Genomic DNA, 56,592 nt, shown 5'->3' with positions numbered 1-56,592 from the left:
ACGACCCCCACCACGCCGGGGGCCCCGCTCCTCGCGGGCGCCTCGGGCCGGTGGGTGCGGCTGCTGCCGTACACCGTCGCCCTCGCGTTCAGCGCCGCGCTCCTCCCCTCCACCGTCCTGCTCCTCGTCAACGACTACGGCGTCAACGGCGCCCTCGCGGGCGCCCTCGGCACCGCCCAGGCCGCGCCGCTCCTCCTCGCCGTCACCCGCCCCCTCCAGGCCTGGTGGGTCGTCTTCACCGCCGATGTCGTCGGCGCCCTCGTGATCCTCGGCTCGGACGGCCCCCGGGCGGAGCTGTGGCCGTGGACCCCGCCGGTCGTCATCGGCTACTGCGCCCTGATGGTCGCCCTCGGACTGCGCGAGTCCCGCCGGGCGCTGTTCGGGGTGTGGCTGGCCACCGGCGTGGCGGGATTCGTCCTGGAGGCCTTCAAGCCCGCCGGGCTGACCAGCCTGCACGCGCTGCTGCTCGTCCTCAGCGGCGTCCTGCTGCTGCTCACCTCGGCCGCCCGCGCCCGCGGCGACGCGCAGCGGCGGCTCGCCGAGCAGGAGACCATCAACGAGGCCGAGCGGGCCCGCCGCACCCTCCTGGAGGAGCGGGCCAGGATCGCACGGGAGCTGCACGACGTCGTGGCGCACCACATGTCCGTGATCACGGTGCAGGCGGACTCGGCGCCGTACCGCATCCCCGAACTCCCGGACGCGGCCCGGGAGGAGTTCACGTCCATCGCGGCGAGCGCCCGGGAGTCGCTGACCGAGATGCGCCGGCTGCTCTCCGTGCTCCGCAGTGACGGCAGCGAGGGCGAGCGGGCCCCGCAGCCGGGACTCGACCGGGTCCAGCAGCTCGTCGAGGCGACCGTACGCGCGGGCGTGCCGGCCGAACTGCGGCTCGCCGCCGACCTCGGGGAGGTTCCGCAGGCCGTGGACCTGTCCGCGTACCGGATCGTGCAGGAGGCCCTGGCGAACGTGGTGCGGCACGCGCCCGGGGCCGTGACCCGTGTCTCCGTACGGGCCGAGGACGGCTGGCTGACCGTCCTGGTCGTCAACGGTCCGTCCCTGGAGGAGCGTTCCGCCGTCGAGCGGGGCGCCCCCGGCACCGGGCACGGGCTGGTCGGCATGCGGGAGCGCGTACGGTTGACCGGCGGCTCCCTGGACACCGGGCCGCTGCCGGACGGCGGCTTCCGGGTCGCGGCCCGGCTCCCCCTGCGTACGAAGGACACCGAGTGACCATCCGCGTGATCATCGTCGACGACCAGGCCATGGTGCGGGCCGGTTTCGCCGCGCTGCTCGCCGCGCAGCCCGACATCGACGTGGTCGGCGAGGCGCCGGACGGGCGGCAGGGCGTCGACGTGGCGCGCTCGACGCATCCGGACGTGGTCCTGATGGACGTGCGGATGCCGGAGCTGGACGGGCTCGCCGCCGCCCGGGAGATCCTGCACCCGCCGGTCGGGGTCACGCACCGGCCGAAGGTGCTGATGCTGACCACCTTCGACGTCGACGACTACGTGTACGAGGCGCTGCGCGCGGGCGCGTCCGGCTTCCTCCTCAAGGACGCGCCGCCGGCCGATCTCATCGCGGCGGTACGGGTGGTGGCGGCGGGCGAGGCGCTGCTCGCCCCGTCCGTGACGCGCCGCCTCATCGCCGACTTCGCGGCCTCCCGCCCGGCGCCCCGGCGGGACACCACGGCTCTGCGCCTGAACGGGCTCACCCCGCGCGAGACGGAGGTCCTGGAACTGATCGCCCGGGGCCTGTCCAACCAGGAGATCGCCGACAGCCTGGTCCTCGCCGAGCAGACCGTGAAGACCCACATCGGCCGTGTCCTCGCCAAGCTGGACCTGCGCGACCGGGCGCAGGCCGTGGTCTTCGCGTACGAGTCGGGCCTGGTCACGCCCGGGGACACGCGCTAGCCGCACGCACCCCCGGGAACTCGCACCCCCCGCAAATCCCCTGGTCACCCCCGGGGACTCGTGCCTGCCCCCGGGGGAAAACCCCACCCCCGGACGGGTGCCGGCCGGTCCTCCGCCCCCTACCGGGGTATCAGACGGGAGTTGGCTCCCCGGTGTGACGTGGCGTCACCCTTCGTCTTCCTACCTTCCTCTCGCCAACGACGAGAACGAGGGAGGGCGGGCCGATGCGCCGCTTCACGAGGACCCTGATCACCGCCGCGGTGGTGACCGGTGTGATCGCCGGCACGGCGGGCTGGGCGTCCGGGAGCAGTCAGGAGGCCGTGACCGGGGCCCCCGTCGGGACCGGGGCGTGGCGGGCGGCGGGGCTGCCGGACCCGGAGCGGATGGGGCCGGCCGAGGTCGCGCGCTTCTTCGCCGGGCTGAGCCCCGTACGGCAGCGGGAGCTGGCGACGGCCCACCCGACGGTCGTCGGGAACCTCGACGGGGCGCCCCTGGAGCTGCGGTACGAGGCCAACGCCCGCGCCACGCGGGGGGAGTTCGGCGGGGCGCGGGTCCTCGCCCACGACCCGCGCGGCCGTGGGCAGGTGGCCCTGGTCTACGGGGATCTGGCGCGGGCCGAGCACGTGGCCGTGATCGTGCCCGGCTCGGATGTCGACGCGGGGCACGTCAAGCCGCTCGCGGACATGGCGGCGGAGCTGCGCGGGGCGACCGGCGGTCGTACGGCGGTCGTCGCCTGGGCCGGGTACACGACCCCCGTGGGCGTCGGTCTGGACGCGGCCACGGGCCGTCTGGCCGAGGCCGGTGCGGAGCGGCTCACCCGGTTCACGGACGGGCTCGCCGCGGTCGGCGCGGCCGAGCCGTCGCTGTTCTGCCACAGTTACGGCTCCGTGGTCTGCGGTCTCGCCGCCCACGGGCTGAAGGCCAAGGACCTGGTGGTCTTCGGCTCCCCCGGGATGCGCGCGGAGAACGTCTCCGAGCTCGGGACGTCCGCCCGGGTCTGGGCGGCGAAGGATCCCACCGACTGGATCGACCGGGTCCCGAACGTCGCCTTCGCGGGGCTCGGGCACGGCGCCGACCCCTCCGAACCGGCCTTCGGGGCCCGCCGGATCCCCGCCGAGGACGCCGCGGGGCACGGCGGCTACTTCGCGCCCGGCACCTCGTCCCTGCGCGCGTTCGCCGCGATCGCCGAGGGGGACGTCCGATGAAGACGCTCGTCGCGAAGATCGAGTCCTCCACCCCCGCGCACCGCGACCGGGCGATCGACGGACTCCGCGCCCTCGCGCTGCTCGCCGTGCCGACCGGGCACTGGCTGCTCGGCGGGTTCACGCTCTCCTCCGACGGCGCGATCCACAACGCCAGTCCGCTCGGCAGCTTCGCGGGGCTCGCGCCCGTCAGCTGGGTCCTTCAGATGCTGGGGATCTTCTTCCTGGTCGGCGGCTACGCGTCGGTCCTGTCGTACCGGCGCCGCAAGGGCTCCACGCGCGCGTGGCTCGGGGGACGGCTCGCCCGGCTCGGGCGTCCGGTGCTCGGGGTCACCGCGGTGTGGGCGGCGCTGCTTCCGGTGCTGCACTTCGGGCTCGGGGTGCCCGTGGACACGCTGCGGACGGCGTCCACGCTGGTGATCCAGCCGCTGTGGTTCGTCGGGGTGTACACGGTGGTCACCGCGCTGACCCCGGTGTGCGTGCGGGCGGCCCGTCGCCTCGGGGTGTGGGCCGCGGCGCCGCTGCTCGGGTCGGTCGCCGTCGTCGACTTCCTGCGGTACGGGCCGTACGCCGACGCCGTGCCGTCCTGGCTGAGCCTGCTGAACATCCTGCCCGGCTGGCTGTTCGCGTACCAGCTCGGCGTCTCGTGGGGCGAGGGCCGGGTGACCCGGCGCCACGCGTGGGGGCTGCTGCTCGGCGGCGCCGCGCTCTTCGCGGCGCTGCTCCTCGCCTTCGGCTACCCGGCGTCGATGGTCGGCGTCCCCGGCGAGGCCCGCACCAACTCGCACCCGCCGTCGCTGCTCGTCCTCGCCCTCGCGGCCGCGCAGAGCGGTGCGGCGATCCTGCTGCGGGACCGGCTCGGCCGGTTCCTGAAGCGGCCTGCGCTGTGGGCGCCGGTCGTCGTGATCAACCTGTCCGCGATGACGATCCTGTGCTGGCACCAGACGGCGATGCTGACCGCCGCGATCCCCGCCTCGTACGCAGGCGAGGTCGTGGGCCTGGTCGGCGCCCCCGACTCGGTCGGCTGGATCCTGGCCCGCCTGGCCTGGATGCCGGTCTTCGCCGGACTCCTGGTGCTGATCGGCCGGTACGCGCGCGTCTTCGAGTCCCCGTGGGAGAGGACCGGCCCCGCCCGCCGCACCCTGGCGGGTCTCCTGGCGGCGGGCTTCGCGGTCTTCGCCCTGGGACTGGCGTGAGCGCCGGCCGGGTCCTACGCCTCGCGGGCCGCCGACGTGGAGCTCATGTCCGGGTAGCGGTCGCCCGCGACCAGGCCGGCGATCGGCTCCAGTTCGGCGAGTTCGGCGCCGGTGAGGGTGATGCGGGTGGCGGCCGCGTTCTCCAGGAGGCGGGAGCGCTTGCGGGTGCCGGGGATGGGGACGACCGTCAGGCCGTGGACGGCGGCGCGCTGCTGCACCCAGGCCAGGGCGATCTGCGCCGGAGTCGCGCCGTGGGCGGCGGCGATCTTCCGGACCGGGTCGAGGAGGGCGGCGTTCCGCTCGGCGTTCTCGCCGGTGAACCGGGGCTGGTACTGGCGGAAGTCGCCGCCCGACAGGTCCTTGGCCGCGTCCGCGAACGCACCGGTCAGGAAGCCCCGGCCGAGCGGCGAGTACGGCACGAAGGTCACGCCCAGCTCGGCGGCGGCGCCGACGGCGCTGCGCTCCACGTCCCGGGAGAAGAGGGACCACTCCGACTGGAGCGCGGTGATCGGGTGCACGGCGTGGGCCTCGCGCAGTTCGGGCCCGGTGACCTCGCTCAGGCCCAGGTGGCGGACCTTGCCCTCCTGGACGAGCTCGGCCATGGCGCCGACGGACTCGGCGAAGGGGATCCCCGGGTCGCGGCGGTGCATGTAGTAGAGGTCGATGGTCTCGATGCCGAGGCGGCGCAGGCTGTCCTCCGCGGCCTTCTTGATGTACGCCGGGTCGTTGCGGACGGCCCGGTAGGCCGGGTCGTCGGCGCGGCGCTCGATGGCGAACTTCGTGGCGAGGGTGACCTCGTCGCGGTGGGCGGCGAGGAAGGGCGCGAGGAACTCCTCGTTGGCGCCGCTGCCGTAGACGTCGGCGGTGTCGACGAGGGTGACGCCCGCCTCCAGGGCGGCGTCGAGGGTGTCGCGGGCGGCGGCCTCGTCGGTGTCCCCGTAGAACTCGCTGATGCCCATGGCGCCGAAGCCCTGGACGCCGACCTCCGGTCCGTCCTGGCCGAGGCGTACGGTGTCGATCCTGGTCTGGCTGGTCATGAAGACGCTCCTCCGCATGCGGTCCCGTAATGGCCGATCTTGATGTCGAGCACGGCGAGCGTGTCCTGGAGCTCGGTGATCCTGGTGAGGACGTCACGCCGGGTGGCCTCCAGGAGTTCCCGCCGGGCGTCCCGCGTGTGGTCGCCCTCGCGCACCATCTCCGCGTACCTGACCATGTCGGCGACCGGCATCCCGGTCAGCCGCAGCTTGCCGACGAAGGCCAGCCAGCCCAGGTCCCGCTCGGTGAAGCGGCGCTGCCCGGTGTGCGACCGGTCGACGTGCGGCATCAGGCCGATCCGCTCGTACCAGCGCAGGGTGTGGGCGGTGAGTCCGGTCAGCGCGGCGACCTCGCTGATGGTGTAGCGGTCCTTCCCGGCGGGCCTGGCCGTGCTCTCGACGCTCTCGATCACGCTCATGGGTCCCACGCTAAAACGTTGGAGTGCACTCGAAGCAAGTAGGCTCGGCCCCATGCAGAGCACCCTGCCGAGCCTGGCGTCGATCGAGAACTGGCCCGTCCCCACCGCGGCCGCCGCCGTCGTCCGCGCGGACGGCACCGTGGCCGGGTCCCACGGCCCCACCGGACGGCGTTTCGCGCTCGCCTCCGTCACCAAGCCGCTCGCGGCGTACGCGGTCCTCGTGGCGTACGAGGAGGGGGCGATCGACCTCGACGAGCCGGCCGGGCCCGAGGGTGCGACCGTCCGCCATCTGCTCGCCCACACCTCGGGGCTCGCCTTCGACGAGAACCGGGTCATGGCCGCGCCGGGCACCCGCAGGATCTACTCGAACACCGGCTTCGAGGCGCTCGGCGACCACGTCGCGAAGGCCACCGACATCCCGTTCGCCGAGTATCTGCACCAGGCCGTCCTGGAGCCCCTCGGCATGACGTCGACGACCCTGGAGGGGTCGCCCGCGAAGGACGGCGTGTCGACCGTGGACGATCTCGTGCGGTTCGCCGCCGAGGTGCAGGCGCCGCGGCTGCTCGACGCGCGGACCGTCCTGGACGCGATGACCGTCGCGTACCCGGGTCTGACCGGCATCCTGCCCGGCTACGGGCACCAGCGGCCGAACGACTGGGGGCTCGGCTTCGAGATCCGTGACGGCAAGTCCCCGCACTGGACCGGTGCGGGCTCCTCGCCGCGCACCTTCGGACACTTCGGTCAGGCCGGAACGTTCCTGTGGATCGACCCGGACGCACGGTGGGCGGGCGGGAACGCCACGGGGGCCGCGTGCGTGGCGCTCACCGACCGGCCCTTCGGGCCGTGGGCGGTCGAGGCCTGGCCGCCGTTCACGGACGCGGTGCTCGCGGACCTGCGGACACGCTGACCGGAGGGCCGCTCAGCCGTCGCAGCGGGTCGCCGGGAGCGTGCCGTCGGAGCCCATGAGGCTCACGTCGACCATGCCGCCGCCGTCCTCCGCGTAGGCGGTCGTGCACACCAGCTGCTGGACGGCGGCCTCCGGCAGGTTGGTGACGGAGAACGGGGCGCGGACCCGCAGGACGCGGCGGCCCTCGGCGGTCCGGCCGGTCTCCTCGGTGTGCGGCGTGATGCCTCCGACCGCCGGCAGGGCCGTGGTCAGGCCGGCCGCGGTGTCGGCGCGGGCCGGGCCCGCGAGGAGGGCGGCGAGCACCTTGTCCGTGACGATCCGGGTGCCGTTCCCGACGGCCTCCTGCCCGGAGCCCGAGCCCCGGGCCTTCCGGTCGGCGGACGACTCCAGGGTGCCCGAGGGGAAACCCGTGTCGGAGAACGGCTGGCCGACCTCTCGGACCACCGGGGCCGGTCGGCCGTCGGGCCCCAGGAAGTAGAGCACCATGCGGAACTCGGGGGCCGGGTAGACGGCGACGGTCGCGGCGCCTCCGGCTTCGACGACGTCGCTCTCCTGTATGCCGCAGGCGGCGAGCGACACCATGCCGAGGAGGGCCGCGGCGACGGCACGACGTCTCGGAGCGGCGGCCGCACGGCCCCTCGGAGCGGCGGCCGCACGGCGCGTCACGGCGGCCTCCGCACGGCGCGTCACGGCGGTGGCCGTACGGCGTGTCACGGCGGTGGCCGTACGGCGTGTCCCGGCCGCCTCCGTGCGGCCTTTCACAGCGGCATCCGTACGGTGAAGACGGCGCCGCCCGCGGGATGGTTGGCGGCCCGGACGGTGCCGCCGTGCAGGCGGACGTTCTCCAGGGTGATCGCCAGGCCGAGGCCGCTGCCGGCCGAGCGGGTCCTGGCCTGGTCGGCCTTGTAGAAGCGGTCGAAGACGTGCGGCAGGACGTCCGGGTGGATGCCCGGACCCCGGTCGGCGACCTCCGTCACCAGCTCGTCCCCCTCCGCGTACAGCCTGACCGTCACCGGCGCCGCCCCGTGCCGCAGCGCGTTGCCGACGAGGTTGGCGACGACCACGTCGAAACGGCGCGGATCGAGCCGGGCCCTGATCCCCTCCCCAAGGTACGGGACGACCTGGGCGGGATCGGTCCAGTGCCGGTGCTGGAGGGTCTTGCGGACGCAGTCGGCGGCGTCGACCTCGTCGGTGTGGAGCTCGGCGGCGCGGGCGTCGAAGCGGGAGATCTCCATCAGGTCCTCGACGAGCACGGCGAGCTTCCCGGTCTCGGCGCTGATGAGCCGGACGGCGCGCGCGGTGTCGCTGTCGAGGCTCCCGGCGTCCTCGTCGAGGACCTCGGTGACCGCGAGCATCCCGGCGAGCGGGGTGCGCAGCTCGTGCGAGACGTCGGAGGCGAAGCGGCGGGCCCGGGCCTCGGCGCTGCGGAGCTCCGCGACGGAGCGTTCCAGCTCGGCGGCGGACTCGTTGAACGTGCGCGCGAGGTCGGCGAGTTCGTCGCTGCCCTTGGCGTGGATGCGGGTGTCGAGCCGTCCCCGGCCCATGCTGTGGGCGGCGCGCCGCAGTTCCCGTACGGGCCGGAGCACACCGCGCGAGGCGATGAGCGCGGGGATCAGGGCCACGGCCAGGGCCGGGAGCGCGCCGTCGCGGGCGGCGCTGACCATGGCCTCGATGTTCGCCTCCTCCTCGTCGAGCTCCATGACCGCGTAGAAGACGAGGCCGGTGGGCTGTGCCGTCCCCCTGCTGGCGTGCGTCCGGAAGACGGCGGGGACGGCGATCGTCAGGTACGGGGTGCCGTTCTTCACGACCCGCTGGAAGCTGCCGTGCGGGGTGGCCGGCCGGGCCTGGGCGCGGGCCCGCAGCTCGGGGGTGATGACGGACGAGGTGGGGCGGTCCGTGGAGGAGACACGGATCGTGCCGTACTCGGCGTAGACCCGCCAGGGGCGGGGTTTGCCCTGGCGGGCGATGTTCAGGAGCGAGTCGCGCAGGATGCGCGTGTCGACGGGCAGGTTGATGACGAGCGGGTCGATCTGGTCCCGGAAGGCGGACACGGCGGTGTCCTGGGTCTGCTCCAGGATGGCGTTGCGGGCGGCGCGGTAGGTGAGCGCGGCGGTGGTGCCGCAGCCGACGGCCGCGACGAGGAGGAACGCGAGGACGAGACGGGTGCGCAGACCGAAGGGGTGCAGGCGGGGGCGGCGGGGGCGTCCTGCGGGCGCGGTCTCGGTCGCCCCGCGCTTCCCCGGGCGCGGCGCGGTCCCGGCCTCGGGCTCCCGGGGGTGGGGCTCCGGGCTCACGCAGGCCTTCACAGCGGGCCGAAGCGGTAGCCGAAGCCCCGCAGGGTCTGGATGTACCGGGGTTCGCCCGGCGTGTCCTCGATCTTGTTCCGCAGCCTGCGGACACAGGCGTCCACCAGCCGGGCGTCCCCGTGGTAGCTGTGCTCCCAGACGTGTTCGAGCAGCTGCTGGCGGCTGAAGACCTGCTCGGGGGCGGCCGTCAGGTGCAGCAGCAGCTTCAGTTCGGAGGGGGCGAGGGCGACGCGCTCGCCCGACTTGGCGACGGTCAGGCCGGCCCGGTCGATGGCGAGCTCCCCGTGGAACTCGACGGCGGACCGGCCGTTGCCGGGCTCCTCGATGCGCCGCAGCACGGCCCGGATCCGGGCCTCGATGACCTCGGTGCGGGCGGGCTTGACGATGTAGTCGTCGGCGCCGGCCTCCAGGCCGACGACGACGTCGAAGTCGTCACCGCGCGCGGTGAGCATGATGATCGGCAGCTGGCTGCTCTCCCGGACCCGGCGGCAGACCTGGACGCCGTTCATGCCGGGCAGCATCAGGTCGAGGAGCAGCAGGTCGGGCCGGAACTCGCCGAGCGCGGCGAGCCCCGCCTCGCCGGTGGGCGCGGTGCGCACGTCGTGCCCGCGACGGCGGAGGCCGAGCTCGACGCCCTCGCGGACGGAGGGGTCGTCTTCTATCAGGAGCACGCGGGGCATGTCGTGGAGTATCCCAAGGTCGAGAAGGGGCCCCGGAGGGGGGCCGTCGTGGGCAGGCGTCCCTCCCCCGGTGTCAGGTGCGGCGGAAGCGGGCCGTGGTGGAGGTCAGGACGGCCTGGAGTTCCGTCAGGCGGAGGGGGCGGGAGAGGAGCGCGAAGGTCGCCACGACCGTCGCCGCCCCCGCCAGGCCCGCCACCACCGGTCCGGCCGGCGCCGTGCCGTCCGCCACGAACAGCCCGTACCCCGTCGCCGGGAGCGCCGCGAGGAGGAGGCGGGTGAGCGCGCTGCGGGAGCCGCCGGACACGCCCCCGAGCCGTCGGCGCAGGGCGTGCGCGGTGACCGCCCAGCCCGCCCACAGCGCCAGCGAGTACGCCGCCGCCATGCCGGTGACCGCCCAGCGGGTCGGGAGGTACTGGTAGGCGGCGAACGACAGGCCGGCGTTCAGGGCCGCGATGACCAGGTTCAGGAGGAACGGGGTGCGGGTGTCCCGCAGGGCGTAGAAGGCGCGGGTGCACACGTACTGGCCGGAGAGCGCGACCAGGCCGGGCGCGAAGGCCATCAGGGTCCAGGACATCGCCCGGATGTCGTCGCCGGTGGTCGCCCCGTACCGGAAGACCACCGTCATGAGGGGGACGGCGAGCGCCAGGAGCGCGCAGGCCGCCGGGACGACGGCGGCCGCGCTGGTCCGCACGGCGTACGAGACGTCCCGGCGGACCCCCGCGAGGTCGCCGTCCGCCGCCGCTCCGCTCATCCGGGGGAGCAGCGCGGTCACGAGGGAGACGGTGATGATGCCGTGCGGGACCGTCCACAGCAGGTACGCGTTGTTGTACGCGGCGAGGCCGGTGCCGCCGCCCTCGGCCAGGCCGCCCGCGGAGGTGGCGATCCACGTCGTCACCCAGTACGCGCCCTGGTTCGTGAGGACGAGCAGCACCAGCCAGCCCGCCGAGCGCAGGGGGGCCGCGAGGCCGCTGCCGCGCCAGTCGAAGCGGGGGCGCCAGCGGAAGCCGGCGGCGCGCAGCGAGGGCAGCAGGGCGAGGGCCTGGACGGCGATGCCGGCGGTGGTGCCCCAGCCGAGGAGGGCGGTCTCGCCGGGGGTGAGCTCCCCGCCGTCGCCGACGACGAGGAAGAGGCCGAAGACGGAGACGGCGACGACGTTGTTGAGGACCGGGGTCCACATCATGGCGCCGAACCGTCCCCGGGCGTTGAGGACCTGTCCGAGGAGGGTGAAGAGTCCGAGGAAGAAGATCTGCGGCAGACACGCGCGCGTGAAGGCGATGGTCATGTCGCGCTGGGCGCCCGTGTAGTCGGTGTAGGCGTCGACGATCAGCGGGGCGGCGAGGACGGCGACCGCCGTGAGCGCGGCCAGGGCGAGTGCGCAGAGGGTGAGGAGGCGGTCGGTGTAGGCGACGCCGCCGTCCTCGTGCTCCTTGGCGGCCTTGACGAGTTCGGGGACGAAGACGGCGTTGAGGGCGCCGCCGAGGAGGAGCATGTAGACGATGGTGGGCAGGGAGTTGCCGACCGCGTACCCGTCGGCGACGAGGCCCGCGCCGAGCGCGGCGGCGACGACGGAGGCCCGGACGAATCCGGTGGCGCGGGAGACGAGCGAGCCGGCGGCCATGACGGCGCCGCTGCGGAGGGCGGAGGCCTTCTTCCGCTCCGGTGGTGCGGTGAGCGTGGCGGTCATCGACGGGCCATGTAGGCCTGGAAGGCGCGGTACAGCGCCCCGTTGGTCGTGCCCTGCATCGGTGTCTCCCACTCCCCCAGCGTCTCGACGACCTGTCCGCCCGTGCCGAGCTTCCAGCGGAGCAGTCCGTGGGCGCGGTCGTCCGGATCAAGGGTGGAGGGTACCCCGCGCAGGTCGTAGACGGCGGCGCCGAGGGCGTGGGCGTCGAGGAGCATGCGCCACTGGAGGGCGTTGGAGGGCCGGACCTCGCGGCGGTGGTCCGCGGAGGCGCCGGTCTGGTACCAGACGCGGCCGCCCACGGTGAGCATGGTGTGCGCGGCGAGGATCTCTCCCTCGTGGCGGGCGAGGTAGAGCCGCATGCGGCCCGGCTGTTCGGCGTTGAGGACGGCGTACTGGCGCTCGTAGTAGGCGAGCGAGCGGCCGAGGCGGAAGCCGTCGCGTTCCTCGGTGACGCGCAGCAGCCGGTAGAACTCGGGGAGGTCGGCGGCGGACCCGAGGACGACCTCGACGCCGGACTTGCGGGCCTTGCGGACGTTGCGCCGCCACTCCTGGTTGAGGCCGGTCCACAGGTCGTCGGTGCTGCGGCCGGCCAGCGGGACCTGGAAGACGTGCCGGGGCTGGGCGTCGGCGCCGTCCTCGGAGTCGCCGCCGCACTTGCGCCAGCCGCGGGCCCGGAGCCGTTCGGCGACGGCGGTGCCGAGCGGGTCGACCTCGTCGGCGAGGACGTCGGAGAGCCGGCGGGCCGGACCGGTGCCGGTCTTGACGGTGGCGGCGTTCCACCGGCGGTAGGCGGGGCCGGGGCCCATGCGGACGGCGAAGGCCCCGAGGGAGCGCAGATGGCCGAGGAGCGGGGCGAGCCAGCCGTCCAGGTCGGGGTCCGCCCAGTCGGCGACGGGACCCTCGGGCAGGTAGGCGAAGTACTTGCGGGTGCCGGGGAAGGGCCTCAGGAGGACGAGCGCGACGCCCGAGAGCTCCGCCCCTTCGCGGCCCCAGCCGATGAGCTGGTGGTTCCAGCCGTCCTTCACCTGTGCCCAGGAGGGCAGTTGGAGGAAGCTCGGGCCGTCCGCGCCGGAGCGGGAGTCGAGGAACGCGCGGTACGCCTCGGGGGTCACGGGTCCGAGCCTGACCGGTCCTGCGGGGGCGCGACGGTCGGCGGGTGCGGCCGTCACGAGCAGCGCTGACACAACGGGAGCCTCCTTGTTCCGCCCCTCGGTGGTGGGGCGCACAGCAGGCTCACAGCCGAATTCGACGGAGTCGCGCGGTCATTGTGACCGGACGATGACCGTTGCGTCGCAGGCCCGGTCACAGAGGTGTCCGGCGCCCCGCGCGGGTCGGGGGGCGTCCTACAGTCCAGGGCATCCCCTTTCTTCCTCACCACGCGGAGGTCTTCCGTGCTGCCGATACGCACCACGCCGACTCGCATGTCCCGTCCCGTCCTCGCGGCCGTCGCGCTGGCCGTGTCCCTCACCGCCTGCTCGGCCCAGGCGGCGGACGGGGGCTCGTCCGGGGCGGCGGACGGGGCGGCGTCCGCGCCCCCGGCGAAGGTGACGGTCGTACGGAAGGCGGCCGGCAGCCCGGTGACGGTGACCGCGACCGGCGGCACGCTCACCGAGGTGAAGGTCGTCGACGGCGAGGGCGGCAGCCTCAAGGGCCGTACGGAGTCGGGCGGTACGAGCTGGGTCTCGGACCGCAAGGCGGCGCCCGGCACCTCCTACACGGTCGAGGTGACCTCCCGTACCGCCGACGGCAAGGAGTCGACGAGCCGGTCGTCGTTCTCCACCCCGGAGCCGGAGAAGGTCAACAAGGTGACGCTGGCGCCCGGCAAGAACACGACGGTCGGCGTCGCGCACCCCCTGTCGATCGTCTTCGACCTCCCGGTGACGCGGAAGGCGGACGTGGAGAGGCAGCTCAAGGTCACCACCTCGAACGACACCGAGGGGTCGTGGGGCTGGGTGAAGGACTACTCGGGCCGGGACCGGGCCGACTGGCGTCCCAAGGAGTACTGGAAGCCGGGCACGAAGGTCACCCTCGAAGCGGACCTCGACGGCACGGACTCGGGCGGCGGCTGGTTCGTACGGGACTACCGCACCGGTTTCACCGTCGGTGCCTCGCAGATCGTCAAGGTCGACCTCGACGCCCATCAGCTGCACGTCGTACGGGACGGGCGGACGGTCCGCACGATCCCCGTCTCCGGCGGGACCCCGGGCGGCGACAAGCGGTCCTGGCGGGGGACGGCCGTGCTGATGGCGAAGGAGGGCACCATCAACATGAACTCGGAGACCGTCGGGCTCGGCGACGCCTACGACAAGGACGTGGACTACTCGATGCGCCTGACCTGGTCGGGCATGTACGCGCACGCGGCCCCGTGGAACGGGCCGTACTTCGGCAAGGCGAACAAGAGCTCCGGGTGCATCGGCATGAGCGACGAGAACGCGGCGTCGTTCTACGCCTCGGTCAACGTCGGCGACCCCTTCGAGATCAAGGGGCAGGAGACGAAGGGGACGGTGGCCCCGGGGAACGGGTACGGGGCGTGGAACGTGTCCTGGGCGGACTGGAAGTCCAAGAGCGCGCTGCGCTGACGCGCCCGTGACCCGCGCCCGCGCCCGTCGGGCCGCTACGGCGCGCGCATCTCCCAGACCAGGACCTCCGCGTCCGACCCGGCGGTCAGGTGCGGGCTCTCCGCCCCGGTCAGCCGTGCCGCGTCGCCCTCGCCCAGCTCCTCGTCGGCCAGCGACACCCGGCCCCGCGCCACGTGCACGTACACGAAGGGCGCGGGGGGCAGCGGTGCGGACTCGGCCGGCTTCAGGCGGTGGACGTGGAGCACCGCGCCCGCCGCCGGGACGGCGTACGGGCCCGCCAGGTCCCGCACCACCTCGTACGACGGCTCCCCGCCCGGTGTCAGCGGGGCCAGCCACATCTGGACGAAGACCAGGGGGGCCGCGGCGTCGTTGCGTTCGACGTGGCGGACGCCGCCCGCCGCGCTCAGGCGCTGGAGGTCGCCGGGCCGGACGACCGTCTCGTGCCCCGCCGTGTCCCGGTGGGTGAGCGCGCCCTCCACGACCCAGGTCACGATCTCCGTGTGGCTGTGGGGGTGCTCGTCGAAGCCCGCTCCGGGTGCGAGCCGCTCCTCGTTGCAGGCGAGGAGGGCGCCGAAGCGGAGGTTGTCGGGGTCGTAGTACGGACCGAAGGACAGGGCGTGCCGGGTCTCGATGCCGGCCTCGGGGTCGCCGCCGGGGTACCGCTCGCCCGCGCGCTGGATGCGTATCACGGACGTACCGTAGCCCGGGGAAACGCCCCCGACCCCGCATGCCCGCGTCCCGATAAGGCACTCTTGTCCCCGTGCCTGAACCCGTGAACGCCTCCCATCCGCACGCCGCGACCCTGAAGCGCCTGGAGCAGTCGTCCGGGCGGCTCGCCGCCGGCGCCATCGCCCGCATGGACGAGACGCTGCCGTGGTACCGCGCGATGCCGCCCGAGAACCGGTCGTGGATCGGCCTGGTCGCCCAGGCCGGCATCGCCGCGTTCACCGAGTGGTTCCGGCACCCGGAGACCCCGCAGGCGATCTCGACGGACGTCTTCGGCACGGCACCCCGCGAGCTGACCCGCGCGATCACGCTGCGCCAGACCGTGGAGATGGTCCGCACGACCATCGAGGTCATGGAGTCGGCCATCGAGGAGGTCGCCGCCCCCGGCGACGAGTCCGTGCTCCGCGAGGCGCTCCTCGTCTACGCCCGGGAGATCGCCTTCGCCACGGCGCAGGTGTACGCCCAGGCCGCGGAGGCCCGGGGCGCCTGGGACGCCCGGCTCGAATCGCTCGTCGTCAACGCGGTGCTCTCCGGCGAGGCCGACGAGGGGGCCGTCTCCCGCGCCGCCGCCCTCGGCTGGAACTCGCCCGACCACGTGTGCGTCGTCCTCGGCACCGCCCCCGACGGGGACAGCGAGCTGACGGTGGAGGCGATCCGCCGGGCCGCCCGGCACGCCAAGCTCCAGGTCCTCACCGGCGTCCTCGGCGACCGGCTCGTCGTCATCGCCGGCGGGAACGACAACCCGCTGGCCGTCGCCAAGGCGCTGATCGGGCCGTACGCGCCGGGGCCCGTCGTCGCCGGGCCCGTCGTCCCCGACCTGCTGGCCGCGACCCGCTCCGCGCAGGCCGCGGCGGCCGGGCTCAAGGCCTGCTCGGCCTGGCAGGACGCGCCCCGCCCGGTCCTGGCGGACGATCTGCTCCCGGAGCGGGCCATCGCGTCCGACCCTTCGGCGCGCGAGCAGCTGGTGGAGGAGATCTACAGACCGCTGGAGGAGGCGGGCTCGGCGCTGCTCGAAACTCTCAGTGTCTATCTGGAGCAGGCGAGCAGCCTGGAAGGCGCGGCCCGGATGCTTTTCGTGCACCCGAACACCGTGCGCTACCGGCTTCGACGTGTGACCGACGTCACCGGCTGGTCACCCTCCGATGTGCGCTCCGCGTTCACGCTGCGGATCGCCCTGATTCTCGGACGCTTGGCCGACGCAGATCCGCAGTCCTAGACTTTTGTCGAACACCAACAATTCCCCCGACGGTTCTTCGTCCTTGTCCCCACGGGCGCTCGGAGCCGTCCCCAAGAGAGAGTGTGAGGGTGCTCGTACTCGTCGCTCCCGGCCAAGGCGCTCAGACGCCCGGCTTCCTGACTCCCTGGCTCGAACTCCCCGGCGCCGCCGACCGCATCGCGGCCTGGTCGGACGCGATCGAGCTCGACCTCGCCCATTACGGCACGAAGGCGGACGCGGACGAGATCCGCGACACCGCCGTGGCACAGCCGCTCCTCGTCGCCGCCGGCCTGCTCTCCGCGGCCGCGCTCGGTGACGTGGCGCCCGGCGTTGTCGCCGGTCACAGCGTCGGCGAGTTCACCGCGGCCGCGTTCGCGGGCGTCCTCGACGACACGGCCGCGCTCCGGCTCGTCCGTACCCGCGGACTCGCGATGGCGGACGCCGCCGCGATCACCGCGACGGGCATGTCGGCGCTGCTCGGCGGTGACCCCGAGGTGACCGTCCCGCACCTGGAGAAGCTCGGCCTGACCGCGGCCAACGTGAACGGCGCCGGCCAGATCGTGGCCGCCGGCACGCTGGAGCAGCTGGCCGCCCTGGAGGCGGACAAGCCCGAGGGCGTCCGCCGGGTCGTGGCCCTCAAGGTCGCCGGCGCGTTCCACACGCACCACATGGCCCCGGCCGTGGCGACGCTGGAGGAGGCGGCGAAGCAGCTGTCCCCGGCCGCCCCGACCACCCGCTACGTCTCCAACAAGGACGGGCGGGTCGTCACCGACGGCGCCGAGGTCGTGTCCCGTCTCGTCGGCCAGGTCGCGAACCCGGTCCGCTGGGACCTGTGCATGGAGACCTTCCAGGAGCTCGGGGCGACCGCGCTGATCGAGGTGTGCCCCGGCGGCACCCTGACCGGCATCGCCAAGCGGGCCCTGCCGGGCGTGGCCACGGTGGCGCTCAAGACTCCCGACGACCTGGACGCGGCCCGTACGCTCATCGCCGAGCACGCGGCCGTCTGACAAGGAGTGTCGAGAAACATGTCGAAGATCAAGCCCAGCAAGGGCGCCCCGTACGCGCGGATCCTCGGTGTCGGCGGCTACCGTCCCACCCGGGTCGTGCCGAACGAGGTGATCCTCGAGAAGATCGACTCGTCCGACGAGTGGATCCGCTCGCGCTCCGGCATCGCCACCCGCCACTGGGCCTCTCCGGAGGAGACGGTCGCCGCCATGTCGGTGGAGGCCTCGGGCAAGGCCATCGCCGATGCCGGGATCAGCCCCGAGCAGATCGGCGCCGTGATCGTCTCCACGGTCTCGCACTTCAAGCAGACCCCGGCCGTCGCCACCGAGATCGCCGACAAGATCGGCGCCGGGAAGCCGGCCGCGTTCGACATCTCCGCCGGCTGCGCGGGCTTCGGCTACGGCCTGACGCTCGCCAAGGGCATGATCGTCGAGGGTTCGGCCGAGTACGTCCTGGTCATCGGCGTGGAGCGGCTCAGCGACCTGACGGATCTGGAGGACCGCGCGACGGCCTTCCTGTTCGGTGACGGCGCCGGCGCCGTGGTCGTCGGCCCCTCCGAGGACCCGCACATCGGCCCCACGGTCTGGGGTTCCGAGGGCGACAAGTCCGAGACGATCAAGCAGACCGTGCCGTGGAACGAGTTCCAGGTCGGCGACGTGTCGAAGCTGCCCGTCAACGAGGCCGGCGAGATCAAGTTCCCCGCCATCACGCAGGAGGGCCAGGCGGTCTTCCGCTGGGCCGTCTTCGAGATGGCGAAGGTCGCCCAGCAGGCGCTGGACGCCGCCGGCATCTCGGCGGACGACCTGGACGTCTTCATCCCGCACCAGGCGAACATGCGGATCATCGACTCGATGGTGAAGACTCTGAAGCTGCCGGAGCACGTGACGGTCGCCCGTGACGTGGAGACCACCGGCAACACCTCGGCCGCCTCGATCCCGCTCGCGATGGAGCGGCTCCTGGCGACCGGGCAGGCGAAGAGCGGCGACACCGCGCTCGTCATCGGCTTCGGGGCGGGTCTCGTCTACGCCGCGACGGTCGTTACCCTCCCCTAGGCACTCCGGATCATCCGGAAGCCGTTTTTTCCTCAGTACAGACACAAGAAGGAGCGCCACATGGCCGCCACCGAGAAGGAGATCGTCGACGGTCTCGCCGAGATCGTCAACGAGATCGCCGGCATCCCCGTCGAGGACGTCCAGCTGGACAAGTCCTTCACCGACGACCTGGACGTCGACTCGCTGTCCATGGTCGAGGTCGTCGTCGCCGCCGAAGAGCGCTTCGACGTCAAGATCCCCGACGAGGACGTCAAGAACCTCAAGACCGTGGGCGACGCCGCCGCCTACATCCTGAAGCACCAGGACTGATCCGGTCCCGCTGACTCGGTTCGCCACCCGGCGGTGGCGCCGTAATCCGACCATCACACACGTGGAGAAAGATTTCCTGTGAGCTCGACCAATCGCACCGTGGTCGTCACCGGTCTCGGCGCAACCACACCGCTGGGTGGCGACTCCGCATCGACCTGGGAAGGTCTGATCGCGGGACGTTCCGGCGTCAAGCCCCTTGAGGGCGAGCGCTTCGCCGAACTGCCCGTCAAGATCGCGGCCCTCGCCGCGGTCGACCCCGGCGACGTGCTGCCCCGCCCGCTGGCCCGCAAGCTGGACCGCTCGGCGCAGTTCGCGCTGATCGCGGCCCGTGAGGCGTGGGCCGACGCGGGCTACACGGGCCCGGCCGGCGAGGACGAGAACATCGTCCCCGAGCGGCTCGGTTCCGTCATCGCCTCCGGCATCGGTGGCGTAACGACTCTGCTCGACCAGTACGACGTGCTGAAGGAGAAGGGCGTCCGCCGCGTCTCCCCGCACACCGTGCCCATGCTCATGCCGAACAGCCCCTCCGCGAACGTGGGCCTGGAGGTGAACGCCCGGGCGGGCGTCCACACCCCCGTCTCCGCGTGCGCGTCGGGTGCCGAGGCGATCGGCTACGCCGTCGAGATGATCCGTACCGGCCGTGCCGACGTGGTCGTCGCCGGTGGTACCGAGGCCGCGATCCACCCGCTGCCGATCGCCGCCTTCGCCAACATGATGGCGATGTCCAAGAGCAACGACGAGCCGACGAAGGCCTCGCGTCCCTACGACACCGGCCGTGACGGCTTCGTGCTCGGCGAGGGCGCGGGCGTCGTGATCCTGGAGTCCGAGGAGCACGCGAAGGCGCGCGGCGCCCGCGTCTACTGCGAGGTGCTGGGCCAGGGCCTGTCGGCCGACAGCCACCACATCGCGCAGCCCGAGCCGACCGGCCGGGGCATCGCCGCCGCGATGCAGAACCTGCTGGACTCGACGGACCTGAAGCCGGCCGAGGTCGTCCACCTCAACGCGCACGCCACGTCGACGCCGCAGGGCGACGTCGCCGAGATCAAGGCGCTGCGGAAGGTCCTGGGCGACGACCTGGACCACGTCGCGATCTCCGCGACGAAGTCGATGACGGGCCACCTCCTCGGTGGCGCCGGCGGCATCGAGACCGTCGCGACGGTCCTGGCGCTCCACCACCGCCTGGCCCCGCCGACGATCAACGTCGACGAGCTGGACCCGGAGGTCGACGCCGACATCGTCCGCGCCGAGCCCCGCGCGCTCCCGCAGGGCACGATCGCCGCGATCAACAACTCGTTCGGCTTCGGCGGCCACAACGTGGTCCTCGCGTTCCGGACGGTCTGACACGCGCGCGGCGAAGGCCCGCTCCCCGCACGGGGGGCGGGCCTTCGTCATGCGTCGGCGCAGGGCGAACGCCGCCGGTTGCGCGTGCATCAGGATCTGGTCGAGGACGACGTGGCCGCCGGGGACGGGGACGAGTTCGGGGGGCCAGTGGCTCCCGCTGGGCTAGCGTGACCAGCGGGCCGTCGCGGACGACGGGCCGGACGGTGCCGCCGCCACCGCTGAGGCCCCGGGGGCGGACAGGGCGCCCTCCGTGCCGGAGAGCGGGTCGTGCCGCCCTTGGGCACCGCCCGCTGCCGGCGCGGCTCCCCCTGCTCTCCCACCCGGCGTGCCCCCTGCGCGCCCGGGCGGAATCCGCAACCCGTGGGTGAAGCGGGGTCAGACGACCTGGTGCAGCCAGCGGACGGGGGCGCCCTCGCCCGCGTACCGGAAGGGCTCCAGTTCGTCGTCCCAGGGCTTTCCGAGCAGCTTGGCGATCTCCGCCTCCAGCTGGGTCTCGCCCTGCGCGGAGCGCGCGAGGGCGGCCCTCAGCCGGTCCTCGGGGACCAGGATGTCCCCGTGCATGCCGGTGACGGCGTGGAAGATGCCCAGGTCGGGGGTGGCGCTGTAGCGCTCGCCCTCGGCGGTGGGGCAGGGCTCCGCGGTGACCTCGAAGCGGAGCATCTGCCAGCCGCGGAGCGCGGAGGCCAGCTTGGAGGCGGTGCCGGTCTGGCCCTTCCAGGAGAACTCGGCTCTCCAGGTGCCGGGGGACGCCGGCTGGCGGATCCAGTCGAGCTGGACCCTCGCACCGAGAACGCCCGCGACCGCCCATTCGACGTGCGGGCACAACGCGCGCGGTGCGGAGTGTACGTACAGGACTCCACGTGTCGTCACCGGGACCTCCAGTGTGGGACGAGGTTCGCCTTGCCCAGCGGCCTCAGTAAACAGCATCAGGAGCAGAACATCGCAAACCCTCAAAAAGGGGACAGCATGTGACGTGATGTAATTTACCGGAGCCGGTCGGCGAAGGCGCCTCTGGTTCGACGGGGGAAAAGCTACCGTGCCGCGCCGTCATCGGTGTGACGTACGGTCGGTCCGGGGGCGGGTGAACACGAAGCTTTCACCCGCCAGGACGCCGAAGGAGGGGCCGGGGATGCGCGGCCGACGCCGATTCCGTACCGCTGTCGCCGCCGCGACGGCCGCGCTGCTGTGCGGCGGCGCGCTCTCCGGCTGTACGCAGGGGGACCCGGAGGCGGCCACGTCCGGCAGACCCGCCACGCCGAGGCCGGCACCGCTGTGGGACGTCTCCCCCACGTCCGTCGCCGCCGTCGGCGACTCCGTGACCCGCGCCTTCGACGCCTGCTCGGTCCTCTCGGACTGCCCCGAGGTGTCGTGGGCGACCGGGACGGACACCGCGGTCAACAGTCTGGCGCTGCGTCTGCTGGGCCCCGAGAAGGTGGCCGCCCGCAGCTGGAACCTGGCCCGGACGGGGGCGCGGATGGCGGAGCTCCCGGAGCAGATGGCCGGGGCGGCCGCCGAGAAGCCCGAGCTGGTGACGGTGATGATGGGGGCGAACGACGCCTGCCGGCCGACGCCGGACCTCATGACCCCGGTCGCCGACTTCCGCGCCTCGTTCGAGACGGCCCTCGCCCGGCTGCGGGCCGGGGCGCCGAAGGCGCAGGTGTACGTGGCGAGCGTGCCGGACCTGCGGCATCTGTGGTCGACGGGGCGGATGAGCCCGATGGGGCTCCAGGTCTGGAAGTTGGGGATCTGCGGCGCGATGCTGGCGGACGCGGAGGACCTGGGCCCCGCCGCGGAGCGGCGCCGGGCCGCGGTGCGGGACCGGGTGGTGGCGTACAACGAGGTCCTGGAGGAGGTCTGCGCGAAGGACGCGCGCTGCCGGTACGACGGCGGGGCGGTCTTCGGCTTCCGTTTCGACGGGGCGCAGTTGAGCCCCTGGGACTGGTTCCATCCGAGCCGGGACGGGCAGGCGCGCCTCGCGGAGCTCGCGTACCGGCGGATCACGGAGGAATGAGGGACCCCGGGGCGGTTGTCAGGTTCCGCCCCGGGGCCTGTTCGGGGTGTCCGCGGGAGGGTCAGATCTCCAGCGTCGCGCTCAGCCGCGCGTCCGCGAGGGAGTGCGCGGCGACGACCTCGTACGCGCCGGTCACGAGGGTCCAGTCGCCCTTCTCCTCGTCCCAGATCTCGAAGGCGCGGCGGGGCAGCGTGATCACGGTCTCCACGGTCTCGCCGGGCGCGGCCTCGACGCTCGCGAAGCCGGCCAGCCAGCGGACGGGCCGCTCGGACCGGTCGGACACGGGCGCCAGGTAGATCTGGACGGTCTCGCGGCCGGGCCGGGCGCCGGTGTTGGTGAGGCGGACGGTGACCGTGTCGGGGGCGGCGACCAGGGAGTCGTACGCCCAGGTGGTGTAGCCGAGGCCGTGGCCGAAGGGGTACGCGGGGACGGCGCCGGCCTTGTCCCAGGCGCGGTAGCCGATGAAGACGCCCTCGGTGTAGTGCAGTTCGCCGTCGGTCGGGGTGACCTCGGTGACCGGGACGTCGGCGAGGGCGACGGGCCAGGTGGTGGGGAGGCGGCCGCCGGGCTCCTCGGCGCCGGTGAGGACGTCGGCGAGCGCGGCGCCGCCCTCCTGGCCGGGGAACCAGCTGAGCAGGATCGCGGCCACGTCCTCGCGCCAGGGCAGTTCGACCGGGGAGCCGGCGTTGACGACGACGACGGTGTTCGGGTTGGCGGCGGCCACCGCCCGGACCAGGTCGTCCTGGCGGCCGGGGAGGGCGAGGTCCTTGCGGTCGAAGCCCTCGGACTCCACGCGCTCGGTGGTGGCGACGACCACGACGGCGGTGTCGGCGGCGCGGGCTGCCTCGACGGCCTCGGCGATCAGTTCGTCGGGGTCACGGCGGGGACCGAGGTGGACGAAGGAGAACATGACGGCCGGGAGCGGGGCCGCGAACTCCTTGTCGAGGGTGTGGAGCAGGGAGACCTCGACGGTCTCGCCCGCGGTGAGGACGACCTTGGCACGCTCGACCGGGGAGCCGAAGAAGGCCTCGAAGGGGTCGGTCTCGGGGCCCATGGCCTGGACGCCGTCGAAGACGGTCGTGCCGCCGACGCCGAGCGTGAAGGCGCCGAGGCCGCGGGTGCCGAAGGCGTGCTCGCCGGACTCGCGCGGGGTGAAGGTGCCGATGACCTCGATGGAGGCGAGGGCCTGGTGGGTGACGCCCTCGGGGAGGTCGTCGCCGATCCACTGGACCTGGCCGTTGGGGAGGGAGCCCTCGCCGATGACGTTCCCGGCGGCGTCGCGGCAGCGGGCGCGCAGGGTGAACCCCGGCGAGTTGGCGCCGGCGGGGGCGAGTTCCTCGCTGGGGTCGGCGCCGAGGGTGAAGGTGAGCGCGCCGGCGGGGAGGGCGGCGGCGAGGCCGTCGAGCGGGGAGACCACGTGCTCGGGGAAGACCTGGGCGGAGCCGCCGCCGAGGACGCGGGCGTCGCGGGCGGCGGCGCCGGAGAGGGCGACGGTGCGGCCCTCGGCGAGGGGCAGGGCGCCGCTCTCGTTGCGTACCAGGACGAAGCCGCGGCGGGCGATCTCGCGGGCGAGGGCGTCGCCGTCGAGGGCGGCGGGGGGCTCGGTGACGACCGGCGGGGCGCCTTCGAGGGCGCCGACGCGGGCGGCGAGCCGCAGGACGTTGCGTACGGCGGCGTCGACGGCGGACTCCTCGACCTCGCCGGACCGGACGGCGGCGGCGAGGGCCGGGCCGTAGACGGTGTCGGGGCCGGGCATGGCGACGTCGAGGCCGCCCCGGATGTCGCCGGTGGTGGAGCGGGCGGCCATCCAGTCGGAGACGTTGTAGCCGTCGAAGCCCCATGCGCCGCGCAGGACCTCGTTCACGAGCTCGTGGTGCTCGGTCATGGTCACGCCGTTGATCTGGTTGTAGGCGGTCATGATGCCCCAGGGGTGGGCGTTCTTGACGATGGCCTCGAAGGGGGCGAGGTAGAGCTCGCGGAGCGGGCGGGGGGCGATCCGGTTGTCGACGGTGAAGCGGTCGGTCTCGGCGTCGTTGCCGACGTAGTGCTTGACGGTGGTGCCGACGCCGCCGTCCTGGACGCCCAGGACGTAGCCGGTGCCGATGGCTCCCGTGAGGTACGGGTCCTCGCTGTAGGCCTCGAAGTGGCGGCCGCCGAGCGGGGTGCGGTGCAGGTTGACCGTGGGCGCGAGGAGCACGTGGACGCCCTTGCGGCGGGCCTCCTGGGCGAGGAGGCGGCCGGCCCTGCGGGCGAGCTCCGGGTCCCAGGTGGCGGCGAGGGCGGTCGGGGACGGGAGCGCGATCGACGGGTCGTCGGCGGTCCAGCGGACGCCGCGGACGCCGATGGGGCCGTCGGACATGACCAGGGACTTCAGGCCGATCTCCGGCAGGGCGGGCAGGGACCACATGTCCTGGCCCGCGAGCAGCCTGGTCTTGGTGTCCAGGTCGAGCTTGCCGAGTGCCGCCTCGACGGCCGTGTTCCTCACGGTCTCCGCGCTGGTCTCCGCCATGGCCGTACCTCCTGGTTGACGTACCGAATGACCCCGATGCGCCCATCGTGCACCCACCTACCTGTAGATCGGTAGGTGACGTAATCATTCTGTTACTTCCCTGCCATGACGAGGGGGTACGGTCCTGTCGGACGAACCTGTGAAAGGGGGCCGCGGCGATGGTGCGGGCCAGGAGCGAGGAGCGGCGCGCGGACATCCTGCGCGCCGCCCTCGAAGTGATCGCCGAACGCGGCTACCGGGGCGCCACCCTCGGCGCCGTCGCCGAGCGCGTCGGGCTGACCCAGCAGGGACTGCTGCACTACTTCCCGACGAAGGAGGCGCTGCTCGTCGCGGTCCTGGAGGAGCGGGACCGGTGGGACACCAGCGGGGGCCGCGACCGCGAGGGCTGGCGGCTCGACCTCCTGGAGTCCCTCGTCGAGTACAACGCGATGCGGCCCGGGATCGTGCAGACCTTCTCCGCGCTGCTCGGCGAGAGCGTCACCGACGGGCATCCGGCTCGGGAGTTCTTCACCGAGCGGTACGCGCAGGTGCGGGCCAACATGGCGGACGTCCTGCGGCTGGAGTTCGGCGAGCGGCTGCCGGGCGGCCTCACCCCGGAGCGGGCGGCGCCGCTGCTCACGGCCGTGATGGACGGCCTCCAGTACCAGTGGCTCCTGGACCCGTCGGCGGTGGACATGCCGGGCGCCTTCCGCGACTTCCTGCGGCTGCTGCACGGCGGGGACGGCTCCGGGGACTAGTGCTCAGCACTAGCGGGCGATCGCCGCCAGGTCCTCGGCCAGGAGGGCCGGGTCCCCGGTGAGGAGGCCGTGGACGGCCTCCAGGACGGGGAGCTTCGCCGCGGACGTGGCCAGGCCGACGTCCTTCGCGGCGAGGCCGACCGGGAAGTACGAGCCGGTGGCGGTGGCCCGGCCGACCGCTCCGGCGAGGGGGCCCGCGCCCAGGGTGCGCAGCGCGAGCTCGCGGGGCAGGCCGAGGGCGCCGGCGAGCGTGAGGGCCTCGGCGACGAGGGCGACCCCGCCGATCGCGGCGTTGATGAGGACCAGCTTGAGGGCGGCGCCGGTGCCGGGACCGCCGCAGGGCGTGACGGTGCCGAGCCGGTCGAGGACGGCGGCGACGGGCGTGGTGTCCCCGCCCGCGAGGATCATCAGCTCGCCGGCGGCGGCCCGGTCGACGCTGCCCATGACGGGCGCGTCGATCAGGGTGACCCCGGCGGGGAGCCGCGCGGCGAGGCCGGCGACGACGTCGGGGCCGACCGTGGAGGTGTCGATCCAGTGGGTGCCGGGGCGCAGCGCGGGGAGCATCTCGTCCGCGACGGCGAGGGCGGCGGCCGGGTCGGCGAGCATCGTGACGACGACGTCGGCGTCCCGGACGGCCTCGGCGGGCGTCGCGGCCCGGACGGCGCCGTCGGCGACGAGGGCGTCGGCCTTGCCGGCCGTGCGGTTCCAGACGGTGAGGGGATGTCCGGCGTCGAGCAGCCGGCGGGCCATCGGCAGGCCCATGGATCCGAGGCCGAGGAACGCGGTCTTCTGCGGGGTGTTCTCCATGGCGTCGACGCTAGGCCCGGCCCCGGCATGCGACAAGCGAATGTCTAGCATGGCTGCCATGCCCGTCTCGCATGGCCTGTACGAGGCCTTCCTCGCCGTCGCGCGCGCGGGGTCCCTCACCGCCGCCGCCCACGCCCTCGGCTACACGCAGTCCGCGGTGTCCCGCCAGGTCCAGGCCCTGGAGGAGGAGATGGGCGCGGAGCTGTTCGAGCGGCTGCCGCGCGGGGTGCGGCTCACCGAGGCGGGCCGGGTGCTGCTGCCGCACGCCGAGGCGGTACGGGACCGGCTGGCCGCGGCCCGCGCCGAACTGGACTCCCTGCGCACGCTCGGCGGCGGGCTGCTGCGGCTCGGGGCCTTCTCCAGCGCGACCGCCTCGCTCGTGCCGCGCGCGCAGGCCGCCTTCCGCGAGCGGCACCCGGGTGTCGTGGTCACGCGTGTGGAGGGCCCGTCGGTGAAGCACCTCGGGCTCGTCGTCGCCGGGGAGGAGGACCTGGCCGTGGTCAGCCCGGCGCTCGGCACGGCCCCGCCGCCCGGGGTGACGCTGCGGCACCTGCTGGACGAGCCGGTGCTGGTGGCCCTGGAGCGGGACCATCCGCTCGCGGGGCGGCGGGAGGTGCGGCTCGCCGAACTCGCCGACGAGGAGTGGATCGTCGGCAAGGAGCGCCTGGAGGACACCCTCTTCCGTCCGGCGGTCGCCGCCGGGTTCCGGCCGCGCACCGGGCTGCTCGCGCACGACTGGATCGCCAAGCTGGGCGCGGTCGCGGCGGGGCTCGGCGTCACGCTCGTGCCCGCGCTCGCGGCGGCCTCGGTGCGCCCGGACGTCGCGCTCGTCACGATCCCCCCGGAGGACGTCCCGTACCGCCGGATCCGCGCGGCCCTCCCGCCGGTCCCGACGACGGCGGCGACCGCGTTCCTCGGGGTGCTGCGGGAGACGGCGGAGGCGCTGCGGGGATCCCCGGGGTTCCCGCGCGGCGGGCACGCGGGATGATGGGGGCCATGATCGTCGCAGCCACCCAGTTCGCCCCGGTCGCCGGGGACATCGACGCCAACGTCCGTACGATCGCCGGCCTGGTCCGGGCGGCCGGGGCGGAGGGGGCGCGGGTCGTGGTCTTCTCCGAGCTCTCGCTCACCGGGTACGAGCCGTCCCTGATCCGCGACTCCCCCGGCCTGGTCCTCACCGAGGACGACGCGCGCCTCGAACCGGTGCGGGAGGCGTGCCGGGCCGTCGGCGCGGCGGCCGTGGTCAACGGGCCGGTGCGCACGGCCGGTTCGGGTGCCGGGATCACCACGCTGGTGGTCGGACCCGACGGCTCGCTCCTCGCCCGCTACGACAAGCAGCACCTGTACGGCGTCGAGGCCGAGGTCTTCGCAGCGGGTTCCACCGACGGGCGGTTCGCGCTCGACGGGGTCCGCTTCGCCCTGGCCACCTGCTACGACAACCGCTTCCCCGCCTTGGCCGAGCGGGCCGCCGCCGACGGCTGCGCCGTGTATCTGGCGAGTTCGGTGCTCGGCGCCGACAACGACTCCTTCGAGACGGTGTATCCGGCGCGGGCCCGGGACTTCGGCCTCCATGTGGTGCTCGGCAACGTGCTGGGGCCCAACGAGGACGGGGTGGGCTGCGGCCTGGCCGGGGCCTGGGGCCCGGACGGCGGGCGGATCGCGGACGCGGGCGCCGAGGAGCCGGGGTTCGTGCTCGCCGAGGTGGGCTGAGCACGCGGGAAGGGCCGGACGGTCGTGGGACATACGACCGTCCGGCCCCCTGGGGAGACCGTCGTGGAACCCCCGGTCCACGGCGTCACCCCGGCCCCGTCACGGGGCGTTCGTCCCCCTTACGGGGCGCTCAGACCCAGCGTGTACGCGCCGGAGCCGCTGTACGCGTGGACCAGGTACCGGTAGTAGCCCGCGGTGCCGTAGTAGCTGGTGTCCTCGTCGGCCGTCTCCGTGCCGCCGACGGCCACGTCCACCCACGCCGACCCGTTCCACTTCTGCAGGTACAGGTCGAAGTCGGTGCCGGCCGGGCCGCGCAGGCAGCCCACGTGGGTGCCGGAGGTCGCCGAGTAGTAGTACGAGCCGTTGGGCTGGGCCGCGGCCTGACCGGAGGCCAGGGTGCCCTGGTACGTGTACTGGGTGTCGTCGCAGCCGGTGGGCGGGGTCGTGGTGCCGACCGCCAGCTGGTAGGTGACCGTGTGCGTGGCGGAGCCCGTACCGGTGACGGTGATCGGGTACGTGCCGTTGGCGGTGCCCGCGGCGACCTGGACGGTCATCGTGGACGAGGAGCCCGAGGTCACCGAGGAGGGGCTGAAGGAGACCGTGACGCCGCTCGGGGCGCCGCTCGCGGAGAGCTGCACCGTCTGCGCGCTGCCGCCGGTGGTGGAGGTGTTCACCGTGGAGGTCACGGAGGCACCCGCCTGGACCGAGCCCGAGGACGGGTTCAGGGCGAGCGAGAAGTCCGGCGTGGTGGTGCCGCCGCAGTCGGTCTCACCGGACTGGGCCGGCACGCCGACCGCGTTCCAGGCCGCCTTCACCGCGTTGCACTCGGCGCTGCCGTAGGTGTTCTTGGCGCTGGTCAGGGTCGCCCTGCGGGCGGCGGGGTGGTTCCAGGAGGAGGTCTTCATGAGCAGTGCGCCCATGAAGATCTTGCCGGCCTTCTGGATGCCGATGCCGGTCACGGAGGACGGACCGCCGGAACATATCGGGCTGCTGGGCTTGCCGCCGCCCGGGTTGGAGCCCTCGGCGAGCAGGTAGAACCAGTGGTTCTGCGGGCCGGCCGCCGCGTGCACCTCGGTGCCGGAGGTCAACTGCGGGTAGCAGTTGGGGGCGCTGTCGGCGAGCGAGGGGTTGTACATGTAGCGGATCGGCTTGCCGTCGCCGAAGAAGTTGACCTCCTCGCCGACCGTGTAGTCCGGGGTGTCGTTCGGGTTGTTGGCGTAGTGCTCGGTGAGCGCGCCGAAGATGTCGCCCGTCGACTCGTTCATGCCGCCGTTCTCGTTGGACGAGCCCGAGCTGCCCGGCGTCCGGTCGAAGATCTCGTGGCCGTACTCGTGGGCAACGACGTCGATGGCGGTGAGCTGGTTGGAGCCGGTCTGGGCCCGTCCGTAGGTCGTCTTCGTGCCGTCGTAGTAGGCGTTGACCTCGCCCAGTCCGGCGCGGGCGGGGACCATGCCGCCCTGACCGTTCTGGCCGTTGTAGCCGAACCACTCCTTGAGCATGGAGTGTTCCCGCTGCGCCGCGTACATGATGTCGACGCAGGCGGTCACCAGGTCGTTGGCGCCGTTGTTGCCCCACGGCGAGGAGCCCGTGTAGGCGCTGCCGTTCTGGCCGCCGCACTTGAAGGAGCCGCGGCTGGTGTCGGTCATCGAGGTCGCGGCGGTGTCGATGGTGACGTTGCCGTTGTGGTAACCGCGGCCGTCGGCGTGCAGGATCTTGTCGGTGGCGCGGGCGACGGCCCCGGTGCGCGCGTCGACGAAGGTGTCGAGCGAGCTGGGGGCGTCCGCGGCGGTCCGGCCGACGACCAGGGTGTGCCAGGTGAGGACCGCCTTGCCGCCCTTGAGGAGCACGGTCAGCTCCGGGGCGCTCGCGCTCTCGACCGAGGCCAGCTGCTTCCGGGCGGTGGCGAGGGCCGCGTCCGCCGTCACCGTCGCCCTCGTGGAGACCCTGATGGCCGGGGCCGTGGCGCCGGTGACCTCGCGGACCCTGCCGGAGCTGTCGGAGACGACGACCGCGTCGCCTCCGACGACCGGGAGGCCGCGGTAGGTGCGCTCGTACGAGGCGTAGTACAGGCCGTTCGCCCAGGGGGTGACGGACGTCCGGACGAGGTCCTCGTCGGCTCCGTGCCGCAGCTCGTCGAGACCGCTGGCCGCCGCCTTGTCCGCGGCGGCGAGCGCCAGGGACTTGCCGTGGCCGGGCGGTACCGGCTGCGCCTGCGGGGCCGCGGCGGCGGGGCCGGCGAGGGCGGTCGCGAGGCTCGCCGAGAGCGCCAGGGCGGCCACGGTCGCCGTGAGTCTGGTGGGGTGCAACGTCTGCTCCGATCGGGGTGGGGATCGTGGTGGGGGAGACGGATCGTCGCGCCGAGTATGGGCGTGGACATGGCCAGTTCGGGACATCTCACGCGGCATAAGACGCGGGTTATGGTGCGCCCGTGCGCCGCTGCGTACGCTGCTGAAATGCAGCTGGAGTTGAGGCATCTTGAGGCCGTCTGCCGGATAGCGGAGGCGGGCAGTCTGGGGCGTGCCGCCGGGCGGCTCGGCGTCTCGCAGCCGGCCCTCTCCGCACAGCTCCGCCGCATCGAGCGGGTCGCGGGCGGGGAGCTCTTCCTGCGCGGCCGGCACGGCGTGGAGCCCACGCCGCTCGGCGAGTTCGTGCTCTCCAAGGCGCGGCTCGTGCTCGGCGAGATGGACGCGCTGGCCGCCGGGGCGCGGGCCGCCGCCCCGCACTCCCCGCTGCGGCTCGGCTGCATCCTGCTCGTCCTCGTCGACCGGCTGCTCGGTGAACTGGAACAGGCCATGGCGGGCCAGGAGATCGCCGTCACCGTGGAGCACTCGGCGACGACGCTGACCCGGCAGCTCGGCGCGGGACGGTACGACGCCGTGCTGTACGGGGAGGTCAACGACCACGAGGTGCCGCTGCCGGAGGGGACGACCGCGCGCACCCTCGTCCCCAAGGAGCCCTTCTGCGTGCGGCTCTCGGCGGCGCACCCGCTGGCCGGACGGGAGCGGATCGCGCTCGCCGAGCTCGCGGACGAGTCGTGGATGACACTGGTGGAGGACGACGACGGCGGCCCCGAGGCGCTCGTCGCCGCCTGTGAGAAGGCCGGGTTCACGCCCTCGCTACGGCACCGGGTCGCGGACCGGAAGATGCACTACGACCTCATCGCGGCGGGCCGGGCGATCTCGATGAGCCAGCCGACGGCCCCGGCGGCGGAGGGCACGGTGCTGCGGCCCCTGGAGGGCGATCCGGTGACGGGACGCATCCGGCTCGCCTGGAACCGGGCCGCGGTGTCGGCCCGGCAGGCGGAGCTGCTGTACGGCTCGGCGGCCCGCGCCTACCTGGCGAACGTCGACAACAACGCCTTCCACCGGACGTGGTGGGACGCGCGACCCGAGCTGCACCCGGTCCTGGAGGGCTGAGCGGCCTCAGTGCGGGAGGTGGTGGGCTCCGCGCCGGGCACCGGCGTCCCGGTCGTCCTCGTCGGTGTCGCCGGCCTCGTCGTCGGCCCCGTTCTCGCCCCGCAGGTCACGGACCATCAGGGTGGCTCCGGCGACCGCCCCCGGCATGAGGAAGACGGCGACGAAGGGCACCAGGAAGGCGAGCGTCAGCGGCACGCCGAAGCCCAGGACGGCCAGTCGGCGCCCGCGGAGCAGCCGCAGCCGCTCCTTGAGCTCGACGCCCCGGCGCTGGAGCGCGACGGCCGTCAGCTCCTCGGCGAGGAAGAAGCCGGAGACGCCGAAGCCGATGGCGGGGACGACGGTCTGGCCGACGACGGGGATGAACCCGCAGGCGAAGAGCAGGACGCCGTAGAACGCGACCCGCAGCAGGATCCGCAGACTGTCGCGGGCCGAGATCCACAACTCGCGCCAGAGCGGCAGGCCCGACTCGGGCACCTCGCCGCCCTCGCTGCGGTCGACCTCCTCGGACAGCGACTCGTAGAAGGGCTGGCCGACGAGGAGCGTGACGGCGGTGAAGGTGATGACCGCGAGGAAGAGCCCGAGGGCGAAGACCAGAGCCGTCAGGGTGCCGCGGAAGATCCCGAGCCAGGGCGAGGACCAGTCGTCGGCGAACGGCGTCGCCCACGCGGTCAGGTCGTCGGCTCCGTAACCGAGACCGACGAGCGCCCCCGCGTACAGGACGAGCGTCACGAGTCCGGGCAGCAGCCCGAAGCCGAACCAGCGTCCGTGCCGGCCCACCCACTTCTGGCCCTGCAACAGGTACTTGAAACCCACCCCGAGATCACGCATGGAGGTCACCCTAACCGCCGGTGACGCGGAAGGAATCCACGGTCGCCCCGAAGCGGGACCTGGCCTCTTCGAGGCGGCCCAGCGGCGCGGACACCCACACGTCGTACAGGGTCTCGTCGTCCTCCCAGGCGAGGTCGAAGGTGTGCCGGGAGCCCTCGGCGCGGGTGAAGCCGTCCCAGGTGAACTCCCAGCGGGCGGCGGGCAGCCCGCGGTGCGTCGTCTCCTCGACGGTGGCGTCGCGGTACCCCGGGTTGCTCGTCGGGCCGTCCTCGGCGGAGGCGCGCATCACCCCGATCGCCCCGCCGGGCGGGACCGGCCGGATCCGCACGCCGACCCGGACGGCTCCGTCCGGCGAGGTGTAGATGATCCGGGCACCGTCGGTCGAGCGGGTCGCCCCGGAGGGGACGAGCAGGGTGAAGCCGTCCTCGTCGGTGACCTGCCGGGACGGGAACCGCCCGGTCCCGGAGGCCGGGGTGCTCGCCGGTGCCGACGTCGCCGTGGAGCCTGCTCCAATCGTGCCGTGCGGCCCCGCCGCCGCCCCCTTCGGCGGCTCGTCCTGCAGCGCGAGCAGCACCGCCACCGTCGCCGCCGCCGCGCAGACCGCGGCGGCGGCCGCCACGAACGGCAGCGCCCGTGGTCCCCGGCGCCCGCTCCCCGGGCCCCCGGCGGCCGTGTCCTGACCCGCCCGGTCCAGGGCCGCCGGCGTCGGGGCGGCGGCCGGGGCGTCCTCGCGCAGGGTCGGCCCGAGGGCGACCGCCGCCGGCTCCTCCCCCGCCGCGCACGCGGCGAGCATCCGGCGCGCCTCCGCGGCCCCGAGGCGCAGCTCCGGGTCCCGTTCGAGCAGGCCCCGGACGACGGGGACGAGGGGCCCCATGGCCGCGGACGGCCGGACCTCCTCGTACACGATCGCGTGCAGGACGGCGCCGATGGAGTCCCGGCGGAACGGCGAGGTGCCCGTGGCCGCCGCGCACAGGACCGCGCCGAGCGACCACAGGTCGGAGGCGGGTCCGGCGTCGCCGCCCTGCATCCGCTCGGGCGCCGTGTACTCGGGGGTGCCGATGAAGACCCCGGTCCTGCTGAGCGTGGTGGCGCCGGGGAGGCTGGCGATGCCGAAGTCGGTGAGGACCGCCCTGCCGCTGTCCTTCTCCAGGAGGACGTTGGCCGGTTTCACGTCCCGGTGCAGCACGTCGCGGGCGTGGGCGGCGGTCAGCGCGTCGAGGAGGCCGAGTCCGAGGCGCGCGGTCTCCCGCGGGGAGAACACCTCGCCGGCGGCCAGCCGGTCGGCGAGGGAGCCGCCGTCGACGAGCTCCATGACGAGGGCGGGCCGTCCCTCGTGCTCGACCACGTCGTGGACGACGATCACATGGGGGTGGCGGACCTGGGCGACGACCCTGGCCTCCCGCAGCGCGTCGGCCGGGTCGGCGCCGGAGTCGAGCGCGAGGGTCTTGACCGCGACCTGGCGGCCGAGCAGTTCGTCGGTGGCGCGCCGGACGACGCCCATGCCGCCCTGGCCGAGCCGCTCGCCCAGCCGGTACCGGCCGCCGATCAGCTCGGGACCGCCGCGTTCCGACCCGTCGTACGCCACGACCGCGCTCCCCCTTCCACCGACACGGACACGGACATGATGCCGCACGCCGGTCCGGACACGACGAGGGCCGCACCCCGGTCGGTCGGGGTGCGGCCCTCGCTCGGCGTGTCCGGGATCAGACGGCGAGCTCGACCGTGATGTTGCCGCGGGTCGCCTTGGAGTACGGGCAGACCTGGTGGGCCTTCTCGATCAGGCTCTTGGCCGTCTCGACGTCCACGTTCGGGATGGTCGCCGAGATCTTGACGATGATGCCGAAGCCGTCGTCGTTCTTGCCGATGCCGACCTCGGCGGTGACCGTCGAGCCGGAGACGTCGGCGTTCTCGTTGCGGGCGACGACGCCGAGCGCGCCCTGGAAGCAGGCGCTGTAGCCGGCCGCGAAGAGCTGCTCGGGGTTGGTGCCCGCGCCGGAGCCGCCCATGGCCTTGGGCGGGTTCACGACGACGTCGAGCTGACCGTCGTCGGTGGCGACGCGCCCGTCACGGCCGTTCTCGGCGGTGGCGACGGCGGTGTAGAGAACGTCGGACTGCTGAATGGACATGCTGGGTACTTCCTTCTGCGGTTCGCCGCGACTCGCGCCCACGATCGCGACGGCTGAGGGAAGACTAGCGGGTCGCCGAGACGATCATCTTTCCGGTGTTGTCGCCGCGCAGCAGGCCGAGGAAGGCGTCCACGCCGTTCTCGATGCCCTCGACGAAGGTCTCGCGGTGCTTCAGCTCGCCGGACGCGAGCCAGCCGCCGACCTCCTGGACGAACTGGTTCTGGAGGCCGTAGTGGTCGCCGACGAGGACGCCCTGGAGCCGCAGCCGCTTGCCGATGATCATGGCCATGTTGCGCGGGCCGGGCACCGGCTCGGTGTCGTTGTACTGGGCGATCATGCCGCAGATGGTGGCGCGGCCGTGCACGTTGAGCGAGGAGATCGCGGCTTCGAGGTGGTCGCCGCCGACGTTGTCGAAGTAGACGTCGATGCCGTCCGGGGCGGCCTCGCGGAGCTGGTCCTTGACCGGGCCGTTCTTGTAGTTGAAGGCGGCGTCGAAGCCGAGCTCCTCGACGAGGAACTTCACCTTCTCGTCGGAGCCGGCGGAGCCGATGACCCGGGAGGCGCCCTTGAGCCGCGCCATCTGGCCGACCTGGCTGCCGACGGCGCCGGCGGCACCGGAGACGAAGACGGCGTCGCCCTCCTTGAAGGAGGCGACCTCGAAGAGGCCGGCGTAGGCCGTGAGGCCGGTCATGCCCAGGACGCCGAGGTACGCGGAGAGGGGGGCGAGCGCGGGGTCGACCTTGGTCGCGTGCCGGGCCGGGACGTCGGCGTACTCGCGCCAGCCGAGGCCGTGCAGGACGTGGTCGCCGACGGCGAAGCCCTCGGCGTTGGAGGCGACGACCTCGCCGACCGCTCCGCCGTCCATCGGGTGGTCGAGCGCGAAGGGCGGGATGTACGACTTCACGTCGTTCATCCGGCCCCGCATGTAGGGGTCGACGGAGAAGTGCAGGTTGCGCACGAGGATGTGGCCCTCGGCGGGCTCGGCGACCGGGGTCTCGCGCAGGGCGAAGTCCGCCGGCACGGGCCAGCCGTGCGGACGGGCGACGAGGTGCCACTCACGGCTGGACGCGGGAAGAGCGGACATGGGCACGGCCTCCAGAGAAAAGCTTGAGATCACAAAAGGTTCACTTACTGAAACAACCATGCTCCTGGATATTTCATGTTGTCAAGTATCTGGGTAGGATGAAGCCCATGGCCACCTCACGCACGGACCCCCTGACCCTCGAAGTCGTCGAGCTGATCGGCACGGTCGTGGCGCGCTACTACGAGGAGTACGAGCAGGCGGCCGCCCAGCACGCGCTGACCGGCGCCCAGGCCCGCGTCCTCGGCCTGCTCTCGCTGGATCCGCTGCCGATGCGCCGCATCGCCCAGAAGCTGAAGTGCGAGCCGTCCAACATCACCGGCATCGTCGACCGCCTGGAGGCCCGCGGCCTGGTCGAACGCCGCCCCGACCCGGACGACCGCCGGGTCAAGCTCGCCGCCGCCACCGAGGACGGCCGCGACACCGCCCGCCGCCTCCGCGAGTCCCTGGACTTCGCGCGCGAGCCCCTCGGCGAACTCACCGAGACCGAGCGGACCCTGCTGCGGGACCTGCTGAAGCGGATGCTCGGCACGGACGTGGCGTAACGCCTACACGCACCACCACAGGAACCGGGTGCACGTCGGGGTCGGGTCCGGCGTGGGGGTCTGGGTCGGGGTGGGGGCGGTGGTCGAAGGGGTGGGGCCGCCGGGGGTCGGCGAGCCGGTCGGCGGGGTGCTCGGCGTCGTCGTGGGCGTGGCGGACGTCGGGCCGGTGGCCGTCGGCGCGGCCGTCGTGCCGCCGTCACCGCCCTGGCCCGTGCCGGTGCCCGGGCCGGTGCCCGCACCCGGGCGGGTGCCGGAGCCCGATCCGGAGTCCGGGCCGGAACCCGAGCCCCGGCCCGGGCCGGAGCCCGTGCCCGAGCCCGCGCTCACCTGGCGGGGGCGTGCGGGGACGGAGGTGGGCGCGTCCGTCGCCGGGGACGGGCTCGAACCCTCCGGCGTCCGCGAGCTCTCGACGGGCCCGGGCTGGAGCGGGGTCGCGGTGACCTCCAGCTCCTCCACGGCGATGGCGGCGCCGTCCGGCGGCGGCTCCTCCAGGGCGAGCTTGCCCAGGGTCAGCGTCCCGGCCGCGAGGACCAGGCCCACCGTCCCCACCAGGACCGTGCGGCCGCCGCGGGAGCGCGCCCTCCTCCCCCGCCGCGGGGCTGACCTGCCGCGGGCGGCGCGCCGACCGCCGGGGGCGGGGCGCGGCGGTTCGAGGACGTCCAGCTCGTAGACGTGCTCGGGCGCGGGCCGGTCCGGCTCGTCGTGGGCGACGGGCCGGTCCTCGTAGATCGCGGGCCGGTCCGGCTCGCCGTACGCCACGAGCCGGTCCGGCTCGCCGTGACCGTGGTCCGGGGTGTGGACCGGTATGTGGGGGGTCTCGTACCGCAGCGCCTCGACGGGAGTCCCGCACCCGGCACAGGCGAGGGCCCCGTTGAGATGCCGCCGGCACGCGTGGCAGTAGTCCATGGGGCCCGCAGGCTATGCGGCCCGGTGCGGCGTCAGGTAGGCACAGACGTGAGGATCCTGTGTGGAAACCGCAGGTCGTCGGCGGTGCGCCGTGATTCTCCCGCTTCGGGAGGGATGACCTCGGGACCTTCCTCACCCTGCGTACGGCCTCCGGCACCGCCCGCGCCGGGGCCCCGGGCGGCTCAGCCCAGCGCGCGCCGAGCCCCGGACGGCCGGACGATGCCAACAGGACCGCGCTTCGCGCCCGCCTCGCCCGTGCCAGCACCGCACTCCGGAGGATCCGCCGTGACCGTCAGCCTTGAGCAGCTGCGCCGTTGCCATGTCGCCGTCGACCTGGGTGCCGCGCGCACCCGGGTCTTCGTCAAGGGCGCCGGACTCGTCGTCGACGAGCCGAGCGTCGCCGCCGTCAACACCCGCACCGGGGCGCTGATCGCCGTCGGCGCCCTCGCCGAGAAGATGACCGGCCGCACCCCCGACTACATCCGCGTCGTGCGCCCGGTCTCGGGCGGCACGGTCGTCGACATCGAGATGGCGCAGCGGATGCTCCGTCACCTCCTCGGCGAGAAGCTGCGCCGGCAGCTGCGGCGCAAGCCCCGGCTGCGCGCCGCCGCCTGCACCCCGCACGACAGCGACCCGCTGGCGCAGCGCGCCGCCGTGGAGACCCTCGTCGGTCTCGGGGCGCGCCGGGTCGAGCTGGTCGACACCCTGATCGCGGCGGCCGTCGGCTGCGGGCTGCCGGTCGAGCAGCCGACCGCGACGATGATCCTGGTGTGCGGGGCGGCGACCACCCAGGTCGCGGTGCTCTCGCTCGGCGCGATCGTCACGGCGGAGCGGATGCCGGTCGGCGGCGACGCCATCGACCACGCCGTCATCCAGCACCTGCGCCACCACCACGAGCTGATGCTGCCGAGCCAGTCGGTGCGCCCGCTGCAACTGGCCCTCAGCGGCAACGGCCTGACGACGCACGGGCCGGCCTGGACGGAGATCCACGGCCGGGACGTGGCCACGGGCCTGGCCCGCTCGGTGACCGTGGACACGGCTGCCGTGCGGGAGGCGATCCACACCCCGCTGACGGCGGTCCTCGACGGCATCGGGAAGGTGCTGCGGGACTGCCCGCCCGACCTGGTGGCCGACCTCGCGGACCGCGGGATCATGATGGTGGGCGGCAGTGCGCTGCTGCCCGGCCTCGACCAGATGCTGCGCGAGGCGACCGGGATGCCGGTGCACATCGCCGAACGGCCGGACGTCTGCGCGGTCCTGGGCCTCGGCGCGATGCTGGAGGGCAAGGTCCAGCCGATGGTCCTCGACCCGCTGGCCGAGCGGGACCCGCTCGCCGACGACGAGGACTGAACCATCCGAAACCGGATGATTCATACGACAATGAGACCATGACGCTCATGGACGAGGACGCCGAGGCCGCGCACACCGACGACGGCACGGAGACGCCCCGCCTGCCCATGCTGCTCGAAGCGGTCCTCAGCGTCGGCACCGACCTCGAACTCCGCACCACCCTCCAGCACATCGTGGACTCCGCCACCGAGCTGACCGGAGCCCGCCACGGGGCGCTCGGGGTCGTCGACCCCGAGCGCCACCACCTCACCGACCTCTTCACGTCCGGCATGACGGACGAGGAGCGGGAGCGGATCCGCCGCCTCCCCGACGGCCGCACCGGTGCGCTCGGCGTCCCGATCCGGGTCCACACCCAGGTCTTCGGCCATCTGCACCTCACCGAGAAGCACGCGGGCGGCTTCACCGAGGAGGACCACGCCCTGCTCCGCGTCCTCGCCTCGCAGGCCGGCATCGCCATCGGCAACGCCCGGCTGTACGAGACCGCACGGCAGCGGGAGCGCTGGATCGAGGGCGCCGCCGCCGTGACGACGGCCCTGCTGACGGGCGCCACCGCCGAGAACGCCCTGACGACGGTCGCCGAGCAGGCCCGCATCCTCGCCGACGCCGCCGCCGGTGTGGTCCTCCAGCCCACCGAGGAGGGCGGGATGGAGATCGTCGCCGCCTCCACCACCGAGGACCCGGGCGATCTGGTCGGCACGACGATCGCACCCGGCTCCCCGGTCCTGGTCCAGCTCCTCGGCGGGGAACCGGTGTTCGTCGAGGACTCGGCGACGGACCCCCGGATGACCACCCACGTACGGTCCCGCTTCGGCCCGTCGATGATGCTGCCGCTGCAGAGCGGCGGGAAGCTCATCGGCACCCTCGCCCTGCCCCGGCGGCGCGGCGGCAGCCCCTACTCGGCGGTCGAGCGGCTGCTCGCCTCGCAGTTCGCCTCGCAGGCGGCGCTCGCGCTGGTCCTCGCGGACGCGCGGCACGACCGGGAGCGGCTCGCCGTCTTCGAGGACCGCGACCGGATCGCCCGGGACTTGCACGACCTGGTCGTGCAGCGGCTGTTCGCCACCGAGATGATGCTGGAGTCCACCCGGCGGCGCGCGGCCGGCTCCTCCGACGAGGACGAGCTGCTCGGCCGGGCCGTGGACGAGCTGGACTCGACGATCCAGGAGGTCCGGACGACGATCTTCGCGCTTCAGCAGCCGCCGGCGGACGCGCCCACCACCTTCCGGGGCCGGGTGCTGCGCGAGACCGGCGGGGCCGCGGCCCTGCTCGGCTTCCAGCCGTCCGTGCACTTCACCGGAGCGGTCGACACGCTCGTCGACGAGCCGACGGCGGAGCGGCTCCTGGCCGCGCTGCGCGGTGCGCTCGCGGCGGCGCACCGGCGGTCCGGGGTCGGCGCGATCACGGTGGAGGTGTCCGCCGGGGCGGGCGGCGCGCGGCTCCGCGTGGAGGACGATGCCGCTCCGCCGGTCACGGTGACCTGGCCCTGACCCGTACGGCCCAACCCGGCGCGCCGAGCGTCTCCCCCGGATCTTGACTGGTGGCGTGACGACGACCGAGACCACGCCCCCGACCGCCGCGGCCTACCGCAACCTGGTGATGGCCACCATCGGCTTCACGCTCACCTTCTGGGCGTGGGACCTGATCGCGCCGATCGCGAGCTGGTACGGGGACCGGCTCGACCTCAGCTCCTTCCAGCAGTCGCTGCTGGTGGCCGTGCCCGTCCTGGTCGGCTCGGTCGGCCGCATCCCGGCCGGGGCGCTGACCGACAGGTACGGGGCGAAGCTGATGTTCCCGCTGGTGTCGGCGCTGACGATCGTTCCCGTGCTGCTGCTGATCGTCGTCAAGGACAGCTACGGCCTGATGCTGGCCGTCGGCTTCCTGCTCGGCCTCGGCGGCACGACGTTCGCCATCGGCATCCCGCTGGTCAACTCCTGGTTCCCGCCCGCCAAGCGCGGTCTTGCGCTCGGGGTGTTCGGCATGGGCATGGGCGGTGTCGCGCTCTCCGGCTACTTCACGCCCCGGATCGCGAAGCACGGCGAGAACCTGCCGTTCATCGTGGTCGCGATCGCCCTGGCCGCGTACGCGGTACTGGCCACGTTCCTCATCACGGACCGCCCCGACCGGCCCGTGCCGACGGCGTCCCTGGCGACCCGCCTGGGCTCGGCGGCGCGGCTGCGCGTCACGTGGGAGCTGTCGGCGCTGTACGCGATCGGGTTCGGCGGGATCGTGGCGTTCGGGGTCTACCTGCCCACGTACCTGAAGACCTGGTACGAGCTCGACCCCACGGACGCGGGCACCAAGGCGGCCGGGTTCGCCCTCGTGACGGTCGTGTTCCGCCCGATCGGCGGCTGGCTCTCGGACCGGGTCCACCCCGCGATCGTGACCGCCGTCGCGCTCGGGGTCGTGGCCCTGCTCGCGATCGTCCAGGCCTTCGAACCGCCGCTGAACCCGGGCGGCACGACGGCGCTCCTCATCATGGCCGCCGGACTCGGCACCGCGAGCGGCTCCGTCTTCGCCCTGGTCTCCCAGGTCACCCCCCAGGCCAAGGTCGGCAGCGTGACCGGCATCGTCGGCGCGATGGGCGGCCTGGGCGGGTTCCTGCCGCCGCTGGTGATGGGCGCGATCTACAGCGCGAAGGGGTCGTACGCGATCGGTTTCATGCTGCTGTCGGACCTGGCGCTGGCGGGGTGCGTGTACGCGTACGGGCGGATGCGGGGGCTCGGGCCGGGGGGCGCGTCACCGGACGCCGAGCCCACGAGCCTGACGACGACCCGCACCTGACGCCCCGGGGCCGGCGCGGCCCACGGCAGAATGCACCGCGTGACCCTCGCAGTCGACCACCCCGAGGAGTACGACCGGTGAGCGCCCTCTTTCCCGCCCTGGCGGATCCGACCCACCGTCCCGCCCTCCGCTTCGGCGACGACGTCCTGAGCTACGACGGGCTGGCCCGCGCCGCCTCCGCCCTCGCCGCCCGCCTCGGCGGCATGGACCGCGTGGCCGTCTGGGCCACCCCCACCGCCCGTACGGCCGTGGCGGCCGTCGCCGCCCTGCTCGCGGGCGTGCCCGCCGTACCGCTCAATCCGCGCACGGGAGAGCGGGAGCTGGCGCACATCCTCGGCGACAGCGCCCCGGACGCGGTGCTCGCGGGACCGGGGGACGAGCTGCCCGGCGGCCTGGCGGCGCTGCCCCGGATCGACGTGGAGCTCACCGGGCCTCAGGCCCCCGCGCCGTCGGGCCCCGTCGACCCCGAGTCCCCCGCCCTGATCGTCTACACGTCCGGCACCACCGGCCCCCCGAAGGGCGTGCTCCTGTCGCACCGGGCGCTCGCCGCGTCCCTGGACGCGCTGGCCGGCGCCTGGTCGTGGACGGCGCGGGACGTCCTCGTGCACGCGCTGCCGCTGTTCCACGTGCACGGTCTCGTCCTCGGGATCCTGGGCCCGCTGCGCCGCGGCGGCGAGGTCCGGCACCTGGGGGCGTTCTCGGTGGAGGGCGTCCGGCGGGAGCTGGGCGACGGCGGGACGATGCTCTTCGGCGTGCCGACGATGTACCACCGGATCGCCGAAGCCCTCGGTCACGACGAGGCCCTCGCCGCGGCGCTCGCCGGGGCCCGGCTCCTCGTGTCCGGCTCCGCCGCGCTGCCCGTGCACGACCACGAGCGCGTCACGGCCGCGACGGGCCGGACGGTCGTGGAGCGGTACGGGATGACCGAGACGCTCATGAACACCAGCGTCCGGCCGGGCGGCGAGCCCCGTCCCGGGACCGTCGGGCCGCCCCTCGCGGGCGTGGACCTGCGTCTCGTGGAGGAGGACGGCTCCGTGCTCGATCCGCTCGACGGGGAGTCCGTCGGCGAGGTCCAGGTGCGCGGACCGAACCTCTTCTCCGGCTATCTCAACCGCCCGGACGCGACGGCGGCGGCCTTCGACGGCGACTGGTTCCGCACCGGTGACATGGCGGTCCGTGAGGCGGACGGCGGGGTGCGTCTGGTGGGCCGGAAGGCGACCGACCTGATCAAGAGCGGCGGCTACAAGATCGGGGCGGGGGAGATCGAGAACGCGCTCCTCGACCATCCCGGCGTCCGGGAGGCGGCGGTCACCGGCGAGCCCGACCCGGACCTGGGCGAGCGGATCGTGGCCTGGGTGGTGCCGCGGGACGGGGAGAAGCCGCCGGCGGAGGCGGAGCTCGCCGACCACGTGGCGAGGCTGCTCGCCCCGCACAAGCGTCCCCGGGTGGTCCGCTACCTGGACGTGCTCCCCCGCAACGACATGGGCAAGATCCTGAAGAAGGCGCTGCCCGGCGCCCGTTGACGGCACGGAGGCCGGGCCCCGCGGTGACGGGGCCCGGCCTCACGCTGCTGTTACCTCACGCCGATCGCGCGGATCAGCTCCTGGGTCACGGAGCCGCCCCGGTCGTCGCTCGCCCCGGCCCGCAGCGACACGGAGCCCGCGCCCTTGGGGATCCGCAGCTCACCGGTCCAGGAGGCGCCGCGCGAGGACTTCTTGAGCGCGACCTTCGTCCAGGTGGCGCCCTCGTCGTAGGAGACCTCCAGGGTGCCGGTGCCGATGGTGCCGGCGCCGGCCGCGCCCTTCACGTGTTCGGCGGAGATCCCGATTGGCAGCCTGCCGCCGGCGCGGACGTCGCCGTTCAGGTCGGTGTCCACGTCGAAGCCGAGGTTGAGGAGGGGCAGGTAGGTGATCCGGTCGGAGGGCGTCTCCGCGGAGCGGAACGTCCACTCGCTGTGGCCCTTGGTGCCGAGCCGCCAGCGGTCCGCGTCGAGCGCGGTGTCGGTGACGACCTTGTACGTGGCCTCCTCCGCCGGGGCGTCCCAGGCGTAGGCGCCGGAGCTCGTCTTGCGGTCGACGCGGACGCCGTTCACGTACACCTCGGTGTACTGGGTCATGGTGTCGTCGCTCCACACGTTGCCGAAGCCGGTGTGGTCGGTGCCGGAGTCGCCCCAGCCGGGGGTGTTGAAGCGGAGGTCGTTGCCGGTGCGCTGCTGGCCCCAGCCGAGGCCGGTGCCCAGCCAGGGGTGCCAGACGGGACCGAACCATTCGAGCTCCGTGCGGCTGCCGCCCCGGTAGACGGACTGTCCGCCGCGCTGCTCCAGGGATTCTCCGAGGTCGACGGACTCGTGCCAGCGCTGGCCGGTGCCGGTGGAGACGTACTCGGTGCGCTCGGCCGGGAACGCGATCCACTCCTTGAAGCCGAAGCCGATGCGGAAGGTGTCGGTGATCGAGTACCGGAACTCGCCGCCGAGTTCCTTGCGCCTGGTCGGCATGCGGAACGTGGAGTGGATCGTGGCGAGTTCGTTCCTGCCGGGCCGGAAGACGAGGTCCTTGCCGATGGCGCCGGGGTGTCCCTCGGAGAGGTCGTAGGTGTACGGGGTGAAGCGGGTGCCGGTCAGGTCGACGCGCTTGCCGCGGGCGGCGCCGGCGGCGAGCCGCTGGGCGTCGGCGGTGTTGACGGTGGCGACGGCGAGCGGGCGGTCCTCGTAGTCGGCGGTGCCGAACCACTTCATCAGCCGGCCGGGCTGGTCGTCGGTGACGAAGAGGGCCTTGGCGCCGGCGTCCTGGGCGGTCTGGGCGAGCTGCTTCGGGTCGGCGCCCTCGGTGAGCCGGACGAGCACGGCCTTGCCGGTGGCGTTCTTGCCGGTGTACTCGGCGGGGGTGCCGGTGCCCGCGTCGACGAGGCCGAGGCGGTGGCCGCCCTCCAGGAGGGTGCTGCCGCCCTGCGGCGTGGCCTCGGAGAGGCGGACGCCGTCGACGCTCGCCTCCAGCATCGGCTTGCCGAGGCGCCAGACGGTCCGGTACTCGAAGGTGCCGGTGGCGGGCTCGGCGGTGGGCGCGGCGAAGATCGAGTCGTAGGTCACCGGGACCTGGACGGCGCCGCCGTAGGAGGCGCCGTTGGCCTGGCGGTCGAACTCCATGAGGAGCTGCCGGGTCTCGGTGCGCCGGCCGACCTCGGCACGGATCTCGCGGAGCTGCCGCCCGTCGAGGGTGATCTCGCGGTCGCGGTCGAGGGTGATCTCCGGCGCGGTGAGGAAGCCGAGGCCGAGGGAGTCCTCGCCGTGGGAGCCGCGCACGTCGAGGAAGGTGTCGACGGTGTACGTGCCGGGCTTCAGGCGGAGTTCGAGGGTGCCGGACTCGCCGACCGCGGCCGGGAAGGGGTCGACGCCCTGGGTCAGCTGCTGCACGCCGAGGTGGGCGGGGGTGGGGGCGCCGTCGCGGTCCTTGACGTGGACGGTGAGGGTGTAGCGCTCCTCCTCCTTCACGAGGCCGAGCGCGGTGTGCGCGACGGTCGCGCCGCCGGCGGTGGCGGTGATCCGTCCGGAGGACCGGCCGACGGGGGCCTTGGTGCCGTCGCCGGTCACCGTGGTGGAGGCGGAGCCGTGGGCGGGGACGGTGAGGGCGGTGTCCGCGAGGGCGGCGACCCCGGCGGGCATGCCCTCGACGGCGAGGTTCAACTCGACCGGGGCGTCGGAGGAGTTGGTGTAGGTGACGGTCCTGGTGACCGGCTTGCTCTCCTCGTACGGCCAGGAGGTGAAGCCGAGGTCGGCGGAGCCGGTGGCGGTGACGTTCGCGGCGATCGCGGCGGCCACGTCGACGCGGCCGGCGCCGAGCTCGTACGCGGTGGCGCCGAGGGTCTTCGACGAGGACATGAGCGCGTTCTTCAGCTGGGCGCCGGTCCAGTCGGGGTGCTTCTCGGCGAGCAGCGCGGCGACGCCGGCGACGTGCGGGGTCGCCATCGAGGTGCCGCTCATGGTCGTGTAGGGGCCGCTCCCTGCGACGAGCTGGGAGCGGGCGGCGAGGATGTCGACGCCGGGTGCCGATACGTCGGGCTTGAGGGCCTGGTCGCCGTAGCGGGGGCCCTGGCTGGTGAAGTAGGCGGCGCGGTCGGCGGAGTCGACGGCGCCGACGGTGAGCGCGGAGTCGGCGGCGCCGGGCGAGCCGATGGAGCCGGGGTAGCCGGAGTTGCCGGCCGCGATGACGAAGAGGGCGCCGGTCTCGGCGGAGAGGGTGTTGACGGCCTGGGCCATCGGGTCGGTGCCGTCGCTGGGTTCGCTGGAGCCGAGGCTCATCGAGACGATCTTCGCGTCGATGTCCTCGGCGGCCCACTCCATGCCCGCGATGATCTGCGACTCGGTGCCGGAGCCCTGGTCGCTGAGGACCTTGCCGACGGCGAGGGTGGCGCCGGGGGCGACGCCCTTCTCCTTGCCGTCGCTCGCGGCGCCGGAGCCGCCGACGGTGGAGGAGACGTGCGTGCCGTGCCCGTTGCGGTCGGCCACCTCCTGGCCCTCGATGAAGGACCGGGTCTCGGCGACGCGGCCCGCGAGGTCGGGGTGGTCGAGGTCGGCGCCGGTGTCGAGGACGGCGACCTTGACGCCCTTGCCGGTGAGCCCGGCCTCCCAGGCCTCCGGGGTGCCGATCTGGGCGTTGGACTCGGCCATGGCGGCCTTCACGCGGCCGTCGAGCCAGACCTTGCCGGGGGCGGCGGAGCGGGCGGAGCCGCGGGCGGTGAAGCCCTGCCAGAAGGCGGCGGGGTCGGTGGCGGTGACGGCGGCGCCGCCGATGCTGGGCAGGGCGCGGACGGTCTCGGTGCCGCGCGGGGCGGCGGCGGCGCGGGCGCCCTTCCCGCCGTACGAGACGATCAGCGGGAGTTCGCCGGTGACGCCCTGCTCGACGAGGCCGGTGACGTCGAAGAGGCGCGGGTCGAGCGCGCCGGAGTCCAGGTAGGGGCGGGCCTCGTCGGGGACGACGGTGACGCGGCCGTTCGCGGTCTGGGTCCGTATCGCGCCGGTGGCGCCCTTCGCCCGGTCGACGGTGACGGTCCGGTTGCCGTCGCCGAGGTCGGTGAGGGTGACGCGGTCACCGGTGACGAGGGTGACGGTGGTGCTCGTCGCGGACGCCTTGAAGGTGTCCGGCACGGCGGGTGCGGTGTTCGCGGCGGCGGCGGTCTGCCCGGCCGTGAGCATCACGAGGGAGACGCCCGCGGCGAGCAGCGCGGCCCTCCCTCTGTCGAAGGGTGTGGTCCTCGACGTCATCGTTCGAACTCCTCGCGGACCCGGGGTCGGGGGTGTTCCGGGTGCCGCGAGGAGTCTTGGCCCGTGGGGCGGGTGTTGACCCCTGTCACTCCTGGCGGTTATGTGCCGTGGCGGCCAACCGCCAGGACGGGACGGTCCGTTCGGGGAGATTGCTCACGGAGTGGGGTCGAGGGCGTCATAGCGGCGGAATCCGCGCCCGTACAGGGCGAGGATGCCGATCGCCAGGACACAGGCGATCCCGCCGCCGGTGACGGCGACGGCCGGCGAGGTGAGGTCGGCGACGGAGCCCGCGAGGAAGTCGCCGAGCCGGGGCCCGCCGGCGACGACCACGATGAAGACGCCCTGGAGCCGGCCCCGCATCTCGTCGGGGGCGGCGACCTGCATCATCGTGTTCCGGAAGATCATCGAGACGGTGTCGGAGTAGCCGGCGAGGGCGAGCATCAGCAGCCCGAGCCAGAGGTTCCGGGTGAGCCCGAAGACGGCGATGGCGGTGCCCCAGGCGGCGACGGAGAGCAGGATCGCCTGGCCGTGGTGGCGGATGCGGCCCTGCCAGCCGGAGAGGACTCCGCCGAGGAGCGCCCCGAACGCGGGCGCGGCGACGAGGAGTCCGGTGGTCCTGGCGTCGCCGCCGTACCAGAGGACGGCGATGGCGGGGAACAGGGCGCGGGGGTGGGCGAGGATCATCGCGCAGAAGTCCGAGAAGAACGTCATGCGCAGGTTGGGGCGGGTGGCGAGGAACCGCAGCCCGTCGAGGACGGAGGCCCGCTTGCTCCCCGTCCGTTCGGGGAGCATGGACGGCAGCCGCCACATCGCGTAGAGGCTCGCGGTGAAGGCGATCGCGTCCACGAGGTACGCGGTCTGGTAGCCGGCGAAGCCGACGATCAGGCCGCCGAGGCTGGGTCCGACGAGCGTGCCGAAGGTGGTCGTCATCGAGTTGAGCGCGTTGGCGGCGCGCAGCTGCTCGGGCGGCAGGAGCCGGGGCATCATCGAGGAGCGGGCGGGTGAGTTGAGGGCGGCGCACACGGCCTGGAGGGCGACGATCCCGTACAGGAACCAGACGTGGTGGAAGCCGGCGAACGCGGCGGCGGCGAGGGCGATGGAGAGCACGGCGGAGCCGCTCGCGCTGGCGAGGCCCAGCTTGCGGCGGTCCACGGTGTCGGCGATGGCGCCGCCGTAGAGGCCGAAGACGACGAGCGGGACGAGGGCGAAGAGGCCGACGAGTCCGACGGAGAAGGGCGAGCGGGTGATGTCGTACACCTGGAGGGAGACGGCGAGCGCCGTCATGCCCTGCCCGACCCAGGAGACGGTGTTCCCGAACCAGAGCCGGCGGTAGTGCGCGGAGGTGCGCAGCGGGGTGAGGTCGGCGAAGACCCTGGGCCGGTCCCGCTCCCGCTCCCGGGTGTCCTGGGTGGCGGTCACGCGAGCTCGTACCGCAGCTCGGGGCGCTCCCAGTGGATGTGTCCGGTGGGCGGCACGGTGCCGGTGCGGACGGCGCCGGTCCGCAGGTAGAACTCCTCGGCGGGCGGGTGGGCGACGACCCGCACGGAGCCGAGTCCCGCGGCCCTGGCCCGCTCGGTCATGTGGTCCATGAGGAGCCGGCCGATGCCGCGTCCCTGGGCGGAGTCGGCGACGAAGGCGAGGTCGAGCTCGGCCTCGTCGACGAGGAGCGCGTAGAAGCCGAGGACCCGGCCGCCGTCGCCGTCGTCGACGGCGACGTAGACGGGGTGGTGCTCGATGTACGGACCGCCGACCTGGTAGCCCTCGACCATGGGGGCGTAGTCGCCCCGGTAGGCCCTGGAGGTCCGGACGAGCCTGGTGAGCCGAGGGGAGTCGTCGGCGGTGGCGCGCCGGATGCTGATGTCGGACATGGAGCGAGTATAGGAGCGTTTACCGCTCCTGCTCCTTACAATTCGATGAACGCGCCACGCCCCCGTGCCCGGTGGCGTCCTCCTCCGTCCGGGGTGGCGGGCGGTACCGCCGGGAGGGGTGGGGCGGATCACAAGATCGCACGAAGCGCTACGATGCGTCATCATGCGATCGCACGGCGTGATGGTCGGTTCGCCCCCCGGTTTCCCCGTCGGCGCGATGCGGGAGAGGGAGATGCCGCTCGGCGCGCTCCTCGCCCGGTTCACCGTCGAGACGAGCGGCCCGGTGGGCGAGCCCGTGTTCGGCGTCGGCCTGCGCCCGGCGGGCCCGCCGCACGCGCACGTCCGCGCACGTCCGTGAGCGCGCCCGCCGCCGGCCCCGGGAGGTACGGCCCCACCGGCCCCGGGAGGTACGGCCCCACCGGCCCCGCCTCCCCCATCGTCCCCGCCGGCCCGACGGTCGCCGCGCCGTCCTGCGAGCGGATCGACTACGTCGACCCCCGGGACCGGGTGGTGGCCCAGGGCGGGCGGGGGTCCGGGCCTCCCGCCGGGCTGCTCCGGCGGTACGCGGCCACCGTCTGCACCGACCCCGCAGGCCGGGTGCTGCTGTACCGGCGCACCCCCTCGGCACGGGCCTATCCCGACCACTACGACGTCCTGATCGGCGGGGCGGTCCGCAGCGGCGAGGCCTACCGCGCCGCCGCGCTCCGGGAACTCCGCGAGGAGCTGGGCTGGGGGCGGGCGCCCGGCCTCACCGAGGCGTACCGGATCCGCGTCGACGATCCGCACGGCTCCTGCTTCCTGACGGTCCACCGCTGGACGGCGGACCTCGCGCCCCGGCCCGACCCCCGCGAGATCGCCTGGTGCGGCTTCGTCACCCCGCTCGCCGTCCTGACCGGCGGCTACACCCCGCTGGTCCCGGCCGGCGCGGACGCCCTGCGCCGTCTCTTCCCCCGCTGACCGCCCCGCCCCTCGTACGACACCGCTGTGACGACACCGCTGTGAGGACGCCTCCCCCATGACGTACTGCGCGCTGCCCCTGGCCGGTGCCTCGCTCGCCGTCCCCGGCCCCCGGCCGGAACCGCTCCCGGGAGCCGAGCGGCTCGACCGCGCCCGGACCCGGCTCGCCACCCGCCTGCTCGCGTCCGCCGGACCGGACGGACTGCTCCGGGCCCCGTGCGACAGCCGCGTACTGGAGTCCGCCCTGGCCCTGCGGCTGCTCACGGTGACGGGCGTGGACCCGGACGGCCAGGAGCGGCTGACCCGACGCCTGAAGACCGCCGTGGACGAGGGCGCCCCCGACCCCGTGCAGGAGGCGGCGGCCCGCGCGGCGCTGGGCGAGTACGTGGACGGGCGGGCCGCGCTCGACCGGCTGCTGGGCGACTTCGACCACTTCACCGCCGGGCGCAAACGGCTGATGTTCCAGACGATCCTGGCCGAGCTGGACTCCCACCCGCACCTCCGGCTCCCGCGCCCGGAGTGCGCGTTCGACGCGCGGGGGCAACAGCGGTGGCTGTCCGTGGAGATGGCCGCGCTGAAGGTCCTCCACGCCTTCGGCACCGGCGCGCCGGGGCTCGTCGCCGCCCCGGACTGGCAGGTCCTCGCGCCGTGCGCGCGGCCGGGCCCGCCTCCGTACGGCAACCATCTCGCCTGGATACTGGCCCTGTTGGCGCTCCGTCATCACCCGCGGTACGCGGCCGGGGTACGGGCGCGGGCGCGGGAGCTGCGGGAGTGGCTGTGCCCTGACGGCGGGCTCCCCGCCTTCACGGGCCTCGCCGTGTTCGCCACGGCGACCGGCGGGCTCGCCCTCGCGGGCGCGGGCGCGCCCCGGCGCACCGTGGAGGCGCTCGCGGACGCGCTGGCCTCCCAGCAGAACCCGGACGGGGGCTGGGGCTTCGACCGGGGCGTCGCCCAGAGCGACGTCGACGACACCGCGTACTGCGTGGAGTTCCTGCGCGCGGTCGCCCGGGACCGGCTCCCCCAGCGGGTGGCGGCCGGCGAGCGGTACCTGCTCGCCCGGCGCGGCGAGGACGGCGGATTCCCCACGTTCGAGCGCGGCACGGTCTCCGAGACGGCGATGACGGCGGGGGCGGTGAACGCGCTCGCGCCGGGGGCGGCGCACCTGCCGGTGATCGAGGGCGCGGTGCGGTTCCTGATGGCCCCGCGCGGGAGGGGCCGGCGGTACGAGCGCAGCTGGAGCCTCAACGAGAGCAACGCGCTGTTCCGTACCGTCCTCGCGTACGACTCCTTCCGGGCGGCCGCGCCCCGCCACCCGGCTCTGGGCGAGGTCACGCGGGCACGGGCGCGGGCCGTCGCCCGGCTCGTCGGCACCCAGAACGCCGACGGCGGCTGGGGCCACGTGCCGTCGGACCCCAGCGATCCGATCAGCACGGCGTACGCGCTGATCGCCGTCGCGCGGACGCCGTCCGCCCGTGCCGCGGCGGAGCGGGCCGTGCGGCACCTCCTCGAACGGCAGCGTCCCGACGGCGGATTCGTCTCGCGGCCCGACCAGGTCGGGCCGCGTCCGCTCACGTACCACGTGCCCGTCCTGACGGACGTGTGCGTCCTGCTCGGCCTCAACCACGCACGCGCGTACACCGCCCCCCTCTCCCCCGAGGAACGTTCATGACCTTCGACGACCCGAAGACCCTGCTCGTCTCGCTCGGCCCCGAACCGGCCGACATCACCCCGGCCGGCGCGGACACGGGGGCCTCGACCGGCTCAGCGGTCGGTCGCGCAGGGGGCGAGGGCGTCCGGGTCGACGGTGTCGAGCCGGACGGCCAGCGCGTCGAGCCGCTCGCGCAGCTCGCGGATCTCGTCGAGACCGAGGCCCGTCGCGGCGGCGATCCGGCGCGGCACGCCGAGGGCCCGCTCGCGCAGGGCGGCCCCGTCGCCGGTGAGGCGGACGGTGACGGACCGCTCGTCCTCGGGGCTGCGGCGGCGCTCGACGAGCCCCGCCGCCTCCAGGCGCTTGAGCAGCGGCGACAGGGTGCCGGAGTCGAGCCGCAGCCGCTCCCCGATCCCCTTCACGGGCAGCTCGCCGTGCTCCCAGAGCACGAGCATGACGAGGTACTGGGGGTAGGTGAGCCCCAGCTCCTTGAGCGCGCCCCGGTAGACGCCGTTGAAGGCACGGGTGGCGGCGTGCAGGGAGAAGCAGATCTGGTTGTCGAGCCGGAGGAATTCCTCGTCCATGGGGTCCAGGGTACGGGAGACGCGCATCACACGCGATTAAGTTGTGCACAACTTAATCGCGCACTAACAATATGAGGGCGGCGCACAGCCGCCACGGCCCTTCGAGGAACGGAAGACCCCATGGACGCGATCTACACCGCCGTCGCCACCGCCAACGGCCGCGAGGGCCGCGCCGTCAGCTCCGACGGCCACATCGACCTCCCCCTCGCCCACCCCCAGGCGCTCGGCGGCAACGGCCAGGGCACCAACCCGGAGCAGCTCTTCGCCGCCGGGTACGCGGCCTGCTTCGCCAGCGCCATGGGTGTGGTCGCCCGCCAGGAGAAGATCGACATCTCCGAGGCCTCCGTCACCGCCGAGGTCTCCATCGGCAAGGACCCGGCGGACGGCGGCTTCGGCCTCGCGGTCGTGATGCGCGCCGAGTTCCCGGACCACCTCCAGGGCGAGGCGGGCCTCGCCCTGCTGAAGAAGACGCACGCCTTCTGCCCGTACTCCAAGGCCACCCGCGGAAACATCGAGGTCGAGCTCGTCGTCGAGTAGACCTCCGCGTGGACTTCTGTTGATTCCCGCACGCCTCTGGGGGACTTCGGCCCGCCAGGGGCGTTCGGTTGTGAGTTTTCACGTTCGGGCACGGGGGATTCGTCTGCCGTACGACGGGCAGTCATGGGACGGCCTCCGGGCGGTGGTTCGCGGGCGCTCTCCTGTGGGGCGCCCGTCGGCCGGCCCGTCCGGTCGCCGCACCCGCACCCCCACCGCACGTACTCACACCCGGAGGGCACTTCCCCCATGGCCGACCTCAACCGCCGCCGGTTCCTTCAGCTGACCGGCGGCGCCGCCGCGCTCACGATGCTCTCGGACAGCATCGCCCGCGCCGCCGCGATACCGGCGCAGGGCTCCACCGGCACGATCCAGGACATCGAGCACATCGTCGTCCTGATGCAGGAGAACCGTTCCTTCGATCACTATTTCGGGGCGATGAAGGGCGTACGGGGCTTCGGCGACCCGCGCCCCGTGACGCTGCCCAGCGGCAAGTCGGTCTGGAACCAGTCGGACGGCAGCAAGGTCACGCTCCCCTTCCGGCCGACCAGCGACAAGCTGGGCATGGAGTACCTCCAGGGCCTGAACCACGACTGGCAGGGCGGCCAGAGCGCCTTCAACAAGGGCAAGTACGACAACTGGATCCCGGCCAAGACCAAGGCCACGATGGCGCACCTCACCCGTGAGGACATCCCCTTCCACTACGCGCTCGCCGACGCGTTCACCATCTGCGACGCGTACCACTGCTCGTTCATCGGCGCGACCGACCCCAACCGCTACTACCTGTGGAGCGGTTACGTCGGCAACGACGGCACGGGCGGCGGCCCCGTCCTGAACAACGCCGAGGCGGGCTACGGCTGGACCACCTACCCCGAGCGCCTGCAGGCGGCGGGCGTCTCCTGGAAGGTCTACCAGGACATCGGCGACGGCCTGAACGCCGCCGGCTCCTGGGGCTGGATCAACGACGCCTTCCGCGGCAACTACGGCGACAACTCCCTCCTGTACTTCAACAACTACCGCAACGCGCAGCCGGGCAACCCGCTGTACGACAAGGCCCGCACGGGCACGAACGCCAAGGCCGGCGAGGGCTTCTTCGACAAGCTCCGCGCCGACGTCCAGGCGGGCAGCCTCCCGCAGATCTCCTGGATCGCCGCGCCCGAGGCCTTCTCGGAGCACGCCAACTGGCCCGCCAACTACGGCGCCTGGTACATCGCGCAGGTCCTGGACGCACTGACCTCGAACCCGGACGTGTGGGCCCGCACGGCGCTGTTCATCACGTACGACGAGAACGACGGCTTCTTCGACCACGTCGTCCCGCCGTACGCGCCCGGCTCGGCGTCGCAGGGCCTGTCCACCGCGCCGACCGCCCTCGACTACTTCGGCGGCAAGACGGGCTACGTGGCCGGCCCCTACGGCCTCGGACCGCGCGTCCCGATGATCGTCGTCTCCCCCTGGTCCAAGGGCGGCTACACCTGCTCGGAGACCTTCGACCACACGTCGGTCATCCGCTTCATGGAGGCCCGCTTCGGCGTCCGCGAGACCAACATCTCGCCGTGGCGCCGTGCCATCTGCGGCGACCTGACCTCGGCCTTCGACTTCTCACGCACGGACGCGCAGCCGGCCGCGCTCCCGCCGACCGCCGGCTACTACCCGCCGGACAAGAACCGCCACCCCGACTTCCCGGCCACCGCCCCGGCCGTCGGCACGATGCCCCGCCAGGAGCCGGGCGCCAAGCCCACCCGCCCGCTCAAGTACGCCCCGTACGTGGACGGCACGGCGGACGTGACGGCCGGCACCTACCGCCTCGCCTTCAGCGGCGGCCCGTCGGCCGGCGCCCAGTTCTACGTGACCTCGGCGAACCGCACGGACGCCCCCTGGACGTACACGGCGGAGGCGAACAAGTCGATCGCCGACACCTGGAACACCAAGTACTCCAAGGGCACCACGGACCTCACGGTCCACGGCCCCAACGGCTTCCTGCGCCGCTTCCGCTCCCCCGGCAAGACGGCCGTCCCGGAGGTGACCGCCCGCCACAACGCGGGGACGGGCCGCCTCGACCTCACGTTCACCAACGCGGGCACCACCGCCACCGTGACCGTGACCGACTCCTACGGCGGCTCCCCCACGACCCTCTCGGTCGCCAAGGGCGCCACCGTCACCCACACCGTCGACGTCTCCGCCGCCCACCACTGGTACGACGTCACCGTCACGTCCTCCGCGAGCACGGACTACCTCCGCCGCCTCGCCGGACACGTCGAGACGGGCGCGCCCAGCCAGTCGGACCCGGGCATCCTGACCTCCTGACGCCACCCCCGCCCCGGCACCGCCGTCCCGGTGCCGGGGCGGACGCATGCCCCTCGGCCGCTACGGACAGTTACCCGAACGGCGGTTTCACCCGATATGACGCCGTTTTAGGCTGCCGCCAGGAGGAGCGGAGGCACTCCGCCCCGACGGATTCGTATCGGGAGGCTTCATGCGCGGCCGGACGACTCGTCACCGGAGCAGGTCCAGGGGCGTGCTCCTCGCACTCGCCCTCCTCTGCGCCGGCGCCGCCCCGCTGACCGGCTGCTCCTCCGGGGGCGGCGGAACCCCCGAGACCCCCGATTCGGACGTCTCCTCGGACACGACCGGAACGGAGACCGGGAGCGGAGGGACGACGGGAGAGACCGATCCGCAGAAGAGCGAGGAGGAGCGGCGGAAGAGGGAGAAGGGCAGCGGCAGCTTCAACAGCGCGGGGCGGCTCTCCGACCACTTCGGGGGCCACTGGCCGGACGCGTACTACTGGAGCATCACGAATCCGTCGTCCGAGCCCTACAGCGGCACGCTCTCACTCGTGGACTGCACGCCGGGCCAGGCGAGCCGACCGCTCATTCCACCGAGCCAACCCGTGACCCTGGCCCCCGGAGAGACCTCCGGAGAGCTGACCTTCGCCTTCTCGACGGAGGGCGGGAACACGAATCCGACCCACCAGGTCTGCGCCACCCTCAGCAACGCGGCAGGAGTCTCCGACGAGGCCAGCAAGACAGTCAGCGCGGATCTTCTGCCGCCGCCCGGCGAGACCAACGGCGAGACCACCGAAGGAACGAACGGGAACAACACCACCGGGAACAACACGACCGGCGACACCACCCAGGGCAGCACGGGGAACAACACCACGGGCGACACCACCGAGGGCACCACCGGGAACAACACCACCGGCGACACCACCGAGGGCACCACCGGGAACAACACCACCGGCGACACGTCCGAAGGGACGACCGGCGACAACACCGACGGGGGCTCGGCCGGTTCCGGTCCGTCCCGCTGACCCGGCCGAGACCGCCCGAACGAAGGGGGCCGCATGGCCGAAGGCGAACCCGAGGACGACGGAAACGGAAAGCGCCCCTGGGCCGACTGGCTCGTCACGCTCACCACCCTGCTCGCCCCGACCACCTTCATCGGTGCGCTCCTGCTGTACTTCGGGGTCGCCTACACCGACGCGCTCTACGAGCACTTCGGCATCGACGCGGCCACCCTCGGCTTCTCCACCCAGGATTACGCGTTGCGCAGCGCGAGCGCCCTCTACGTGCCCGCCGGCACGGCCCTCGTCATCGCCCTGGCCGCCGTCCTGGTCTACTACGCGGCCCGGGCGGTCGGGAACAGGAGCACGCGCCTGCCGACGGGGGGCCGCCTCGCGCCGTACGCGCTCTCGGTCTGCGGCCTGGTCCTGTTCGTCCTCGGCGTCCTCGGCGGGTTCGACGTGTGGCAGGCCGGGGCCATGGACACCCCGCTGCTGCTGGGCGGCGGACTGGTGCTGATCGTGTACGGCAGGGTCCTGTCCTTCAAACTGGCCGGCACCGTCTACCCGGTGGCGCGCGAGCGGATGGCGCTCGGGCTCGTCGCCGTACTGGTCGCCCTGTCCTCCTTCTGGGCGGTCCACGCGTACGCCAAACAGCACGGTGACGACGAGGCCCGCTATCTGGCGCGCAATCTGTGGCTGCGCCCCGCCGTGACCCTCGACACGGCGGAGCGGCTCTACTTCCCGCCCGGGCAGGCCCGCGAGACGGTGCTGCCCGCCACGGACCCGCCGCAGCGGTTCCGGTACCGGTACGAGGGGCTGCGCCTGCTCGCCGAGGCGAACGGCCGGATGTTCCTCATCCCGGAGAACTGGGCGCAGACGCACGGGAACGTGCTCGTCGTGCCGGCGGGCGACGCGGTCCGCGTCGGCTTCCGCGTCGACTGAGACTCAGCCGGAACGGCTCTCGCCGGGCTCCTCCAGGTGGGCGAAGACGACCAGGTTCTCGGTGTAGTCCTTCGCCTTGCGGTCATAGGGCCCCGCGCACGTGATGAGCCGGACGAGCGCGTCGGGGGTGTCCTCGTAGACGCGCTGGTCCGGGAAGTCGTCCTTGGAGAACTCCTCCACGGAGTCGACGAGGAAGGCCGCGGTGGTGCCGTCGGCGCGGCTCACCTCGAAGGTGTCTCCGGCCTTGAGTTCCTCGAGCCGGGCGAAGACGGCGGGGGCGGTGGCCGTGTCGAGGTGGCCGGCGACGATCGCGGTGCCCCGTTCGCCGGGGGAGATGCCGGACTCCTGCCAGCCCACCAGGTTCGTGTCGTCGGCCGGAGGCGGGTCGAGCGCACCGGAGGGGCCGATCTTGAGGCCGGTGAACGGCGCGTCCACTCCGATCCTGGGAATCCTCAGCCGGGTGGGGGCCGACCGCGGCATCGAGGGACCGGCGGCCGGTCGGGCGCTCGGCGAGGCGTGGCGCGAGGGGGCCGAGGCGCCGCCGGTCGCGGCGGCGGCCGCGGGCCGGGCCGGGGCTTCGGTGTCCTGGCCGGACGTCCCGGGACGGAGTACGAGCAGGAGCACCGCGAGAACCAGCGTCCAGAACACGGCGGGGACCACCCATCGCGGGATGCGGCGGGGTGCTCCCGCGTCAGCGGGATCCGGTCGGTTCGTCACGGGGAGGGCTCCTTCGGACTCGGGCGGATGATCCGGGGTCGGGGGTGCGGGGTGGGGGTGGCCGGACGCGGGGGCCGCCGCCCGTGAGGGGCGGCCCCCGCGTCCGGGCCTGCTCACGCAGCCGCGCCGGAGGCCTTCCTGCGGCGGTGGAGGACGAACGCGGCGAGTCCGGCCGCGACCAGGGCCGCGCCGGTCACGTTCGTGGCGCCGCTCGCGAGGCCGCCTCCGCCCGTGTGCATGCCGCCCTTCGGCTTGTCCGGCTTGTAGCCGCCCTCGTCCTTCGACTTGTCCTTCTCCGTGTCCTTGCTCCAGTCCTTCTGCTTGTCCTTCTCCGTGTCCTTGGTCCAGTCGTCGGCGTTGACCAGGGACAGGGCGCCGGAGCCGGTGTGCATGCCGCCACTCGGCTTCTCGTGGTCCTTCTCGTACCGGCCGCCCTTGTCG

The 56,592-nt window shown here is 73.6% G+C and carries 50 protein-coding genes and 1 pseudogene (1 of these 51 cut by a window edge); 28 read left to right on the top strand and 23 right to left on the bottom strand.

What is annotated here, in order from left to right; genetic code table 11:
• The 4 genes from ABTY59_RS06505 to ABTY59_RS06490 form a co-directional block, all read left to right on the top strand.
• A protein-coding gene (locus ABTY59_RS06505; protein ID WP_403533338.1) for a sensor histidine kinase crosses the window boundary here: on the top strand, positions 1-1,224 show its 3' portion. Its footprint begins 105 nt before the window's first position; 1,224 of the gene's 1,329 nt are visible here — the last part of the coding sequence; the start codon falls outside the window, past its left edge; its stop codon occupies positions 1,222-1,224.
• Entirely contained in the window at positions 1,221-1,904 is a 684-nt protein-coding gene (locus tag ABTY59_RS06500) for a response regulator (protein ID WP_352017760.1), read from the top strand. Before ABTY59_RS06505 ends, ABTY59_RS06500 begins: the two co-directional genes overlap by 4 nt.
• Before the next feature lie 224 nt (positions 1,905-2,128).
• Entirely contained in the window at positions 2,129-3,109 is a 981-nt protein-coding gene (locus ABTY59_RS06495; RefSeq protein ID WP_352017759.1) for an alpha/beta hydrolase, read from the top strand.
• Positions 3,106-4,302, top strand: a complete 1,197-nt coding sequence (locus ABTY59_RS06490; RefSeq protein ID WP_352017758.1) for an acyltransferase family protein — start codon at positions 3,106-3,108, stop codon at positions 4,300-4,302. Before ABTY59_RS06495 ends, ABTY59_RS06490 begins: the two co-directional genes overlap by 4 nt.
• Before the next feature lie 14 nt (positions 4,303-4,316).
• Here the strand turns inward: ABTY59_RS06490 and ABTY59_RS06485 are convergent, their stop codons facing one another.
• Together ABTY59_RS06485 and ABTY59_RS06480 are read right to left on the bottom strand one after the other, a co-directional pair.
• Complete coding sequence (locus ABTY59_RS06485; RefSeq protein WP_352017757.1) at positions 4,317-5,339, bottom strand: aldo/keto reductase; 1,023 nt, start codon at positions 5,337-5,339, stop codon at positions 4,317-4,319.
• Positions 5,336-5,755 carry a MerR family transcriptional regulator gene (locus ABTY59_RS06480; RefSeq protein ID WP_352017756.1) on the bottom strand — a complete coding sequence of 140 codons (420 nt, stop codon included), beginning with the start codon at positions 5,753-5,755 and terminating at the stop codon, positions 5,336-5,338. The genes ABTY59_RS06485 and ABTY59_RS06480 overlap by 4 nt, the downstream gene beginning before the upstream one ends.
• A gap of 52 nt (positions 5,756-5,807) precedes the next feature.
• On the opposite strand from ABTY59_RS06480, the gene ABTY59_RS06475 reads away from it, so the two are divergent.
• Positions 5,808-6,662, top strand: a complete 855-nt coding sequence (locus ABTY59_RS06475) for a serine hydrolase domain-containing protein (RefSeq protein WP_352017755.1) — start codon at positions 5,808-5,810, stop codon at positions 6,660-6,662.
• A 12-nt stretch (positions 6,663-6,674) separates the two neighbouring features.
• On the opposite strand, the gene ABTY59_RS06470 is transcribed toward ABTY59_RS06475, so the two are convergent.
• From ABTY59_RS06470 to ABTY59_RS06450, 5 genes are all read right to left on the bottom strand, one after another.
• The gene (locus ABTY59_RS06470) at positions 6,675-7,376 is read right to left on the bottom strand and encodes a hypothetical protein (protein ID WP_352017754.1); all 702 of its coding nucleotides are present in this window, start codon (positions 7,374-7,376) and stop codon (positions 6,675-6,677) included.
• A gap of 44 nt (positions 7,377-7,420) precedes the next feature.
• Positions 7,421-8,956 (bottom strand): ATP-binding protein, encoded by a 1,536-nt coding sequence (locus ABTY59_RS06465; RefSeq protein ID WP_502995333.1) that lies wholly within the window; start codon positions 8,954-8,956, stop codon positions 7,421-7,423.
• Positions 8,957-8,964: 8 nt separating this feature from the next.
• A complete protein-coding gene (locus ABTY59_RS06460) occupies positions 8,965-9,648 on the bottom strand; it encodes a response regulator (RefSeq protein WP_352017753.1) in 684 nt (227 codons plus the stop codon).
• A 73-nt stretch (positions 9,649-9,721) separates the two neighbouring features.
• Positions 9,722-11,332 carry a murein biosynthesis integral membrane protein MurJ gene (gene murJ, locus ABTY59_RS06455; RefSeq protein ID WP_352017752.1) on the bottom strand — a complete coding sequence of 537 codons (1,611 nt, stop codon included), beginning with the start codon at positions 11,330-11,332 and terminating at the stop codon, positions 9,722-9,724.
• Positions 11,329-12,516, bottom strand: a complete 1,188-nt coding sequence (locus tag ABTY59_RS06450) for a lipid II:glycine glycyltransferase FemX (RefSeq protein ID WP_352017751.1) — start codon at positions 12,514-12,516, stop codon at positions 11,329-11,331. Before ABTY59_RS06450 ends, murJ begins: the two co-directional genes overlap by 4 nt.
• Positions 12,517-12,753: 237 nt before the next feature.
• On the opposite strand from ABTY59_RS06450, the gene ABTY59_RS06445 reads away from it, so the two are divergent.
• Complete coding sequence (locus ABTY59_RS06445) at positions 12,754-13,911, top strand: L,D-transpeptidase (RefSeq protein WP_352017750.1); 1,158 nt, start codon at positions 12,754-12,756, stop codon at positions 13,909-13,911.
• 35 nt (positions 13,912-13,946) lie between these two features.
• On the opposite strand, the gene ABTY59_RS06440 is transcribed toward ABTY59_RS06445, so the two are convergent.
• Positions 13,947-14,600 (bottom strand): pirin family protein, encoded by a 654-nt coding sequence (locus ABTY59_RS06440; RefSeq protein WP_352017749.1) that lies wholly within the window; start codon positions 14,598-14,600, stop codon positions 13,947-13,949.
• Positions 14,601-14,671: 71 nt separating this feature from the next.
• Between ABTY59_RS06440 and fasR the strand changes: the two genes are divergently transcribed.
• The 5 genes from fasR to fabF all read left to right on the top strand — a co-directional run bounded on the left by fasR (position 14,672) and on the right by fabF (position 19,560).
• A complete protein-coding gene (fasR, locus tag ABTY59_RS06435; protein WP_352017748.1) occupies positions 14,672-15,853 on the top strand; it encodes a fatty acid biosynthesis transcriptional regulator FasR in 1,182 nt (393 codons plus the stop codon).
• 89 nt (positions 15,854-15,942) lie between these two features.
• Positions 15,943-16,860, top strand: coding sequence for an ACP S-malonyltransferase (locus tag ABTY59_RS06430; RefSeq protein WP_352017747.1), 918 nt, complete (start codon positions 15,943-15,945; stop codon positions 16,858-16,860).
• 18 nt (positions 16,861-16,878) lie between these two features.
• Positions 16,879-17,910 carry a ketoacyl-ACP synthase III gene (locus ABTY59_RS06425; protein ID WP_352017746.1) on the top strand — a complete coding sequence of 344 codons (1,032 nt, stop codon included), beginning with the start codon at positions 16,879-16,881 and terminating at the stop codon, positions 17,908-17,910.
• A 60-nt stretch (positions 17,911-17,970) separates the two neighbouring features.
• Complete coding sequence (locus ABTY59_RS06420) at positions 17,971-18,219, top strand: acyl carrier protein (protein ID WP_351191550.1); 249 nt, start codon at positions 17,971-17,973, stop codon at positions 18,217-18,219.
• Positions 18,220-18,297: 78 nt separating this feature from the next.
• Positions 18,298-19,560, top strand: a complete 1,263-nt coding sequence (gene fabF / locus ABTY59_RS06415) for a beta-ketoacyl-ACP synthase II (RefSeq protein ID WP_352017745.1) — start codon at positions 18,298-18,300, stop codon at positions 19,558-19,560.
• Between the two features lie 375 nt (positions 19,561-19,935).
• On the opposite strand, the gene ABTY59_RS06410 is transcribed toward fabF, so the two are convergent.
• Positions 19,936-20,430 carry a DUF3145 domain-containing protein gene (locus ABTY59_RS06410; protein ID WP_352017744.1) on the bottom strand — a complete coding sequence of 165 codons (495 nt, stop codon included), beginning with the start codon at positions 20,428-20,430 and terminating at the stop codon, positions 19,936-19,938.
• A gap of 259 nt (positions 20,431-20,689) precedes the next feature.
• Between ABTY59_RS06410 and ABTY59_RS06405 the strand changes: the two genes are divergently transcribed.
• Positions 20,690-21,571: an SGNH/GDSL hydrolase family protein gene (locus ABTY59_RS06405; protein ID WP_352017743.1), complete on the top strand. Its 882-nt coding sequence runs from the start codon at positions 20,690-20,692 to the stop codon at positions 21,569-21,571.
• A gap of 61 nt (positions 21,572-21,632) precedes the next feature.
• On the opposite strand, the gene ABTY59_RS06400 is transcribed toward ABTY59_RS06405, so the two are convergent.
• Positions 21,633-24,080 carry a glycoside hydrolase family 3 protein gene (locus ABTY59_RS06400; protein WP_352017742.1) on the bottom strand — a complete coding sequence of 816 codons (2,448 nt, stop codon included), beginning with the start codon at positions 24,078-24,080 and terminating at the stop codon, positions 21,633-21,635.
• 158 nt (positions 24,081-24,238) lie between these two features.
• On the opposite strand from ABTY59_RS06400, the gene ABTY59_RS06395 reads away from it, so the two are divergent.
• Positions 24,239-24,817 carry a TetR/AcrR family transcriptional regulator gene (locus tag ABTY59_RS06395; protein ID WP_352017741.1) on the top strand — a complete coding sequence of 193 codons (579 nt, stop codon included), beginning with the start codon at positions 24,239-24,241 and terminating at the stop codon, positions 24,815-24,817.
• 9 nt (positions 24,818-24,826) lie between these two features.
• Here the strand turns inward: ABTY59_RS06395 and ABTY59_RS06390 are convergent, their stop codons facing one another.
• Positions 24,827-25,624 carry an NAD(P)-dependent oxidoreductase gene (locus ABTY59_RS06390; RefSeq protein ID WP_352017740.1) on the bottom strand — a complete coding sequence of 266 codons (798 nt, stop codon included), beginning with the start codon at positions 25,622-25,624 and terminating at the stop codon, positions 24,827-24,829.
• A gap of 58 nt (positions 25,625-25,682) precedes the next feature.
• Between ABTY59_RS06390 and ABTY59_RS06385 the strand changes: the two genes are divergently transcribed.
• Positions 25,683-26,612: a LysR family transcriptional regulator gene (locus tag ABTY59_RS06385; protein WP_352017739.1), complete on the top strand. Its 930-nt coding sequence runs from the start codon at positions 25,683-25,685 to the stop codon at positions 26,610-26,612.
• An 8-nt stretch (positions 26,613-26,620) separates the two neighbouring features.
• Positions 26,621-27,334 (top strand): carbon-nitrogen hydrolase family protein, encoded by a 714-nt coding sequence (locus ABTY59_RS06380; protein ID WP_352017738.1) that lies wholly within the window; start codon positions 26,621-26,623, stop codon positions 27,332-27,334.
• Between the two features lie 119 nt (positions 27,335-27,453).
• Here ABTY59_RS06380 and ABTY59_RS06375 read toward each other — a convergent pair whose 3' ends face one another.
• Positions 27,454-29,640, bottom strand: coding sequence for a M4 family metallopeptidase (locus ABTY59_RS06375; RefSeq protein WP_352017737.1), 2,187 nt, complete (start codon positions 29,638-29,640; stop codon positions 27,454-27,456).
• 147 nt (positions 29,641-29,787) lie between these two features.
• Here ABTY59_RS06375 and ABTY59_RS06370 point away from each other — a divergent pair, with 147 nt between their 5' ends.
• Positions 29,788-30,750: a LysR family transcriptional regulator gene (locus ABTY59_RS06370; RefSeq protein ID WP_352017736.1), complete on the top strand. Its 963-nt coding sequence runs from the start codon at positions 29,788-29,790 to the stop codon at positions 30,748-30,750.
• A gap of 6 nt (positions 30,751-30,756) precedes the next feature.
• On the opposite strand, the gene ABTY59_RS06365 is transcribed toward ABTY59_RS06370, so the two are convergent.
• The 4 genes from ABTY59_RS06365 to ABTY59_RS06350 form a co-directional block, all read right to left on the bottom strand.
• Complete coding sequence (locus tag ABTY59_RS06365; protein ID WP_352017735.1) at positions 30,757-31,578, bottom strand: EI24 domain-containing protein; 822 nt, start codon at positions 31,576-31,578, stop codon at positions 30,757-30,759.
• A gap of 10 nt (positions 31,579-31,588) precedes the next feature.
• Positions 31,589-33,163: a serine/threonine-protein kinase gene (locus tag ABTY59_RS06360; protein WP_352017734.1), complete on the bottom strand. Its 1,575-nt coding sequence runs from the start codon at positions 33,161-33,163 to the stop codon at positions 31,589-31,591.
• Between the two features lie 118 nt (positions 33,164-33,281).
• On the bottom strand, positions 33,282-33,704 hold the full coding sequence (locus tag ABTY59_RS06355; RefSeq protein WP_352017733.1) for an organic hydroperoxide resistance protein: 423 nt from the start codon (positions 33,702-33,704) through the stop codon (positions 33,282-33,284).
• A 64-nt stretch (positions 33,705-33,768) separates the two neighbouring features.
• Positions 33,769-34,788, bottom strand: a complete 1,020-nt coding sequence (locus ABTY59_RS06350; protein WP_352017732.1) for an NADP-dependent oxidoreductase — start codon at positions 34,786-34,788, stop codon at positions 33,769-33,771.
• A 107-nt stretch (positions 34,789-34,895) separates the two neighbouring features.
• On the opposite strand from ABTY59_RS06350, the gene ABTY59_RS06345 reads away from it, so the two are divergent.
• Entirely contained in the window at positions 34,896-35,330 is a 435-nt protein-coding gene (locus ABTY59_RS06345; RefSeq protein WP_352017731.1) for a MarR family winged helix-turn-helix transcriptional regulator, read from the top strand.
• Between the two features lie 3 nt (positions 35,331-35,333).
• On the opposite strand, the gene ABTY59_RS06340 is transcribed toward ABTY59_RS06345, so the two are convergent.
• Positions 35,334-36,236: an SCO2400 family protein gene (locus ABTY59_RS06340; RefSeq protein WP_352017730.1), complete on the bottom strand. Its 903-nt coding sequence runs from the start codon at positions 36,234-36,236 to the stop codon at positions 35,334-35,336.
• 285 nt (positions 36,237-36,521) lie between these two features.
• Between ABTY59_RS06340 and ABTY59_RS06335 the strand changes: the two genes are divergently transcribed.
• From ABTY59_RS06335 to ABTY59_RS06320, 4 genes are all read left to right on the top strand, one after another.
• Entirely contained in the window at positions 36,522-37,586 is a 1,065-nt protein-coding gene (locus ABTY59_RS06335; RefSeq protein ID WP_352017729.1) for a rod shape-determining protein, read from the top strand.
• 38 nt (positions 37,587-37,624) lie between these two features.
• Positions 37,625-39,070, top strand: coding sequence for a sensor histidine kinase (locus ABTY59_RS06330; protein WP_502995332.1), 1,446 nt, complete (start codon positions 37,625-37,627; stop codon positions 39,068-39,070).
• 109 nt (positions 39,071-39,179) lie between these two features.
• On the top strand, positions 39,180-40,364 hold the full coding sequence (locus tag ABTY59_RS06325; protein ID WP_352017926.1) for a nitrate/nitrite transporter: 1,185 nt from the start codon (positions 39,180-39,182) through the stop codon (positions 40,362-40,364).
• 77 nt (positions 40,365-40,441) lie between these two features.
• Entirely contained in the window at positions 40,442-41,887 is a 1,446-nt protein-coding gene (locus tag ABTY59_RS06320; RefSeq protein ID WP_352017728.1) for an acyl-CoA synthetase, read from the top strand.
• Between the two features lie 50 nt (positions 41,888-41,937).
• Here the strand turns inward: ABTY59_RS06320 and ABTY59_RS06315 are convergent, their stop codons facing one another.
• The 3 genes from ABTY59_RS06315 to ABTY59_RS06305 form a co-directional block, all read right to left on the bottom strand.
• The gene (locus tag ABTY59_RS06315) at positions 41,938-45,621 is read right to left on the bottom strand and encodes a S8 family serine peptidase (RefSeq protein ID WP_352017727.1); all 3,684 of its coding nucleotides are present in this window, start codon (positions 45,619-45,621) and stop codon (positions 41,938-41,940) included.
• 153 nt (positions 45,622-45,774) lie between these two features.
• Complete coding sequence (locus tag ABTY59_RS06310) at positions 45,775-47,040, bottom strand: MFS transporter (RefSeq protein ID WP_352017726.1); 1,266 nt, start codon at positions 47,038-47,040, stop codon at positions 45,775-45,777.
• Entirely contained in the window at positions 47,037-47,489 is a 453-nt protein-coding gene (locus ABTY59_RS06305) for a GNAT family N-acetyltransferase (RefSeq protein WP_352017725.1), read from the bottom strand. The genes ABTY59_RS06310 and ABTY59_RS06305 overlap by 4 nt, the downstream gene beginning before the upstream one ends.
• A 163-nt stretch (positions 47,490-47,652) precedes the next feature.
• Between ABTY59_RS06305 and ABTY59_RS06300 the strand changes: the two genes are divergently transcribed.
• The 3 genes from ABTY59_RS06300 to ABTY59_RS06290 are packed head-to-tail and all read left to right on the top strand — an operon-like array spanning position 47,653 to position 50,115.
• Positions 47,653-47,847, top strand: coding sequence for a hypothetical protein (locus ABTY59_RS06300; RefSeq protein WP_352017724.1), 195 nt, complete (start codon positions 47,653-47,655; stop codon positions 47,845-47,847).
• Positions 47,844-48,446, top strand: coding sequence for an NUDIX domain-containing protein (locus ABTY59_RS06295; RefSeq protein ID WP_352017723.1), 603 nt, complete (start codon positions 47,844-47,846; stop codon positions 48,444-48,446). The genes ABTY59_RS06300 and ABTY59_RS06295 overlap by 4 nt, the downstream gene beginning before the upstream one ends.
• 58 nt (positions 48,447-48,504) lie before the next feature.
• Complete coding sequence (locus ABTY59_RS06290; protein ID WP_352017722.1) at positions 48,505-50,115, top strand: drimenyl diphosphate synthase; 1,611 nt, start codon at positions 48,505-48,507, stop codon at positions 50,113-50,115.
• A 92-nt stretch (positions 50,116-50,207) separates the two neighbouring features.
• On the opposite strand, the gene ABTY59_RS06285 is transcribed toward ABTY59_RS06290, so the two are convergent.
• The gene (locus tag ABTY59_RS06285) at positions 50,208-50,678 is read right to left on the bottom strand and encodes a MarR family winged helix-turn-helix transcriptional regulator (protein ID WP_352017721.1); all 471 of its coding nucleotides are present in this window, start codon (positions 50,676-50,678) and stop codon (positions 50,208-50,210) included.
• A gap of 120 nt (positions 50,679-50,798) precedes the next feature.
• On the opposite strand from ABTY59_RS06285, the gene ABTY59_RS06280 reads away from it, so the two are divergent.
• From ABTY59_RS06280 to ABTY59_RS06265, 4 genes are all read left to right on the top strand, one after another.
• Positions 50,799-51,215 carry an organic hydroperoxide resistance protein gene (locus ABTY59_RS06280; RefSeq protein ID WP_041129101.1) on the top strand — a complete coding sequence of 139 codons (417 nt, stop codon included), beginning with the start codon at positions 50,799-50,801 and terminating at the stop codon, positions 51,213-51,215.
• A gap of 246 nt (positions 51,216-51,461) precedes the next feature.
• Positions 51,462-53,516, top strand: a complete 2,055-nt coding sequence (locus ABTY59_RS06275; protein ID WP_352017720.1) for a phosphocholine-specific phospholipase C — start codon at positions 51,462-51,464, stop codon at positions 53,514-53,516.
• A gap of 211 nt (positions 53,517-53,727) precedes the next feature.
• On the top strand, positions 53,728-54,519 hold the full coding sequence (locus ABTY59_RS06270; protein ID WP_352017719.1) for a hypothetical protein: 792 nt from the start codon (positions 53,728-53,730) through the stop codon (positions 54,517-54,519).
• Between the two features lie 33 nt (positions 54,520-54,552).
• Positions 54,553-55,434, top strand: coding sequence for a hypothetical protein (locus ABTY59_RS06265; RefSeq protein WP_352017718.1), 882 nt, complete (start codon positions 54,553-54,555; stop codon positions 55,432-55,434).
• Between the two features lie 3 nt (positions 55,435-55,437).
• Here the strand turns inward: ABTY59_RS06265 and ABTY59_RS06260 are convergent, their stop codons facing one another.
• Both ABTY59_RS06260 and ABTY59_RS06255 read right to left on the bottom strand, forming a co-directional pair.
• Positions 55,438-56,151, bottom strand: a complete 714-nt coding sequence (locus ABTY59_RS06260) for a class F sortase (protein WP_403533418.1) — start codon at positions 56,149-56,151, stop codon at positions 55,438-55,440.
• Positions 56,152-56,264: 113 nt separating this feature from the next.
• Positions 56,265-56,592 (bottom strand): annotated as a pseudogene (locus ABTY59_RS06255) (hypothetical protein); the annotation flags it as partial.

Source organism: Streptomyces sp. NPDC096079 (assembly GCF_040303145.1).
GTDB lineage: Bacteria > Actinomycetota > Actinomycetes > Streptomycetales > Streptomycetaceae > Streptomyces.
The sequence above is the reverse complement of the archived record's forward strand: the minus strand, read 5'-3'. Positions and strand labels throughout refer to the sequence as shown.

Excerpts from the sequence above, each read along its gene's own strand:
- ABTY59_RS06385 (WP_352017739.1), top strand. The coding sequence starts at position 25,683 with ATGCCCGTCTCGCATGGCCTGTACGAGGCCTTCCTCGCCGTCGCGCGC.
- ABTY59_RS06445 (WP_352017750.1), top strand. The coding sequence starts at position 12,754 with ATGTCCCGTCCCGTCCTCGCGGCCGTCGCGCTGGCCGTGTCCCTCACC.
- ABTY59_RS06400 (WP_352017742.1), bottom strand. The coding sequence starts at position 24,080 with ATGGCGGAGACCAGCGCGGAGACCGTGAGGAACACGGCCGTCGAGGCG.
- ABTY59_RS06305 (WP_352017725.1), bottom strand. The coding sequence starts at position 47,489 with ATGTCCGACATCAGCATCCGGCGCGCCACCGCCGACGACTCCCCTCGG.
- ABTY59_RS06355 (WP_352017733.1), bottom strand. The coding sequence starts at position 33,704 with ATGTCCATTCAGCAGTCCGACGTTCTCTACACCGCCGTCGCCACCGCC.
- ABTY59_RS06425 (WP_352017746.1), top strand. The coding sequence starts at position 16,879 with ATGTCGAAGATCAAGCCCAGCAAGGGCGCCCCGTACGCGCGGATCCTC.
- ABTY59_RS06300 (WP_352017724.1), top strand. The coding sequence starts at position 47,653 with ATGCGATCGCACGGCGTGATGGTCGGTTCGCCCCCCGGTTTCCCCGTC.
- ABTY59_RS06365 (WP_352017735.1), bottom strand. The coding sequence starts at position 31,578 with ATGCGTGATCTCGGGGTGGGTTTCAAGTACCTGTTGCAGGGCCAGAAG.
- ABTY59_RS06280 (WP_041129101.1), top strand. The coding sequence starts at position 50,799 with ATGGACGCGATCTACACCGCCGTCGCCACCGCCAACGGCCGCGAGGGC.
- ABTY59_RS06475 (WP_352017755.1), top strand. The coding sequence starts at position 5,808 with ATGCAGAGCACCCTGCCGAGCCTGGCGTCGATCGAGAACTGGCCCGTC.
- ABTY59_RS06490 (WP_352017758.1), top strand. The coding sequence starts at position 3,106 with ATGAAGACGCTCGTCGCGAAGATCGAGTCCTCCACCCCCGCGCACCGC.
- ABTY59_RS06495 (WP_352017759.1), top strand. The coding sequence starts at position 2,129 with ATGCGCCGCTTCACGAGGACCCTGATCACCGCCGCGGTGGTGACCGGT.
- ABTY59_RS06390 (WP_352017740.1), bottom strand. The coding sequence starts at position 25,624 with ATGGAGAACACCCCGCAGAAGACCGCGTTCCTCGGCCTCGGATCCATG.
- ABTY59_RS06330 (WP_502995332.1), top strand. The coding sequence starts at position 37,625 with ATGACGCTCATGGACGAGGACGCCGAGGCCGCGCACACCGACGACGGC.
- ABTY59_RS06265 (WP_352017718.1), top strand. The coding sequence starts at position 54,553 with ATGGCCGAAGGCGAACCCGAGGACGACGGAAACGGAAAGCGCCCCTGG.
- ABTY59_RS06275 (WP_352017720.1), top strand. The coding sequence starts at position 51,462 with ATGGCCGACCTCAACCGCCGCCGGTTCCTTCAGCTGACCGGCGGCGCC.
- ABTY59_RS06395 (WP_352017741.1), top strand. The coding sequence starts at position 24,239 with ATGGTGCGGGCCAGGAGCGAGGAGCGGCGCGCGGACATCCTGCGCGCC.
- ABTY59_RS06420 (WP_351191550.1), top strand. The coding sequence starts at position 17,971 with ATGGCCGCCACCGAGAAGGAGATCGTCGACGGTCTCGCCGAGATCGTC.
- ABTY59_RS06380 (WP_352017738.1), top strand. The coding sequence starts at position 26,621 with ATGATCGTCGCAGCCACCCAGTTCGCCCCGGTCGCCGGGGACATCGAC.
- ABTY59_RS06315 (WP_352017727.1), bottom strand. The coding sequence starts at position 45,621 with ATGACGTCGAGGACCACACCCTTCGACAGAGGGAGGGCCGCGCTGCTC.
- ABTY59_RS06290 (WP_352017722.1), top strand. The coding sequence starts at position 48,505 with ATGACGTACTGCGCGCTGCCCCTGGCCGGTGCCTCGCTCGCCGTCCCC.
- ABTY59_RS06405 (WP_352017743.1), top strand. The coding sequence starts at position 20,690 with ATGCGCGGCCGACGCCGATTCCGTACCGCTGTCGCCGCCGCGACGGCC.
- ABTY59_RS06345 (WP_352017731.1), top strand. The coding sequence starts at position 34,896 with ATGGCCACCTCACGCACGGACCCCCTGACCCTCGAAGTCGTCGAGCTG.
- ABTY59_RS06285 (WP_352017721.1), bottom strand. The coding sequence starts at position 50,678 with ATGGACGAGGAATTCCTCCGGCTCGACAACCAGATCTGCTTCTCCCTG.
- ABTY59_RS06325 (WP_352017926.1), top strand. The coding sequence starts at position 39,180 with ATGGCCACCATCGGCTTCACGCTCACCTTCTGGGCGTGGGACCTGATC.
- ABTY59_RS06350 (WP_352017732.1), bottom strand. The coding sequence starts at position 34,788 with ATGTCCGCTCTTCCCGCGTCCAGCCGTGAGTGGCACCTCGTCGCCCGT.
- ABTY59_RS06460 (WP_352017753.1), bottom strand. The coding sequence starts at position 9,648 with ATGCCCCGCGTGCTCCTGATAGAAGACGACCCCTCCGTCCGCGAGGGC.
- ABTY59_RS06485 (WP_352017757.1), bottom strand. The coding sequence starts at position 5,339 with ATGACCAGCCAGACCAGGATCGACACCGTACGCCTCGGCCAGGACGGA.
- murJ (WP_352017752.1), bottom strand. The coding sequence starts at position 11,332 with ATGACCGCCACGCTCACCGCACCACCGGAGCGGAAGAAGGCCTCCGCC.
- ABTY59_RS06370 (WP_352017736.1), top strand. The coding sequence starts at position 29,788 with ATGCAGCTGGAGTTGAGGCATCTTGAGGCCGTCTGCCGGATAGCGGAG.
- ABTY59_RS06480 (WP_352017756.1), bottom strand. The coding sequence starts at position 5,755 with ATGAGCGTGATCGAGAGCGTCGAGAGCACGGCCAGGCCCGCCGGGAAG.
- ABTY59_RS06340 (WP_352017730.1), bottom strand. The coding sequence starts at position 36,236 with ATGGACTACTGCCACGCGTGCCGGCGGCATCTCAACGGGGCCCTCGCC.